This window comes from Dryocola baronae, from assembly GCF_051297175.1.
Lineage (GTDB): Bacteria > Pseudomonadota > Gammaproteobacteria > Enterobacterales > Enterobacteriaceae > Dryocola.
Map to the genome: position 1 here is coordinate 4,681,018 of NZ_JBINNY010000001.1, position 57,671 is coordinate 4,738,688.

Below are 57,671 nucleotides of genomic sequence, written 5' to 3' on the forward strand. Positions count from 1 at the left end.
TCGGCGTGGGCCAGTACCAGCACGACGTCAGCCAGTCGCAGCTTGCGAAGAAGCTGGATGCCGTGGTGGAAGACTGCGTGAACGCCGTGGGCGTGGATCTGAACACCGCCTCCGTGCCGCTGCTGACCCGCGTTGCGGGCCTGACGCGCATGATGGCGCAGAACATCGTTAACTGGCGCGACGAAAATGGGCGTTTCCAGGACCGCCAGCAGTTGCTGAAAGTGAGCCGCCTCGGGCCGAAAGCCTTCGAGCAGTGCGCGGGCTTCCTGCGCATCAACCACGGCAACAACCCGCTCGACGCCTCCACCGTTCACCCGGAAGCCTACCCTGTTGTTGAACGTATTCTGGCGGCCACCGAGCAGGCACTGGCCGACCTGATGGGCAACGGCGAAGCGCTGCGCGGCCTGAAGGCGAGCGAGTTTACCGACGAGCGCTTCGGCGTGCCAACGGTCACCGACATCATCAAAGAGCTGGAAAAACCGGGCCGCGACCCGCGTCCGGAGTTCAAAACCGCGAAGTTCGCCGACGGCGTCGAAACCATGAACGACCTGCAGCCGGGCATGGTGCTGGAAGGCGCGGTGACCAACGTCACCAACTTTGGCGCGTTCGTGGATATCGGCGTGCATCAGGACGGCCTGGTCCACATCTCCTCGCTTTCCGATAAGTTCATCGACGATCCGCACAAGGTGGTGAAGGCCGGTGATATCGTTAAAGTGAAGGTGATGGAAGTTGACCTGGCGCGTAAGCGCATCGCGCTGACCATGCGTCTTGACGAGCAGCCGGGTGAATCCAACAGCCGCCGCAGCAGTGCCGCACCGCGTGAGCAAAACAACGCTCGCCGCCCGGCGCAGCAGCAGGCAAAACCGCGTGGCCGCGACAGCACCAGCAGCGGTAACAGCGCGATGAGCGATGCGCTGGCTGCGGCTTTAGGTAAGAAACGCTAGAAAAAAATCGTGTTTGTAGGGTGGATAAGCGCATGCGCCATCCACCAAAAATGTCGGGTGGCGCTTCGCTTACCCGACCTACACGAAGGCAGTTTTAAAGGCCAGTCGTCATTCCGCACAAATTGTTCTTATTCGCACTCGCCCCCACCCCAAATAACATTTCATTATCAGCCGCATTAAATCTCTTATTAATATAACGCGTTCCAAAAAATGAAACTTTCTTACCATGCTCATTATTGAAACCATCGAGCATCATTTGCGTAACACATGAAATATTAAGGCAACATTAATTCAGGAAAAATAATCGCGTTACGCTTTATTCACTTTCTTAACTGATTGTTATTATTTGATTAAATTAATAGCAGATGCTAAAAATTCACCATTGCAATTCGACATTGCTTGTTGCATTTAAATATTCAAAACGCGACGTTATTCATAAAATAGTTATTGAAGATAGAAACCATTCTCATTATCATTGTATTGATTGTTATTTCTCCATTTACCAAAAAGATACCGGTTTTCGCCGCGCAACGGGACGTGCCGGTGATTAAATAGCAGTTCCGTCAGCAACAAATCAGAGTCTTGCTCTAAGAAGGTCCTATGCAATTCTTACCGAAAAGCACGTGGAAAATTACCGGCTTCGCCCGCGAAATTAGCCCGGCATATCGTCAGAAATTATTATCCCTCGGCATGCTGCCCGGCTCCTCATTTAACGTCGTGCGCGTCGCCCCCCTTGGTGACCCGGTTCATATCGAAACCCGCCGCGTAAGCCTGGTTCTGCGTAAAAAAGATCTCGATTTATTAAACGTCGAAGCTATTGCCTGATAAATGGGATGGGCGCTTGCGCTCCGGTTTTCACTCTCTTTAGTTCACGAAAAAAATGAAAAACTTAACCATAGGTTTAATCGGTAATCCTAATTCAGGGAAAACCACGCTGTTTAACCAGCTTACTGGTTCACGTCAGCGCGTCGGTAACTGGGCCGGGGTCACCGTCGAACGAAAAGAAGGACAGTTTTCAACCCTGACCCACCAGGTCACGCTGGTTGACCTGCCGGGGACATACTCTCTTACCACGATTTCCTCGCAGACGTCGCTCGATGAGCAAATCGCCTGCCACTACATTCTGAGCGGCGAAGCCGACCTGCTGATTAACGTCGTCGATGCCTCAAACCTTGAGCGCAACCTCTACCTGACGCTCCAGCTGCTGGAGCTCGGCATCCCGTGCGTCGTTGCGCTAAACATGCTCGATATCGCCGAAAAGCAGGATATCCGCATTGATATCGACGCCCTTAGCGCGCGCCTCGGCTGCCCGGTGATTCCGCTGGTATCCACCCGTGGGCGCGGCATCGAAGGGCTGAAATTAGCCATCGACCGCCGTCAGCCAAACGCCGCGTCAGAGCTGGTGCTTTACCCGCAGGCGCTGCTTGAAGGCGTCGGCGACCTCGCCGCAGAAATGCCGGATGACATGCCGGAACAGCAGCGCCGCTGGCTGGCGCTGCAAATGCTCGAAGGCGATATTTATAGCCAGGCCTTTGCGGGCAGCGCGGCGGACAAGCTCGAAAACGTTCGCATAAGCCTCACCAAAACCATCGAAGACCCGGCCCTGCTGATTGCCGACGCGCGCTACCAGTGCATCGCCGCCATCTGCGACACGGTGAGCAACAGCCTGACCGCCGAGCCGCACCGCCTGACCGCCATGATGGATAAAATTATCCTCAACCGCTTCCTCGGCCTGCCGGTCTTTATGCTGGTGATGTACCTGATGTTCCTGCTGGCGATTAACATCGGCGGCGCGCTACAGCCTATCTTCGACGGTGGTTCCGCCGCTATCTTCATCCACGGCATTCAGTGGATCGGCTACACGCTGCATTTCCCGGACTGGCTGACCATCTTCCTTGCCCAGGGGATTGGCGGCGGGATCAATACCGTGCTGCCGCTGGTGCCGCAAATCGGCATGATGTACCTGTTCCTCTCCTTCCTTGAGGATTCCGGCTATATGGCCCGCGCGGCCTTCGTGATGGACAGGCTAATGCAGTCCCTCGGCCTGCCGGGTAAATCCTTCGTGCCGCTGATCGTCGGCTTCGGCTGTAACGTGCCGTCGGTCATGGGCGCACGCACGCTGGACGCCCCGCGTGAACGCCTGATGACCATCATGATGGCACCGTTTATGTCCTGCGGCGCACGCCTGGCTATCTTCGCGGTATTCGCCGCGGCGTTCTTCGGCCAGCAGGGCGCGCTCGTCGTCTTCTCCCTTTATATGCTCGGCATCGTGATGGCTATCCTCACCGGCCTGATGCTCAAGCACACCATCATGCGCGGCGAAGCCTCGCCGTTCGTAATGGAGCTGCCGGTCTACCACGTGCCGCACCTGAAAAGCCTGCTGCTGCAAACCTGGCAACGCCTGAAAGGCTTCGTGCTGCGCGCCGGTAAGGTGATTGTCATCGTCAGTATTTTCATCGGCGCGCTCAACAGCTTCTCGTTCAGCGGCAAAACCGTCGATAACATCAACGACTCCGCGCTTGCCTCCGTCAGCCGCGTGCTAACTCCGCTGCTCAAGCCAATCGGCGTTCACGAAGATAACTGGCAGGCCACCGTCGGGCTGTTTACCGGCGCGATGGCGAAAGAAGTGGTCGTGGGGACGCTAAACACGCTCTATACCGCGGAAGACATGCATAACGAAGCCTTCGACGCGGAAAACTTCAGCCTGGTCGATGAGCTCGGTGCCGCCGCCGGTGAAACCTGGCAGAGCCTGAAAGACACCTTCAGCCTGAGCGTGCTCGCCAACCCTATCGAAGCCAGCAAAGGCGACGGTGAGATGGCAACGGGCGCAATGGGCGTGATGAGCAGCAAGTTCGGCAGCCCGGCCGCCGCCTACAGCTACCTGATCTTCGTGCTGCTTTATATTCCGTGCATCTCGGTGATGGGTGCGGTCGCCCGCGAATCCAGCCGCGGCTGGATGACCTTCTCGGTGCTGTGGGGGCTGAACATCGCCTACTCGCTGTCCACGCTCTACTACCAGACGGTGACGTTTAAGGCGCATCCGCAGTACAGCCTGGTCTGCATTCTTGCCGTGCTGCTGTTCAACGTGGTGCTAATTGGCGGCCTGCGCCGGGCGCGCAGCCGTGTGGACGTCAGCCTGCTGGCGACGCGTAAAACCGCCGCCGCAGCCTGCTGCGAATCCAGCACCGGCGACTGCCACTAGGGGGAATCATGGCGAGCTTAATCGAAATCCGTAACGCGCTGGCGCTGCAGGGCCGCCTGGACGCCACGCAGATAAGCCAACAGCTTGCCACTCCGCTGCCGCTGGTCAACGCCATGCTCGGGCGGTTAGAAGCCATGGGTAAAGCGACGCGCATGAAGGAAGACCCAAACGATTGTCTGACGGGCAGCTGCAAAAGCTGTCCTGAAGGGAAGAAGTGTATTCGGGAAGTGTGGACGCTGGCGGGTTAAGAGTAAAAAGGCGGGGAAACCCGCCTTTTCTACATCATTCGTCTTACTTATAAACGTCCGCCGTGGCGTGAACGTCCTTGGTGTATTTCTCACCGCTGGTGACCACGAAATATTTGCCGCCCAGCTCGTCGGCTTTCTTGGACAGATCGTGCTTAGCGTCCATTGGTGAAGAGGTGCTGTCGGTAACGATGGTGCCGACTTTAGTCAGATTCATGTCTTTGACTTTGCTTTTTTCCAGCTCTTTCGCGGCCATTGCGCCAAAAGATACGGCCCCGATCAGTAACGAAGTAACAATGCCTGTAACTAGTTTCATAATCTCATCTCTCCATAGGTACCATGTAGACTGCAACCGGGCTGATCCCGTAATAATTTTAGCCCACTGCTTTCGTCAGTGAACTATTTGAGTATTAGCGGGAAAATCGGTTTTCGCCACAGACAGCCTCTTATTCTTCCAGAACATTTTTCAATGTGACGAGCGCGGAACAGAAGTCTGCCGGATGGGAGATGAACGGCGCGTGGGCCGCTTTAGGGAAGATAATGCACTCGCTCGCCGGGTAGCGCTCGTCGAGCAAAGCGGCGACTTTGCGCGGCACCAGCCCGTCGAGATAACCGTACATACGCAGGAACGGCATCGCAAGCTGGGTCAGCTGATCGCGTAAATCGGCGGTTTTCAGGATCTCCAACCCGCCGTTAAGCACCTCAACCTCCGGCATTGGCTGTTCCAGCACCACGGCTTTTAACAGGCGCGCGTCCTGGCGGGCGCTTTCGGTACCGAGGGTTTGCAGCGCCAGAAAACGCTCCACCGTGCGCTGGAAATTTTCACTCAGCTGCTGCTGGAAGCCTGCCAGCACTTCCGGCTTGATGCCCGGCCAATCCTCTCTTGCGGCGAAGCACGGCGATGACGCCACGGTAACCAGCGCGCGCGCGCGTTCGGGATGGGTCAGCGCAATCTGGCTTGCCACCAGCCCGCCCAGGCTCCAGCCAAGATAAATCGCCTTTTCAGGAGCCTGCGCCAGCACCGCTTCGGCCATTTCCGGGAGCGTCAGCGCGCCAAAGTCCTGACTGCGGCCATATCCCGGCAGATCGACCAGGTGCAGACGAAAATGCGAGCCGAGTTCCGCGCTTATGCAATGCCATACCTCGGCGTTCAGCCCCCATCCGTGCAGCAGCACAAGATTGACATCGCCCTCACCTTTTGTCTGCCACCAAAGCTTGCTCATCGGTTACTGTTCTCGTTTTTCAAAGCATGGAAGCGAATATGCTAACAATCCCAGGGCTGTGTTGGCTATGCCGGATGCCGCTCGCCTGTCCAGGCTGGGGGATTTGCTCGCGCTGCTCGGCCGCGCTGCCGACTCCGCCGTCCTGCTGCCCCCGCTGCGGATTACCCGCCGCCGAGGGCGTTTTACTCTGCGGGCGCTGTATTCAGAACCCGCCGCCGTGGGACAGGCTGCTGTTCGTCACGGATTACTGCCCGCCGCTCAACGGCCTGGTTCACCGGCTGAAATTTGCCGATACCACCGCGCTTGCTCCGGCACTGGCCCGGCTCATGCTGCTAAAAGCCCGTTTGGCAATACGTGCCGGTTTGCTCCCTCAGCCGGACACGCTCGTCAGCGTGCCGCTGCATGCCCGTCGCGCGTGGCGACGCGGCTTTAACCAGAGCGCCCTGCTCGCGGCACCGCTTGCCCGCTGGCTGCAATGCGATTATCACGCAGGCTCCGTCAGCCGGATCCGCGCCACGGCAAACCAGCACCAGCTCAGCGCGAGGCTGCGGCGCGGCAATCTCAAAGGGGCGTTCAGGGTTGAATTTTCAGCGGCGGGTCGCCATATGGTCATTGTGGATGATGTCGTCACGACGGGCAGTACTGTGGCGGAAATTGCGCGGTTGCTTAAGCAGCAGGGCGCGGCGACTATCCAGGTATGGTGCCTTTGTCGAACCTTGTAGACCCTCGATGATGGGCGTATTATAACCGACTAAAATAGTCAACTATTGAGCAATCGTTATGATCCGTATTTCCGATACTGCACAATCTCACTTTGCCAAACTGCTGGCAGGTCAGGAAGAAGGGACGCAAATCCGCGTATTCGTTATCAATCCTGGTACTCCTAATGCGGAGTGCGGGGTGTCCTATTGTCCGCCGGATGCGGTTGAAGCAAGTGACACAGCGTTAAAATTCGAGCAGCTGACCGCCTATGTCGATGAGCTGAGCGCGCCCTACCTCGAAGACGCAGAAATCGATTTCGTGACCGACCAGCTCGGTTCCCAGCTGACGCTGAAAGCGCCGAACGCCAAAATGCGCAAAGTTTCCGACGACGCCCCGCTGATGGAGCGCGTGGAATACATGCTGCAGGCCACGGTTAACCCGCAGCTCGCAGGCCACGGCGGACGCGTAACGCTGATGGAAATCACCGATGAAGGCTATGCGATCCTGCAATTTGGCGGCGGCTGCAACGGCTGTTCCATGGTCGACGTGACGCTGAAAGAAGGCATCGAGAAACAGCTGCTGGCCGAATTCCCGGAACTGAAGGGCGTTCGCGATTTGACCGAACACCAGCGCGGTGAGCACTCTTACTACTGATGCGAAATAGCGGTGGATGGCGCTTGCGCTTATCCACCCTACAACACCAATTTCGTAGGTCGGGTAAGCGCAGCGCCACCCGACATATCATTCAACCCCTATCCCTTCCTGCGCCGCTTATCCAAATCCTTCAGCAGCTTGTTCACTTCGCCATCGGCAAACATTTTCTCAAGGGATGTCGATAGCTTGCGGCGCCAGTTTTTGTACTGATAGCTGGTACCCGGAATATTCACCGGCTCCGCCATGCCCAGCCAGTCTTCCGGCTGTAGGCCGAGCAGCGCGCTGTTGCTGTCGGCGATATAGCGCTGCATAGCGCGGTTGAGGGTTGCGGTCATCGCCATCAACGATGCCTTATGCCCCGCCCGTTTTGGCAGGCAGCCGTATTCATGCAGGCTGTCGAGCAGGCCCTGTTTGGCGCGCTCGCGGTCCAGATACAGCCCGGAGAGTACGTCTTCGTCCGGATACAGCCCCAGCGTTTTGCCGAGCGTCAGATCGCCGCTTTCCCAGTAGCCGCGCAGCGTCGGCAGGTCGTGCGTGGTCGCCACCGCCATCGACTGGCGCGGCCAGGCCTTCGGCGCGCGGAACTGCTTCTCGTTGTCATGCTCAAAGTAAAGCACCTTGTACGAGTAAACCCCGCTGTCGCGCAGCTTGCCGACGATCTCAACCGGCACCGTCCCCAGATCTTCGCCGATCACCATACAGTTATGGCGCTTGCTCTCCAGAGCCAGGATCGACAGCAGATCGTCCACCGGGTAGTGCACGTACGCGCCTTTATCCGCCGTTTCACCGTACGGGATCCACCACAGGCGCAGCATCGACATGACGTGGTCGATGCGCAGCGCGCCGCAGTTGGTCATATTGGCGCGCAGCAGGTCGATGTACGGCGCGTAGGCGCGCGCGGTAATCACGTGCGGGTCCATCGGCGGCAGGCCCCAGTTCTGACCGAGCGGGCCGAGGATATCCGGCGGCGCGCCCACGGACGCCTTCAGGCAGTACAGCTCGCGGTCGCACCAGGTTTCCGAGCCGCCTTCCGCCACGCCAACCGCCAGATCGCGGTACAGGCCGATAGGCATCTTAAAGCCCTGGCTGGTCTGCCAGCAGGCCTCAAACTGGATGTGCGCCAGATACTGTAGCCAGAGGAAGAAGTTCACCTCGTCGCTATGCTCGCCGCAGAACTTTTTCACTTCCGGACTATGCGCGTCGCGGAAGCCTTCCGGCCATACCGGCCAGCCCCAGCGCATTTCATCTTCTTTCACCTGATACGCATGCAGCGCGTCGAAAGCGGCCTGGAAATAAAGGCTATCGCCGCCGTCCGCCACAAATGCCTGGAACGCCTGCACCTGCTCGTCGCGCGCGGTACGCTGCGAGAACTGCCTCCACGCCATGCGCAGCGCTGCCATTTTCAGCACGGTGACGGTGGCGTAGTCGACCCATTGTGCATCGCGAACCTGGCCGAGCGTGTGCTGCGTGGTCGGCATGCTCCACCAGGCCTGCGCTTCGTCGCTAAGCAGGAAATCATCCACGGCGTTAACGTCGATATAGATAACGTTCAGCCAGCGGCGCGACGACGGGCTGTACGGGCTGGCGCTTTCCGGGTTCGCCGGGTAAAGCGCGTGAATCGGGTTCAGGCCGATAAATGACCCGCCGCGTTTGGCGACGTCCACCAGCATGCGCTGCAAATCGCCAAAGTCGCCGATGCCCCAGTTATGGGCGGAACGCAGCGTGTAGAGCTGCACGCACGCGCCCCACAGCTTCTTGTCCTGCAGCAGCGCCTCCGGTTCATAGCAGCGCTTGGGGGCGACGATCACCCGGCACTGCCAGCGATGCTCGTTCTGGCTAACGGTCAGCTCGTGATAGCCTTCCGGCAGCTTCGCGGGCAGCGCCAGCTTCTTACCCGCTTGAGCGTGCCCCTTGTGTTCTTTCCCTTCTTCCGTCGTCAGCAGCCAGGTAAATTCACCGTGGCCCTCCAGCGGCAGCGCCATTTTCGTCCCGGCGGTAAACACCTGCACGTTGGGCAAAGGGGTGACCGCCACCTTTTTAGGGGCGGCGGTGCGGCTCATGGCCTCCAGCAGGCGCAGCTTGGTATCCGCCGGAATCGCCTGCGGCAAACCGTGCGCGTTGATGTAGTTCGGGCTAATTCCTGCCGCCAGCGCGGCGTTATCAAGGCGTTTGCTGTCCATGTCGATCCCTTAGCGTTTAGCTTGCCAGATGCGTTGCTGGTAATCGCGAATCGAGCGGTCGGAGCTGAACATGCCGCAGCGCGCGGTGTTCAGAATCGCGGCACGGGTCCAGGCTTCCTGGTCGAGATACAGCTTATCGGCAAGCTTCTGCGCCTCGGCGTAGGCGGTGAAGTCAGCCATCACCAGATACGGGTCGCCGCCCTCTTTGCCGATGCTGTGCAGCATCTGGTCAAACGCGTGCTTGTCGCCGTCTGCATAAACGCCCTTTTCCAACTCTTTGAGCACCGCGTCCAGCGCCTTGTCTTTCTTACGCCATTTCACCGGATCGTAGCCTTTGGCCTTGAGCGCCTTCACCTGTTCGACGGTGTGGCCAAAGATAAAGATGTTTTCCTCGCCCACCTTCTCGGCGATTTCGACGTTTGCCCCGTCCAGCGTGCCGACGGTCAGCGCGCCGTTCAGCGCCAGCTTCATGTTGCCGGTGCCGGATGCCTCTTTGCCCGCGGTAGAAATCTGCTCGGAGATATCCGCCGCCGGGATCATGATCTCCGCTGCGGAAACGCAGTAGTCCGGCAGGAACACGACCTTAAGCCTGTCGCCAACGACCGGATCGTTATTGATCGCCTCGGCCACCTTGTTGATGGCGAAGATAATATTTTTTGCCAGGTAGTAGCCCGGCGCCGCTTTCGCACCGAACAGGTACACGCGCGGCACGCGGTCGGCCTGCGGGTTTTCACGGATTTCTTTGTACTGCGCGAGGATGTGCAGCAGGTTCAGGTGCTGGCGCTTGTACTCGTGCAGGCGCTTAATCTGCACGTCGAACAGCGCGTCGGGGCTGATGACGATGCCGGTGCGCGCCTTCACAAAGGCGGCCAGCTTCACTTTGTTCTGGTATTTGATATCGCGGTATTCCTTGCGGAATTTCGCATCGTCGGCAAATTTTTCCAGGCCTTCCAGCACGTCCAGATCGTTCGCCCACTCTTTCTTGAGCTTTTTGTCGAGCAGCGCGGACAGCGCCGGGTTGCACTGTTTAATCCAGCGGCGCGGCGTGATGCCGTTAGTGACGTTGTGGAACTTGTTCGGCCAAAGCTGGTGATACTCCGGGAACAGGTCTTTCACCACCAGGTCGGAGTGCAGCGCGGCCACGCCGTTCACCGCGAATCCGCTCACCACGCACATGTTCGCCATGCGCACCTGCCTGCCGTGCACGACCGCAAGCTTCTCCCAGACGGCCTCGTCGCCCGGCCAGGTTTTGTCCACCAGCTTTTTGAAGCGGGCGTTGATTTCGTTGACGATCTGCATGTGGCGCGGCAGCAGCGCCTTCACCAGCTTCTCGTCCCAGCACTCCAGCGCTTCCGGCATCAGCGTATGGTTGGTGTAGGCGAAGGTTTTGCTGGTGATGGCCCAGGCGTCGTCCCAGCTCAGCTGATGCTCGTCGATCAGCACGCGCAGCAGTTCAGGAATGGCGATGGTTGGGTGAGTATCGTTAAGCTGAATGACTTCGTAATCCGCCAGCTCCGCCAGCCTGCGGCCCGCGAGGTGATGACGACGTAAAATATCCGCCACCGAACAGGCGCACTGGAAGTACTGCTGCATCAGGCGCAGCTTTTTGCCGTTCAGATGGTTATCGTTCGGGTAAAGAACTTTGGTCAGTTTCTCGGCGTCGATGCCCTGTTGTTCCGCCTTCAGGAAATCGCCGTTGTTGAATTTGGTGAGGTCGAACGGATGGGCGTGTTTTGCCTGCCACAGGCGCAGCGGCTGCGCCACGCCGTTGCGGTAGCCCAGCACCGGCAGATCCCAGGCTTCGCCCTGGAAGACAAACGCCGGTTCCCAGCGGATGTTTTTGCCGTCTTTCACCACCTTGCCGCCTACGCCAACCTGCACATCGAGCGCCGCGTTGTGCTGGAACCACGGATAGCTGCCGCGCTTCCAGTCGTCCGGGGCTTCCATCTGCTGGCCGTCCTTAAACGACTGGCGGAACAGGCCGTACTGGTAGTTCAGGCCGTAGCCAATCGCCGACTGGCCGACCGTCGCCATTGAATCCAGGAAACAGGCCGCCAGACGCCCCAGGCCGCCGTTGCCCAGCGCCGGGTCGGTCTCTTCTTCAAGCAGATCGGTCAGGTTGATATCAAAGGCTTCCAGCTCGTCCGCCACCTCCTGATACCAGCCGAGATTCAGCAGATTGTTGCCGGTCAGGCGACCAATCAGAAACTCCATTGAGATGTAGTTTACGTGGCGCTGCTTCGCCTGCGGTTTCGCCACCGGCTGTGCGGCCAGCAGCTCAGCCAGCGCGCCGCTCACGGCGTGCCACCACTGGTGCTGCGTCATTTCGCTGGCGGCTTGAAGACCGTAACGCTGCCACTGACGGGTCAGTGCAGCCTGAAACTGTTCTTTTTTGAAGGTCGGCTGTGACATAGAGAATCGGGTCCTGTGATGTTCAAAAATGCATTGCCCGCTAGTGTGCCGGGCGGCCTGGGCTTATTCCTCATCCTGAGGGGGATTAGACAGGGATGAGTGGCGGGGATGAGCTAAAAGTGTGATCGCGACCACCTAACGCTCGGCTGGCAGAAGAAAACCCCCGCCCAAATTCGGACAACATTTAACCTTTTACGTTCCTGTAACGCCGGTGCAGCCGTTTCGGCTGAAACCGTTTTCTTTCCAGCAATGGCGCGGAAAACGCGCGCTTATTTATCGTGAAAAAAGTATGACTAGCATGAAACCCATTCGATAAAAATATGGAATTGTGACAAGGTGCAACTTACCAGGCACAGAAAGTTCAACAATCTTGCAATAAAACTCAAACTGGCCGACCTTTACGGTAAGCATTAATTACGAAGCGTAAAAAAATTCATCCCTAATGTCTTTTCCCCTCATAAATCGCGTTGCAGCACGTCGCTGCGGCTCGAATTTTGACGGGAAATTTCACACAGTGAAGTGACTGACTATGTTGATCCCATCCAAATTGAGTCGCCCGGTACGTCTGGAAAATACCGTGGTTCGCGACCGTCTGTTGGTGAAGTTATCAACCGCCGCTAACTATCGGCTGGCGTTGATCACAAGCCCGGCAGGCTATGGCAAAACCACACTGGTCTCCCAGTGGGCAGCAGGGAAAAATGAGTTAGGTTGGTACTCCCTCGATGAGGGTGACAACCAACAGGAACGCTTTGCCAGTTATCTCATCACGGCTCTCCAGCAGGCCACCGGCGGCCATTGCCAGAGCAGTGAAGTTATGGCGCAAAAACGCCAGTACGCGAGCCTTTCGTCGCTGTTTGCCCAGCTTTTTATCGAGCTGGCGGAGTGGCATCTGCCGGTCTTTTTAGTCATAGATGATTACCATTTGATCAACAATCCGGTGATCCACGAGGCGATGCGCTTTTTCATCCGCCATCAGCCGGAAAACCTGACGCTGGTGGTGCTGTCGCGCAACCTGCCGCAGCTTGGCATTGCTAACCTGCGCGTGCGCGACCAGCTGCTGGAGATCGGCAGCCAGCAGCTCGCCTTCACCCACCAGGAGGCGAAGCAGTTTTTCGACTGCCGCCTGAACACGCCTATCGAGCCTGCCGACAGCAGCCGCCTGTGCGACGACGTTGCCGGCTGGGCGACGGCCCTCCAGCTCATCGCCCTGTCCGCCCGCCAGAGCAACACGCCCGCGCACCACTCCGCGCGCCGACTTTCCGGCATCAACGCCAGCCATCTGTCGGATTATCTGGTGGATGAAGTGCTCGATAACGTGGACGCGGACACCCGCAACTTCCTGCTGCGCAGCTCGATTCTGCGCTCGATGAACGACGCGCTGATCGTGCGCGTCACCGGCGAAGAAAACGGCCAGATGCGCCTCGAGGAAACCGAACGCCAGGGGCTGTTCCTGCAACGCATGGATGACTCGGGCGAATGGTTCTGCTTCCACCCGCTGTTCGGCAGCTTCCTGCGCCAGCGCTGCCAGTGGGAGCTTGCCGCCGAGCTGCCCGACATTCACCGCGCCGCCGCCGAAAGCTGGATGGCACAGGGCTTCCCGAGCGAAGCCATCCACCACGCCCTTGCCGCAGGCGACGCCAGCATGCTGCGCGATATCCTGCTGCATCACGCCTGGGCGCTGTTCAACCACAGCGAACTCACGCTGCTGGAAGAGTCCCTGAAGGCGCTGCCGTGGGAAAGCCTGCTGGAAAATCCGAAGCTGGTGCTGCTCCAGGCGTGGCTGATGCAAAGCCAGCACCGCTACAGCGAAGTGAACACCCTGCTGGCCCGCGCCGAGCAGGAAATGAATCTGGTGATGGACGACACGCTGCACGGGGAATTTAACGCCCTGCGCGCGCAGGTCGCCATCAACGACGGCGATCCGGTCGAAGCCGAGCGGCTGGCGATGATCGCCCTCGATATGCTCCCGCTGGCGAACTATTACAGCCGCATCGTCGCCACTTCGGTGCACGGCGAAGTGCTGCACTGCAAGGGCGATCTCACCAAATCCCTGTCGGTGATGCAGCAGACCGAACAGATGGCCCGCCGTCACGACGTCTGGCACTACGCGCTGTGGAGCCTGATCCAGCAAAGCGAAATTCTCCTCGCACAAGGGTTCTTACAGGCCGCGTGGGAAACGCAGGAAAAAGCCTTTATTTTGATCCGCGAGCAGCACCTGGAGCAGCTCCCGCTGCACGAGTTTCTGCTGCGCATCCGCGCCCAGCTGCTGTGGGCCTGGTCGCGCCTGGACGAGGCCGAAGCCTCCGCGCGCTACGGCGTGGAAGTGCTCGCCGGTTACCAGCCGCAGCAGCAGCTACAGTGCCTGGCGCTGTTGGTGCAGTGCTCGCTGGCGCGCGGCGATCTGGATAACGCCCGCAGCCACCTGAACCGCCTCGAAAACCTGCTCGGCAACGGGCCGTACCACAGCGACTGGGTGTCCAACGCCGACAAGGTGCGGGTGATTTACTGGCAGATGATTGGCGATAAAAAATCGGCCGCCAACTGGCTGCGCCAGACGCCGAAACCGGAGTTTGCCAACAACCACTTCCTGCAAAGCCAATGGCGCAATATCGCCCGCGCGCAGATCCTCCTGGGCGAGTTTGACCCGGCGGAAATGGTGCTGGAAGAGCTAAACGAAAACGCGCGCAGCCTGCGCCTGATGAGCGATCTCAACCGCAACCTGCTGCTGCTAAACCAGCTTTACTGGCAGGCCGGGCGCAAAAGCGACGCGCAGCGCGTGCTGCTCGAAGCGCTGGCGCTCGCCAACCGCACAGGATTTATCAGCCACTTTGTCATTGAAGGCGAAGCGATGGCGCAGCAGCTGCGTCAGCTTATTCAGCTTAACACGCTGCCGGAGCTGGACCAGCACCGCGCCCAGCGCATTCTGCGCGAGATTAACCAGCACCACCGCCACAAGTTCGCCCACTTCGACGAAAGCTTCGTGAACCGTCTGCTGACGCACCCGGAAGTCCCGGAGCTTATCCGCACCAGCCCGCTGACCCAGCGCGAATGGCAGGTGCTGGGACTGATTTATTCGGGCTATAGCAACGATCAAATCGCGGGCGAGCTGGACGTGGCGGCCACCACTATCAAAACGCACATTCGCAATTTGTACCAGAAGCTCGGCGTCGCGCATCGCCAGGACGCGGTGCAGCACGCGCAGAAGCTCTTGAAGATGATGGGATATGGGGTGTAGATAAATGTCAGGTGGATAAGCGCTTAGCGCCATCCACCGCTTACTTAAGAAGCCAAAGACAGCGACGGCTTACCCGCCCGCTTTGCCAGCCACTGCGCCACCCGCGCCTGCTGTTCGTCGGTTAACCACATGCCCAGCTTGGTGCGTCGCCAGATTGCATCCTCCACGCGGCGTACCCACTCGTGCTCGACCAGGTAGCGCAGCTCGGCTTCATACAGCTCGTGCCCGAAGTGCTCGCCCAAATCCTCAATGGACTTCGCCTCTTTAAGAATCAGCTCGCTGTTGCTGCCGTAGGTGCGGGCAAAGCGGCGCGCCAGGCCTTCGCTCAGGAACGAGTAGCGGCGGCGCAGCTGGGCGGCGAAATCGTCGCGGTCGCCGGAGATATCCCCGCCCGGCAGTTTGCTGCCCTTGGTCCACGCCGGGCCAATCGCCGGGTAATAAGTTTGCAGCTTGTCCATCGCGTGCTCGGCGAGCTTGCGGTAGGTCGTCAGCTTGCCGCCAAATACCGACAGCAGCGGCGCTTTGCCGTTCTCGTCGTGGATATCGAGCGTGTAGTCGCGGGTGATCGCCTGCGGTGAATCGGATTCGTCGTCGCAAAGCGGACGCACGCCGGAATAGGTCCACACCACATCCTCACGGGAAAGCGTCTTCTTGAAGTGCTCGTTGTAAACGTCCAGCAGGTATTTCACCTCGCTTTCGTCGATGTGCACCGCTTTCGGATCGCCTTTGTACTCCACGTCGGTGGTACCGATAATCGAAAACTCGTCCATCCACGGAATGACAAACACGATGCGCTTATCTTCGTTTTGCAGAATGTAGGCCTGCTTCTGCTTGTGTACGCGCGGCACCACGATGTGGCTGCCTTTGATCAGGCGGATGCCGTACGGCGACGGCAGCTTCAGGCCATCGTCAAAGAAGTCTTTGACCCACGGGCCGGTTGCGTTGACCAGGCCGCGCGCGCGCCAGGTGAAGGTTTCGCCGGTATCGATGTCCTGCGCCTCAACGATCCACATACCGTTTTCGCGCCGGGCGCTGGTTGCGCGGGTGCGGGTTTTCACTTCGCCGCCCTTGCGCGTCACCATCTGCGCGTTCGCAAGCACCAGACGAGCATCATCCACCCAGCAGTCGGAATATTCGAAACCGCGCACGATTTCAGGCTTCAGGACCGAATCTGCGCCAAAACGCAAGCCGGTTGAGGCTGGCAGGCTGGTGCGTTTGCCGAGGTGGTCGTACATAAACAGGCCGATGCGAATCATCCATGCCGGACGGAGGTGCGGGCGGTGCGGCAGGCGGAAGCGCATCGGGAAGGCGATATGCGGGGCCATATTCAGCAGCACTTCGCGTTCGGCCAGCGCTTCGCTGACCAGGCGGAATTCGTAGTGTTCCAGATAGCGCAGGCCGCCGTGGATAAGCTTAGAGCTGGCGGAGGACGTCGCGCAGGCAAGGTCTTGCCCCTCCAACATTAATACAGACAGGCCACGGCCTGCTGCATCTGCCGCGATACCGGCACCGTTGATGCCGCCGCCAATGACAATCAGATCTTTGGTTTCCATGCTGCCCTCACACACTTTCGTTAAAGCTCATAAATGTTCGTTATCGCTCATAATAGCAAGTGACCGGCATTTTGGTAACGAAAAAAAAACATTTCTGCGTGATATGGATAACATAATGACGTTAATATCAGCGGCCAGCGGCGGGTTTCGCTTAGTATGACGCCCAGGCCCCCCTTTCCTTTATCTGTATACGAGCAAGCTATGGATCAATTTGAATGTATTGGTGTGGAAGAAGCGCACCAGAAGCTGCACCAGAAACTGGCGGTATTAGTGGATATCCGCGATCCGCAAAGCTATGCGATGGGCCACACGCCGGGCGCTTTCCACCTGACCAACGACCGCCTGGTGGAATTTCTGCGTCAGACCGATTTTGACACGCCGGTGATGGTGATGTGCTACCACGGCAACAGCAGCAAGGGTGCAGCGCAGTACCTGCTGCAACAGGGTTACGACAGCGTTTACAGCGTGGACGGCGGGTTCGATGCGTGGCATCGCCATTTCCCGGCGGAAGTCGCGCACGGCACAGCATAAGGTTCAGCAAAGCCGCTCGTTGCAGGTATACTGCTCCCTTTTGTACGGATTTGGTTGAAACCTATGATCATGATCACCTCGTTTGCCAACCCGCGCGTCGCGCAGGCGTTTGTCGACTATATGGCGACGCAGGGCGTTATCCTCACGATTCAACAGCATAATCAAAGCGACGTCTGGCTGGCGGATGACAGCCAGGAAGCCCGCGTCCGCCACGAGCTGGAGCAGTTCCTTACCAACCCCGGCGACGCGCGCTATCTGGCGGCAAGCTGGGCGGCGGGCGATACCGCAAGCGGCCTGCGCTATCAGCGCTACCCGTTTATGGCGACCATTCAGCAAAAGGCCGGGCCGTTTACCCTGCTGATGATCGCCGCCTGCGTGCTGGTTTACCTGGCGATGCAGGTGCTGGGCGATCGCAACGTGATGGTCCTGCTGGCATGGCCCTACGACGACAGCCTGCGCTATGAATTCTGGCGCTATTTCACCCACGCTCTGATGCATTTTTCCCTGCTGCATATCACCTTCAACCTGCTATGGTGGTGGTATCTCGGCGGCCCGCTGGAGAAGCGTCTGGGGAGCGGAAAACTCATTACGCTGACGATTATCTCTGCGCTGCTGAGCGGCTATGTGCAGGCCAAATTCAGCGGCCCGCTGTTCGGCGGCTTGTCCGGTTCGGTCTACGCGCTGATGGGCTATGTCTGGCTGCGCGGCGAACGCGATCCAGAAAGCGGCATCTACATGCAGCGCGGCCTGATGGCCTTTGCGGTGCTGTGGATTGTGCTGGGCTTCTTCAATATTTTAGGTTTGTCGATTGCCAACGCCGCCCACGTTACCGGGTTACTGGTAGGCCTGGCGATGGCGCTGGTCGATACTTTGCATGCGCGAAAACGAACATAAGAATCAGGAGTAGAGCAGCGTGAAGCAAACACAACGTCATGATGCGATTGTTGAACTGGTTAAAAAGCAGGGATATGTCAGCACCGAAGAGCTGGTAGAGCAGTTTGCGGTTAGCCCACAGACCATTCGCCGCGATCTGAACGACCTTGCCGACCAGAACATGATTATGCGCCACCACGGCGGCGCGGCGCTGCCGTCCAGCTCGGTGAACACCTCGTGGCACGACCGCAAGGCGACCCAAACGGCGGAAAAAGAACGTATCGCCCGCAAGGTGGCCAGCCAAATCCCCAACGGCGCCACGCTGTTTATTGATATCGGCACCACGCCGGAAGCCGTCGCCCACGCGCTGCTGGACCACAGCAACCTGCGCGTGGTGACCAACAACCTGAACGTCGCCAACACGCTGATGGTGAAAGAAGATTTCCGCATTATTCTGGCGGGCGGCGAGTTGCGCAGCCGCGACGGCGGCATCATCGGCGAAGCCACGCTGGACTTCATTTCCCAGTTCCGCCTTGATTTCGGCATTCTCGGCATCAGCGGCATCGACGGCGATGGTTCGCTGCTGGAGTTTGACTACCACGAAGTGCGCACCAAGCGCGCCATCATCGACAACTCGCGCTGCGTGATGCTGGTCGTCGACCACTCCAAGTTTGGCCGCAACGCGATGGTCAACCTCGGCAGTATTAGCCTCGTCGATCAGGTTTATACGGATATTTTGCCGCCGGCGGGCGTGATGAAGGTGATCACAGATAATAACGTGCAGCTTGAGCTTTGCTAGCGACATATCAAATAGATAATTCTTCCAAATAAATTCACCCTTAATATGAGTTAGGGGTGAATCATCATTTAATTTTTATTAAGCATTAGTTAACCAACAATTCAATAAGTTCTAAGCCGGTAAAGCCAACACCTCGTATAAAATCCCTTTCGCTTTATATTTACCTTCTCATTAAATTTCAAAGTAAAGGATTTACTATGAAAAAACTGGCTTATTTAATTCCTCTATTATTATTGCCCACGGCTGCAAAATCGGCCCCTGAAACATTGGCATTTCTCAGCCCTGCGTCTCTTGTTCAAAATACAACAGGTACGCTGCCGGGCACGGTTAAAGTCGCCCAAACGCACACTATCGATCCTGCGCCAGGTACAAGCGATTCCCCGCACCTGATCGCTGCCCGCGAAACGCTGGTTATCTTTATTCCTTCTACGACGACATCACAAAAAATTAGCGTGGAAGCCTACGACAAGGCTGGCAAAAAGCTGGGCACCGTTGAAATGGCACCGCCTGCATCGCTCCCGCTAAGCGATAATCCACATCCGCAGGATGCCGTAAAACCTGATGTTATCTATGCGAAAAACGCATGGACGGCCAACCTGCCGTGGCAGTGGGTGCAGCCGGGGCTGACGCTGACCTTCAAAAATGATCGTTCGGAAACCGGCAGGCTGACCAATATTGAGGTCGGTGCCGAAAACCACATGATGATTCAAAACACCCGTCTTGGGATGTTAACCCTTCCCGTTGCGAAAAATGACCTGGAGCAGAATAAACAGCTGGCTGCAGATTATTTCCAAAAACTTCCGATATCACTGCTCACCGTCGGTAATTATTCAGAAATCCATTTTCCTAAAATAGTCCTACCCGATGGCACAACCTATAGGAATCCCCAAACAAGCAAAACTACGGGTGATGACTTTAGCGGGGACATGCGCGGATATATCGCCAAAGAACTGGTCTCAATTGGTATTGATAATGCCAACTATGGCGTTAACGTTTCCGGCGGCGGCTCTCAGTGGCAGCCGCAATATTTCAACCTGGTGACCGACCATATTGCCAGGGGCGCTTATATCAACGGTGTTGTTGAACATGGCTACAGCGGTGGCGGAGGTATAGCGACGCTTCATGAAACCAAGGGGAACGAATTTAGCCACGAGCTTGGCCACCATTACGGCCTGGGGCACTATCCTGCAAATGGCAGAGGCTCCCTGCATGGCCCGCACACCGGCTGGGGCTGGGACGCATATAAACAGCGCTTTATTGCCAACTTCTTCTGGGACAGAGGGGGCAATGCCTCGGTGGGCAGCGATACCGTGGCACCTTTTGCCGGGTTATATCGCTATAACAACGACCCGATGGCCGACGGCTCCCCTAGCTCGCCGCTTTCGCAATACACGCTGCCAACGCTTTACACGCAAAAGATCATTCAAGCATTCTTCGAAAATACCGGCATTCAGGATCTCTCCTCTTCAACCGGCTACCGTGTATGGGACCCGGCGCAGAAAAAAATGGTTGAGAAAAATATCGCTGATATGCGTAAACCGGTTAAAGCAGGTGTCCCGGTTGTCACGCTGGTCGGCTTCTACGATCCGCAGGGCGTGCTACCGAGCTACGTCTATCCGGCTCTGTTTGGCAGCTACGGCAATACGTTTGCCGCAGACCCGTTAGCAAATATCACCAAATGCGTTTTGCAGGTCGATTATCAGCAGAAGGCCAGCGACCTGTACAAGCTGCAAACCAGCCGAATCAGCGGCAACATGATGAATAAGTTCCATATCAACGTCGAGCGCGCGCTCATGCCGACGACTGCCAGCGTTATCTGCGGCGGTAAAACGCTTTCCAGCCAGATGATTATCGCGCCTGACGTGGAACCTGTTTCTGCAATAGTGATTGGTAAAGAGCATGGCTACGTCGCGGCTCTGGATGCAATGCCGTTGCTGAAGGACAATCACGTTCTGCAAAACAAAAGATTCAAAACGCCAGAAGCATTAGAAAACGAGCTGAGTGCAACCTATGGTCCGCTGAAAGGTATTTTTGCGGGCACAGGGACTTATCAGGATAAAGCGGGCTCTTTATTCCGCGATAAAAACTTCAATTACTACTATCTCAAAACCACGGCGCGCGTGGGCCAGCCTAAGGCTCAGGCATCGGATAATAACTGGAAGTTTTTAGGCAATGCGTCAGGGCTTATCAACTTTAAGCCACACCCGCTGCAGCTGGATATCCATGCACGGAAAACCCCGGAAGAATTGGTGAAGTACTATTTCAATAGTTCGAAAGTTTACGACTGGGGCGAACGGGCCAAAACCAAGGAATCCCGCCTGCCCTTTGTCTATAACAATGGCTACAACGGCAAAACCGAATATTTCCTGCAAAAATTTGCTGGAAAAGGCTGGTACTTCCCTACCAATCAGAAAGATAACGCAGACTGGATTTACCTCGGCAACGCCGAGCAAATCAAAAGCGCGGAAGGTTTCCTGAAGCATTATTACAACGCGAACGCCATTCTTGAGTGGGGAGAAAGATCTAAAACCACTCAGGACCGCCAGCTGTTTATCTACAACAACCCTTATAACAAAAAGGCGGAGTACTTCTTGCAGAAAACTGCCGCCACGGGCCACTACTTCCCAAGCAATCAGAAGGATAATGACGACTGGATTTATCTCGGTAACAACGATGAGCTAACGCGCTTAACCAAAAGCAGGGTTGATAAAAACCAGTTTGATGCGCTGATGGCGCAGTGGTACGGCCAGGCGAAGCTGCTCGACTGGGGAGTTAGAGATCTTGAAAGCAACGTGGGTAAAATCTTCTTCTACGATTCCGGTAACCCGGTTCGCAGAGACTATTTTGAGCTGAAAGTTAAAAACGGTTGGTATTTCCCGACTAACCAGGCCAGCAATGAAGACTGGACCTATGTAGGCACCTACCAGTAAAAAAATTATCCCCAGCAGGCTCTGCTGGGGATTTTTTTATAACCGCACCGGCTTGATATGCCAGATCTCGTCGGCGTATTCCTGAATCGTCCTGTCGGACGAGAAATAGCCCATATTGGCAATATTGTGTATGGTGCGGATCGTCCACTCTTCCGGCTGGCGGTACAGCTCGTCCACCTTATCCTGACAGTCCACGTAGCTGCGGTAGTCTGCCAGCACCTGATAGTGATCCCCGAAGTTAATCAGTGAATCCAGCAGGTCGCGGTAGCGGGTTGGCTCGCCGGGGCTGAAGGTGCCGGTGCCGATTTGCGTCAGCACCTGGTGCAGCTCTTCGTCTTTTTCGTAGTACTCGCGCGGTTTGTAGCCCTTGCGCCTCAGCTCTTCGACCTCTTCCGCCGTGTTGCCAAAGATAAAGATATTCTCGGCGCCAACGTGCTCCAGCATCTCAACGTTCGCGCCGTCCAGCGTGCCGATGGTCAGCGCGCCGTTTAAGGCAAACTTCATGTTGCTGGTGCCCGACGCTTCCGTCCCCGCCAGCGAAATCTGCTCGGAGAGATCCGCCGCCGGAATGATTATCTGCGCAAGGCTCACGCTGTAGTTCGGGATGAATACCACCTTCAGACGATCTTTAACGTCCGGATCGTTGTTGATCACCGCCGCCACGTCGTTGATAAGGTGAATGATGTGCTTCGCCATGTAATACGCCGACGCCGCCTTACCCGCGAAGATATTCACGCGCGGCACCCATTCCGCCGTCGGGTCGGCTTTGATGCGGTTGTAGCGCGTGATGACGTGCAGCACGTTCATCAGCTGGCGCTTGTATTCGTGGATGCGCTTAATCTGCACGTCGAACAGCGCGTTCGGGTTCACCACCACGTTGAGCTGCTGGCCGATGTAGTCCGCCAGCCGCTTTTTGTTGGCGAGCTTCGCTTTGCGCACGTCCTGATGCACGGTCGGATAATCGATATGCTGCTTGAGGTCGTTCAGCTGGCTAAGATCGGTGCGCCAGGTGCGGCCAATATTTTCGTCCAGCACTTCCGAAAGCGGCGGGTTTGCCAGCGCCAGCCAGCGCCTCGGCGTCACGCCGTTGGTTTTGTTACAGAAGCGCATCGGGAAGATGGCGGCAAAATCCGCAAACAGCGACTGCACCATCAGGTCGGAGTGCAGCGCGGAAACGCCGTTCACCTTGTGGCTGGCAACTACCGCAAGCCACGCCATTCGCACGCGGCGGCCGTTGGACTCGTCGATGATCGACGTGCGCCCCAGCAGGCCGGTATCGTTCGGATACTGCTCCTGCAGGGTCTTCAGGAAGAAGTCGTTAATCTCGAAAATAATCTGCAGGTGGCGCGGCAGGATTTTGCCCAGCATGTCCACCGGCCAGGTTTCCAGCGCTTCGCTCATCAGCGTGTGGTTGGTGTAGGAGAACACCTGGCAGGTCACCTCAAAGGCATCCTCCCAACTGAACTTGTGATCGTCGATCAGCACGCGCATCAGTTCGGGAATGGACAGCACCGGGTGGGTGTCATTGAGGTGAATAGCGATTTTGTCCGCCAGATTGGCGTAGGTTTTATGCAGCTGATAGTGGCGGCTTAAAATATCCTGAATGGTCGCGGAGACCAGGAAATATTCCTGCCGCAGGCGCAGCTCGCGCCCGGAATAGGTCGAGTCATCCGGATAGAGCACGCGCGAAACGTTTTCCGAATGGTTTTTATCTTCTACCGCCGCGAAGTAGTCGCCCTGGTTGAACTTGCCGAGGTTGATTTCGCTGCTGGCCTGGGCGTTCCACAGGCGTAGGGTGTTGGTCGCGTCGGTATCGTAGCCGGGAATAATTTGGTCGTAGGCGACGGCGAGAATCTCTTCGGTTTCAACCCAGCGGGATTTCTTGCCTTCGAGCTGCACGCGCCCGCCGAAGCGTACCTTGTAGCGCGTGTTATGGCGCTTGAACTCCCACGGGTTGCCGTATTCCAGCCAGTAGTCCGGGGACTCTTTCTGGCGGCCATCAACGATGTTCTGCTTGAACATGCCGTAGTCGTAGCGGATACCGTAGCCGCGCCCCGGCAGGCCGAGCGTCGCCAGCGAGTCCAGGAAGCAGGCGGCAAGACGCCCGAGGCCGCCGTTGCCGAGGCCGGGGTCGTTTTCTTCGTCGATAAGCTCTTCCAGGTCGAGCCCCATCTCCTCAAGCGCGTTTTTTACGTCGTCGTAAATGCCCAATGAAAGCAGCGCGTTGGAGAGCGTGCGGCCAATCAGAAACTCCATCGACAGGTAGTAAACCTGGCGCACTTCCTGGGAAAGCTGCGCGCGGTTGGAGCGCAGCCAGCGTTCGACCAGACGGTCGCGCACCGCGAACAGCGTGGCGTTAAGCCACTCGTGCTTGTTGGCGATGGCAGGGTCTTTCCCCACGGTAAACATCAGCTTGTAGGCGATCGAATGCTTTAACGCCTCGACGCTTAGCGTGGGTGATGCATAGGAAAAGGGTGCGTTCATATCGGTGATTCCTGGATGATTACATCAAGCGTTGATAAAGGTCGCGATAAGACTGCGCCGCCACCTGCCAGCTAAAATCCATACCCATGGCCTGGCGCTGAACAAAACGCCACAGCGACGGGCGGGACCACAACACGAAGGCACGCCGAATCGCTCTTAGCAGCGACCAGGCATTGCTGTCCTCAAACACGAATCCGCTGGCGATGCCGTCCGCCAGGTTTTCCAGCGAGCTGTCCGCCACGGTATCCGCAAGCCCGCCGGTGCGCCTAACCAGCGGCAGCGTGCCGTACTTCAGCCCGTAAAGCTGGGTTAGCCCGCACGGCTCAAAGCGGCTCGGCACCAGAATCACGTCCGCGCCGCCCATAATCCGGTGGGAGAAGGCTTCGTGATAGCCAATTTGTACGCCGACCTGGCCGGGGTGTTCCGCCGCGGCGGCGAGAAAACCCTCCTGCAAAACCGGGTCACCCGCGCCGAGCAGCGCAAGCTGGCCGCCCTGCTCCAGCAGACCCGGCAGCGCCTCGAGCACCAAATCCAGCCCTTTCTGGCTAGTCAACCGGCTCACCACCGCAAACAGCGGCGCCTTGTCGTTGACCTTCAGCCCCATCGCCACCTGCAGCTGGCGCTTGTTCTCGGCCTTGTCCTCCAGCCGGTCGCGGTTATAGCGCGAGGCGAGCAGCAGGTCGTGGGCCGGGTCCCAAATCTTTTCATCGACGCCGTTGAGGATGCCGGACAGGCGACCTTCACGGTGACGCTGGCGCAGCAGCCCTTCCATGCCGTAGGCAAACTGCGGCTCGGTGATCTCCCGCGCGTAGGTCGGGCTGACCGCCGTAATATGATCAGCATAGTAAAGGCCCGCTTTCAAGTACGAAATTTGACCGTTGAACTCGAGGCCGTTCATGTCATAGAACGTCCAGGGCAGGTCAATTTCATGCATGTGATGGGCGTAAAACAGCCCCTGATAGGCCAGGTTATGGACGGTAAAAACGGATTTCGCCGGGTTGCCGCGCGCGCGTAAATAGGCCGGCGTTAACCCCGCGTGCCAGTCGTGCGCATGCACGATATCCGGGCGCCAGAAGGGATCCAGCCCGCACGCCATTTCGCTACCCACCCAGCCGAGCAGCGCAAAACGCAGCACGTTATCCGGGTAGGCGAACTGGTTGGTATCGTGGTACGGGCTTCCCGGCCTGTCGTACAAATGGGGCGCGTCGATCAGGTAAATCCCTACGCCGTTGAAGTGGCCGTATAACAAAGTCATATGACCCGCGAAGGTATCCCGATGGGCGACGATCTGCACATCGGCAATACCGCGACGGATATCCGGGAACGCGGGCAGCAGAACACGAGTTTCTACGCCGCCTGCGATTTGGGCGGCGGGCAAAGCGCCTAAGACATCCGCAAGGCCACCGGTTTTCAGCAGTGGAAAGATTTCAGAACATACATGTAGGACCTGCATTATCGCTCCCGTATGGCAAGTCGCGGCGCTTTTCTAAAGAGGTGAGGCGCCAATCGAAAAATGACCACGCGCGGCACGCGCCGCGCATGGGTCAATCCTTACTTCCTAACCTTGCAGCTTGGCCAGCATGTCCCGAGTCACCAGCACAATGCCCTCTTCCGAGCGGTAAAAACGACGCCCGTCTTCTTCAGCATTTTCGCCAATCACCATGCCTTCCGGGATTTCGCAGGCCCGATCGATGATGCAGCGACGCAGTCGGCACGAGCGCCCGACCTTGACGTCCGGCAGCAGGACCGATGAATCGATATTACAGAACGAGTTAATGCGCACGCGCGGGAACAGCACCGACTGCACCACCACCGAACCCGAGATAATGCACCCGCCGGAAACCAGCGAGTTCAGCGTCATGCCGTGGCTGCCCGAGCGGTCCTGCACAAACTTCGCCGGAGGCAGCGGTTCCATGTGGGTGCGAATCGGCCATTCCTGGTCGTACATATCCAGCTCCGGCGTCACCGAGGCGAGGTCGAGGTTGGCTTTCCAGTAGGCCTCCAGCGTCCCCACGTCGCGCCAGTACGGCTCCGCGTCCGGGTCAGACTGCACGCAGGAAAGCGGGAACGGGTGGGCGAACGCCTGGCCGGACTTCATGACGTAAGGGATGATGTCTTTGCCGAAGTCGTGACTTGAGTTTTCGTCTTTGTCATCGGCTTCCAGCAGCTCGTAGAGATAGTCGGCATCGAAGACGTAAATCCCCATGCTGGCTAGCGCTTTGCTGTCGTCACCCGGCATCGACGGCGGGTTGGCGGGCTTTTCGACGAACTCGATAATCTTGTCTTCTTCGTCAACCGCCATGACGCCAAAAGCCGTCGCCTCGTGCAGCGGTACCGGCATGCAGGCCACCGTGCAGCGCGCGCCCTTTTCGACGTGGTCGATAAGCATGCGCGAATAGTCCTGCTTGTAGATATGGTCACCGGCGAGGATCACCACGTATTCAGCCTTGTAGCGACGAATAATATCGAGGTTCTGGGTGACCGCATCCGCGGTGCCGCGATACCAGTTTTCACCATGTACGCGCTGCTGCGCGGGCAGGAGATCGACAAACTCGTTCATCTCTTCGCTGAAAAACGACCAGCCGCGCTGGATGTGCTGCACCAGCGTGTGCGACTGATACTGGGTGATAACGCCAATGCGGCGAATACCCGAGTTAATACAGTTAGATAACGCAAAATCGATAATACGGAACTTGCCACCGAAGTGGACAGCAGGCTTAGCACGCGTGGCAGTAAGGTCCTTCAACCGTGTACCGCGACCGCCAGCCAAAATCAGGGCTACAGATTTGTTCGGCAATTGTCTTGCCAGCATCAGAGGATCGTTCTTCTCAAACCTAACCATGACTGACTCCTTTTTATGACTTCTGGAACACGCAAACTCCATGCGCGGGCCCATGCCATACCGCCATCACAACCGGGTTATCCTCCCCGGCAAACGGAGGAATGGCGTGCCATTCCCCATCAGGTAATACGATATCGGTCACTTCTTCGGTGGCGTTTATCGTAATAAGCCAACGATCTGACAGCTGGATTTGCAGGAGATGAATCCCGTTTTGCCATTCATCAGCACTCAGAGGACGCGCCTCTTTGTTTAACCAGCGAACGTTGTCATCGCCTTCCTCCCACCAGCTATTTCGGGTCAGGGCCGGAATAGACTGGCGCAGATGAATCAGCGCCGCGGTAAAGGTGGTTAACCCCTCGTTGCAGTGTTCCCAGTCAAGCCACGTCAGGGCGTTGTCCTGGCAGTAGGCGTTGTTGTTACCGTGCTGGCTGTGGCCGTGTTCGTCACCGGCGAGCAGCATCGGCGTGCCCTGGGAAAGCAGCAGCGTGGTGAGCAGAGCGTGAACGCTGTCGCGCCGCCGCTCTTTGATAGTCAAACTGGCTTCCAGGCCTTCAAATCCGTAGTTGTTGCTGTAGTTATTGCTCGTGCCGTCGCGGTTATCCTCGCCGTTCGCTTCGTTATGCTTCTGGTTGAAGCTAACGCAGTCGCGCAGGGTAAAACCGTCGTGGGCGGTGATTAAGTTAATGCTGGTAGAGGGAAGCCGTTCGCCGTGACGATAGACGTCGCTTGAACCGGCAAACCGGCAGGCAAAGCCCCCGAGGGAGAGGTCCCTTTGCAGCCAGAAGCGGCGCATCCCGTCGCGGAAATGGTCGTTCCATTCCGCAAACAGCGGCGGATAGTTACCCACCTGGTAGCCTCCCTGGCCGATATCCCACGGCTCGGCGATCAGTTTGATCTGCGAGAGCACGGGATCGTTTTTGATCGCCTCAAACAGCGGCGCATCCTGGCGAAATTCCGGAGTGCGCCCCATGACCGAGGCCAGATCGAAGCGGAAACCGTCGACGTGGCAGCTATCGACCCAAAAACGCAGGCAGTCCACCATCTGGTCAACGACGCCGGGCGTACTCAAATTCAGCGTATTCCCGCAGCCGGTCCAGTTTTGGTAATCGCCGTTGTCCATTAACCAATAATAGCTACGGTTATCGATTCCGCTCAGCGACAGGGTTGGGCCATCGCGATCCAGCTCCGCGCTGTGGTTAAGTACGATATCGAGGATCACCTCGATGCCTGCCTGGTGCAGCGCCTTCACCGCCCCGCGCAGCTCGTTGGCGGCGTTGTGCGGATCCTGGTTAATCGCGTAATAGCCTTCAACGGCGTAGAACGCGCGCGGGTTGTAGCCCCAGTAGTTGCTCAATCCGAGGCGCGCAACGCGCGGTTCGGTGACAAAGTGCGCTACCGGCATCAGCTCAAGCGCCGTAATCCCCAGCCGCTTGAAGTAGTTAATCATCGTCGGGTGGCCAAGCGCCCCGTAGGTCCCGCGCAGCTCCTGCGGAATGCCGGGGTGAAGCAGCGTTAGGCCGCGAACGTTGGCCTCGTAAATAACGGTATTGCCCCACGGTGTGCGCGGATGCTCGTCGTCTTCCCAGTCGAATTTCTCCTGCACCACCACGCATTTCGCCATGTGCGGCGCGCTGTCTTCGAGGTTTGGCTCGTCGTAGCCGCCGTGCATATGCGGGTGGTCGTTCGCCCCGCCAACAACCAGGCGCGCGCACGGGTCGAGCAGCAGCTTCGCCGGGTTGAAACGGTGCCCGTTTTGCGGCTCCCACGGGCCGTGAACGCGGTAGCCATAGTGCAAACCGGGCTTCGCGTTCGGCAGATAGCCGTGCCAGATATCGCCGCTGCGCGTCGGCAGGTCGTAGCGTCGCTCGTGGCCCTTTTCGTCAAACACGCACAGCTCCACCCTTTCGGCATTCGCCGAGAACAGCGTGAAGTTCACCCCTTTGCCGTCGTAGAAAGCGCCGTACGGAGCCGGATTCCCGGCGGTTAGCTGCGTCATTCGTCGCCCTCCCGAACCAGCCAGACGGTGGCAAGCGGCGGCAGCGTCAGGCTCAGGGAGTTTTCGCGCCCGTGGCTTGGGATCGCGTCGCTGTGCACCACGCCGCTGTTGCCGGTATTGCTGCCGTGATAGTGCATCGAGTCGGTGTTCAGCTCTTCGCGCCAGCGGCCCGGCTGGTTAATGCCGAAGCGGTAGTTGTAGCGCGGCACCGGCGTGAAGTTGCTGGCGACGATCAGTTCGTTGCCCTTTGAATCACGGCGCACGAAGATGAACACGGAGTTGACCTTGTCCTCGACCACCAGCCATTCGAAGCCGTAGCCGTCAAAGTCCAGCTCGTGCAGCGCGGCGTGGTGGCGATAGGTGTGGTTCAGGTCGCGAACCAGGCGCTGTATGCCGTGGTGCCAGTTGTCGCCGCCTTCCAGCAGGTGCCAGTCGAGGCTGCGGTCGTGGTTCCATTCGCGCCCCTGCGCAAATTCGTTGCCCATAAACAGCAGCTTTTTGCCGGGGAACGCCCACATCCAGCCGTAGTAGGCGCGCAGGTTGGCGAACTTCTGCCACGCGTCGCCCGGCATGCGGTCGAGAATCGATTTCTTGCCGTGCACCACCTCGTCGTGCGAAAGCGGCAGCACGAAGTTTTCGGTGCTGTTGTAAAGCATGCCAAAGGTCATTTTGTCGTGGTGATACTGGCGGTGCACCGGGTCAAGCTTCATGTAGTCGAGGGTGTCGTGCATCCAGCCCAGGTTCCACTTGAACCAGAAGCCCAGCCCGCCCATCGACGGCGGACGCGACACGCCGGTAAAGTCAGTGGACTCTTCCGCCATGGTAACTGCGCCCGGCGTTTGCTCGCCGATAATGCGGTTGGTGCTGCGCAGAAATTCGATAGCTTCTAAGTTTTCGCGCCCGCCTTTATCGTTAGGTATCCATTCCCCCGGCTTGCGGCTGTAGTCGCGGTAGATCATCGAGGCCACGGCATCAACGCGCAGGCCGTCGATCCCGAAGCGCTCAATCCAGTAAAGGGCGTTGCCCACCAGATAGTTACTGACCTCACGCCGCCCGTAGTTGTAGATCAGCGTGTTCCAGTCCTGGTGGTAGCCCTCGCGCGGGTCGCCGTGTTCGTAAAGCGAGGTGCCGTCGAACTTCGCAAGCCCCGCGTCGTCCGTCGGGAAGTGGCCCGGCACCCAGTCGAGCAGGACGTTCAGCCCCGCCGCGTGGGCGGCATTGATGAAATAGCGGAAGTCTTCGCGCGTGCCGAAACGCCGCGTCGGCGCGTAAAGCCCCTGCGGCTGGTAGCCCCAGCTGCCGTCGAACGGGTGTTCGTTAATCGGCAGCAGTTCGAGGTGGCTGAAGCCCATCTCTTTGACGTACGGCACCAGCTGGTCCGCCAGGTCGCGGTAGCTGAGCCAAAAATTGTTGTCGGCATGGCGACGCCACGAACCGAGATGCACCTCATAAATCGAGATCGGCTGGTCAAAGCCGTTGGCCTTCTGCCTTGCGGGACTCAGGGTGGTTTTCTCCGGCAGGCCGCAAATCAGCGAGGCGGTTTCCGGGCGCATCTGCGATTCAAACGCGTACGGGTCGGCTTTCAGGCGCAGGTGGCCTTCGATGTCGATCAGCTCAAATTTATAAAGCTGGCCGGGGTGCGCGCCGGGGATAAACAGCTCCCAAATGCCGCTTTCACGGCGCAGGCGCATCGGGTGGCGGCGGCCGTCCCAGTAGTTAAACTGCCCGACGACGGACACGCGGCGGGCGTTCGGTGCCCAGACCGAGAAGCGCGTCCCCGTTACGCCGTCCATGGTATCGGCATGCGCGCCAAGCGTTTCATACGGCCGCAGGTGCGTGCCTTCAGAAAGCAGCCAGCTGTCCATTTCCTGAATCAGCGGGCCAAAGCGATAAGGATCGTCTATCAGGTTTTCGTGGCCGTGCCAGATAACGGCCAGCTGATAGCGGAAAGGATTTTTACGACGCGGGATCAGGCCACAGAAAAAGCCACGCGAGTCGAGGCATTCAAGCTTGCCGACTTTGCGCCCGGTTTTTGGTTCGATAACCCATACTTCGGTTGCGTCAGGTAACAGCGCGCGCACTTCCAGCCCGGCTTCCGTCTTGTGCATCCCCAGCAGGGAAAAGGGGTCAGCGAAATGACCCGCAATAAGCGCATTAATCACGTCTTTATCGGGAAGAACAGACATGGTATTCGTCCTGTTTATTGTGTGTGCCACGCGACCCGGCACTTATCATTGACCCTAACGGACAGCGAAAAAACCCCCTGTAAGCTGTTCCGCCCAACTAACCATCATGACGGTTTCTACCGCCCTGACTTAAGCATAGCCAACGTATTGTTTTACTCCTGCGAATTAAGCGAATACACCATCTATGACGCGAAAAAAAAGGGGCTGCAATGCCCCTTTAGTATGTAAGTGTAATTATGCGAGCAATCGCAACATTCTGCGCAACGGCTCGGCGGCACCCCACAAAAGCTGATCGCCGACGGTGAATGCGGAAAGATACTCCGGCCCCATGTTCAGCTTGCGCAGGCGGCCAACAGGCGTGGTCAGCGTGCCGGTCACGGCGGCTGGCGTCAGTTCGCGCATGGTGATGTCGCGGTCGTTTGGCACCACTTTCGCCCACGGGTTGTGCGCCGCCAGCAGTTCTTCGATGGTTGGGATAGAGACATCTTTTTTCAGCTTGATGGTGAACGCCTGGCTGTGGCAGCGCAGCGCGCCCACGCGAACGCACAGGCCATCAACCGGGATCGCGGTGCGGGTGTTGAGAATTTTGTTGGTTTCCGCCTGGCCCTTCCACTCTTCGCGGCTCTGGCCGTTATCGAGCTGTTTGTCGATCCACGGAATCAGGCTGCCCGCTAAAGGCACGCCGAAGTTGTCGACCGGCAGGTTGCCGCTGCGGCCAAGTTCGGTGACCTTACGTTCGATATCAAGGATGGCGGAAGCCGGGTTGGCAAGCTCGGTGGAGACTTCGTTATACAGCTGGCCCATCTGGTTTAACAGCTCGCGCATGTGGCGCGCGCCGCCGCCGGATGCCGCCTGGTAGGTCGCGACAGATACCCAGTCAACCAGGTCGTTGGCGAAGAGGCCGCCCAGCGACATCAGCATCAGGCTGACGGTGCAGTTGCCACCAACAAAGGTTTTCACGCCTTTGTTCAGGCCGTCCTGAATAACGTGCTGGTTCACCGGGTCGAGAATAATAATGGCGTCGTCTTTCATGCGCAGCGAAGAGGCCGCATCAATCCAATACCCCTGCCAGCCGCTTTCACGGAGCTTTGGATAGATTTCATTGGTATAATCGCCGCCCTGGCAAGTAATGATGATATCCAGCGCCTTCAAAGCTTCCAGAGAGTAGGCGTCCTGCAGCGTGCCGTTCGTCTGGCCCGCAAAAGCAGGAGCGGCCTGACCAAGCTGGGAAGTAGAGAAGAACACGGGATGAATGGCGTCAAAGTCACGCTCTTCTACCATGCGTTGCATGAGTACAGAGCCGACCATACCGCGCCAGCCAATAAAACCTACATTTTTCATAGCGACTTATCCTGCAGAGGTGTTTGCGTTGTGTGCATTAATTGAGACTGCCATCCACCTTACAAAATGCAGCCAAAGTCGCAAGTGAAATTAATCAATGATATCCGCTGTATTAGCAACGGAACTTATTTGTTCGATTTTCGGGGATGACAGATGAATGAAATTATATCCGCGGCGGTCTTGCTGATCCTGATTATGGACCCGCTGGGCAACCTGCCGATTTTTATGTCGGTGCTCAAACACACCGAACCCAAGCGCCGCCGGAAGATTATGATCCGCGAGCTGCTGATAGCGCTCGGGCTGATGCTTATCTTCCTGTTCGCCGGTGAAAAAATCCTCGCCTTCCTCAACCTGCGAGCGGAAACCGTGTCGATTTCAGGCGGGATTATCCTGTTCCTGATCGCCATTAAGATGATTTTCCCAAGCCAGGAAGGCAGCACCACCGGCCTGCCCGCCGGGGAAGAGCCGTTTATCGTGCCGCTGGCCATTCCGCTGGTCGCCGGGCCGTCGCTGCTGGCAACGTTAATGCTGCTGTCGCATCAGTATCCAAACCAGATGGGGCATTTGGTCGCGGCGCTGATGCTGGCCTGGGGCGGCACGGTGGCGATTCTACTGCAGTCGTCGCTGTTCCTGCGCCTGCTGGGTGAAAAGGGTGTGAACGCGCTGGAACGCCTGATGGGCCTGGTGCTGATCATGATTTCCACCCAGATGTTTCTCGACGGCATCCGGACGTGGATGCAGGGGTAGGAATTGAGGCGGGTGGCGCAGGCTGCCCGCCTTGCGGTGGTTTAGTGGGGGCCGGGCGCTTTCTCACCGCTAGTCATTATTAACCCGGCTCCGGTAAGCACAAAGCACGGAGCTTTTAAATCCTCAACCAGAACGTTCACACTTTCAAACTAATATGTTCCCGCAGCTCTTCCGACTGTTACTGATTCAGGAGCAACATCGTGAGCGCCGAGCAGTATTCACGCGGCGTTTCTGCATCCGCTGAAAGCGGGCAGCGATAGTCATTTGAATCGTCCAGATTTAGGGTACGCAGTTCGATTAAATGCTGGGGAAGCGGCGCAATAAGCGAGCAGCGCAATATCTCCAGCCCGGCCAGCAAAGACCGCACAGCGCCATGCTCTCCGTCTTGCTTTCATTTTCTATTTACGCTTCAGCATAAAGCTGACAGCCGTCGAGTATCGGAATAGATCCATCGTTGCGCCCAACGGCTTTTTTAAAAGCGTGACGATGAGACAAGGGCTAAGTTTATTTTTGCCGCCGTTCGCGCTGAAATTAAACCTCGGCAAAAGGAGAAGAAGTCTTCAGCGCCTCAGCGTTAATGTCCAAACCCCCTTCTGACCGATTCATTATTTTCTGCGTTAGCTGATGCTAATTAATCTTGAGGTGCAGGTTCGTATGACTTACCGAGTTCATCTTTATCCAGCAGTGCGCTGGCCTCATCGAAACGCCTGTACCACTTCATAGTGGAGTCCTTGTCGAACTGATGTCCTTCATATGCTGAGTAGAAATGAAGAGATCTTGATTTATCAAACCGCACCGGTTTAATGAGCTGGTTAACTTTGACCAGAAGTGGCGACAATCCCTCGGATTTTATTTCACCCAAGGGCGGAGGAAGCGCACCGGCTTTGAGGATCACCCCGTTGCTATAGGAAAGCAGGCTTATTTCAGGGTTTTTGGCCAAACGATGCGTTAATTTTTCCGTGCCCCCCAATTTTTCGAGCCATGGCATGCCCAGAATGGTGTACCAGCAGGCACCTTTCAGGCCAATGACGGCTCCTCTACCTTCAAGCGTGCCAAGAGAATCCACCATCACACCTGAAAAACGCTGCGCCAGGGCAAATTCATACGGAAACATTCGCTCACGGGAATAAGGGAGTGCAAACGACAGTCCGGCATAACCACTTTCCACCGAAAATGTGTCACACAGCCACATCAGCCAGCCTTCATAACGCTTTTTGCCGTCAGGCTCTTTCAGCAGTGACAATGGGAGTGTTAGCTTAATGACTGAGCGATCGCTGTCATTATGAAAAATTCGCTTGCCCATAATTAAAATACTGTAATCAGGAGCAAAAAAATCCTGCTCTGCGCTACCCAGATACCAGGAAAAAATCTCTTCGGGCGTTGAATCGAGGATCTCCTGCCGCTTTTTCGCGTAATTCTTCTCAGTAATACCGACCCAGTTTTTGGTGATCGTTTTTTTCAACCAGGGTTTAAATTCGCCGTAAAAACGATCCACGCACTCAACCATCCTGCGGCGAACTTCCGGCGTATGTCCGTCTTTAAAAAAGACGGTGATAATCAGACCGAGATTGACCGCCGGGCTGCCGTCTTTGTATTTCACGGAGGCTTCCGGCAGCCATTTCTCGATGTAGTTCAGATCCATATGAAAATGCCTTGATGTAATCATTCAGGAATAATAAAAACGCTTCCTTTATCATCGCGTTTCAACAGCGACCAGCGGGCGCGATGTTTTTTGCCATATTTATCCTCGAATGCTGGCATCTTCTGCCCTTCACGCGTCTGGATGTATTTGGTGGTTCCGTGAACGATAGCGGCCCATTCCCCCGCATAAGGTGCAATCTCGTCTGTCCAGCATTTGATGCGCACAGGTTCGTATGACTTACCAAGTTCATCTTTATCTAGCAGGGCGCTGGCCTCATCGAAGCGCCTGTACCACTTCATGGTGGATTCCTTATCGAACTGATGTCCTTCATATGCTGAGTAGAAATGAAGAGATCTTGATTTATCAAACCGCACCGGTTTAATGAGCTGGTTAACTTTGACCAGAAGTGGCGACAATCCCTCGGATTTTATTTCGCCTAATGGCGGAGGAAGCGCACCGGCTTTGATGATCACCCCGTTGCTATAGGGAAGCAGGCTTATTTCAGGGTTTTTGGCCAAACGATGCGTTAATTTTTCCATGCCCCCCAATTTTTCGAGCCATGGCATGCCCAGAATGGTGTACCAGCACGCACCTTTCAGGCCAATGACGGCTCCGTCACCTTCAAGCGTGCCAATGGAATCCACCATTACGCCGGAAAAACGCTGCGCCAGGGCGAATTCATAGGGAAACATTCGCTCACGGGAATAAGGAAGTGCAAACGACAGTCCGGCATAACCACTTTCCACCGAAAAGGTGTCACATAGCCACATCAACCAAGCTTCATAACGCTGCTTTCCATCAGCTTCTTTCAGCAGTGACAACGGGAGTGTTAGCTTAATGACTGAGCGATCGCTGTCATTATGAAAAATTCTTTCCCCCATAATCAAAACGCTGTAATCAGGGGCCAAAAAATCCTTCTCTGCGCTACCCAGATACCAGGAAAAAATCTCCTCGGGCGTTGAGTCGAGGATCTCCTGCCGCTTTTTGGCGTAATTCTTCTCAGTAATACCCACCCACTTTTGGGTGATCGTTTTTTTCAACCAGGGTTTAAACTCGCCGTAAAAGCGATCCACGCACTCAACCATCCTGCGGCGAACTTCCGGCGCATGCCCGTTCTTAAAAAAGACGGTAATAATCAAACCGAGATTGACCGCCGGGCTGCCGTCTTTATATTTAACGGAAGCTTCCGGAAGCCATTTCTCGATGTAGTTCAGCTCAAAATCCTGCAATTCCATACCTGCTCCTTTTTAACCGGCTGCCAGTGCCGCCGTACCCGTACCGAGAATAGCCGCCAGTGTTACCCAGGCGCTTATTGCCAGACGAACAATCAGTAAAAACGCGCCAATAATGGCTTCCGGGATACCCAGGGTTACCACCAGAACGCCGAGACCCACGGCAACCAAAATAACGCCGACCGTTTTCGCGACGTTGGTTAAAACCTGTACCCAGTCCACCTGTTTCAGCATATCCAGCGTCATATCGGTGGCGTGCTGTATTTCTGCCCAGGCCGCACGTATCTGGGCGTTGGTCCATGACTTCACCGATTTACCGGTTTTGCTGGCCCAGACCCAAGCCTCGCTTCCCTGCCGGTAAACCCACTCGCCGCCGTCGTTAAGCCAGCTGGCCGCGGAATTCAGGACCTGCTGCGCCTCTTTTGACAGTGCATTCCAGCCTTCGGCTACGCCACGCACCGCGCCCTCACTGAGGTCGGCCACGGCTTTACCGGCGTAAGTCCAGGGTTCGATTCTGGCGGCAACGGGTGTGGAGGGCGGACGGGGCATAAAGACTGGCGGGTAGAGAACCAGCGGCCAATACTTCGCGCCGCTGGTCTGCCAGGCCTTCATCGTCACGTTAACCACCTGGTCAACCCACTGCTGCTCTTGCGGGCGGCAGTCGTGGATCTCAAGAATGGTCATGCGAGCTTCATGACCAATTCCGCCCACAATCTTCATATATTCTTTATATTGATCTTCATACAGCGTATCCCCCGGAAACTTCACCTCCACCAGGCGGGCCAGATTATCACCGTGCATATTGCCTTCGGTATCCGGCCCTGCCAGACCCGGCCAGCGATCCTGCTTGTTCTTAACAATAATCACGTCAGGGCGTCGGTATATCCCCTTGCCGGGCACCGGAAAGGGATTGGTGGTGTGGCGACGGCCGGGGCCGTCTTTTTTTAGCAGCGTACTGCTCAGAAAAGGACGGGGCGGCGTGGTACGCATATCAAACGCCACTTCCGCCTTGTAGTACCAGCAGTAGTTTCGCGCTATTTCATCCACGCGAATAAGACCACTCATCATGGTCTGCTTTAGGCTCATCCGGTAAGTTTTACCTTCCCGACGAATATGTGCCGACAGTTGCGGAAAACGCATGGCGTATTCCACCTTGATATGCAGGTACTGACGGTTTTCCGCCGTCGGCAGACGTGACTGTTTCTCGACCATTTCGACGCCCGTCGTGGTGCAGTCCCACGGCTGGTTTGTCGCCCCGGTGGGAGTATCCGGTGTCGGTGTATCGGGTAAATCGGGCATTTCCATTATGATTAGCTCTCCCTGAGTTCGGTTTCCAGTTGCTGCGTATCGGTTTCCCCCACAAACCACATTAGTTCTTCCGGCTGTGGTTTCTTAACAATAACGTGCAGCTCAACGTCTTCCTGTTTGCGGGTGTAAACCGGTACGGTGCGACCTTCGCTATCGCTGTAACCCGCTGCCGACTGCCCGGATGGGGTAGTGAGGCGATAGGCCGTATTGACCAGAATATTGCCGTGTTTGTCCTGTAGCTGATACATGGCCGAGTAGAGATGAGAGGTGCCCACGCGGGGTATATTCAGCGGCAATGTCGCCGCCCCCGCCGCCATCGTCCGCTTCACCCTGCGCATATAGGTCGCCGTGGTGCCGTACTCCACCCTCCCCGCCTCAAGCTTCAGGTAGCTGCCGCCGCCTATCAGCGTGATGCGTTTCTTGCCGGCAAACGAGATGTCACTTTCTGAGGTCAGGGTCAGCTTTTTCTCAGCAAACAGGCGCATATTAGCGTTCTGCGCCTGCACGTCTATCGGGCCCTCGCTGGCCTTCAGGCTCAGCTGCCCGGTGCGGGCAAACATTCCCAGCTTTTCCCCGACAAGCGCCGTCATATTGCCCATCACGCCGACGCTGATATCGCCCCCGGCGTTGATGGCGACGTTTTTCGCGGCCGCTATCTGCATATGCTCGCCGCTGGTGAGGGCCATGCCTTCCGGCGCGGAGAACAGTATCGCCTCGTTAAGCGGCTTCAGCCTTTGCTCAAACATCGCAATCTGGCTGTCGATATCCGCCTTCAGCGCCTGCGCCTGTTCTGCGGCCATCTCCAGCTGCTGCAGCTGCCGGTTGAGCCGGTCGATTTCCGCAAGCGCGGCGTCCATATCCAGCGCTTCGCCCTGCGCTTTTGGCTGGGCATCGGCGCTGATAAACAGCCCTTTCCCGGCGCGGATGGTGCCCCGATCGTCGGTGCGCAGCTCGGCGCCCGCGCCGCGCGGTTTGCCCTGCGCGTCCACGATATGCCCGGTGTTGAGCTGGGTCTTGCCGTACTCCGTGGCGAGCTTGATATGCTCCTCGCCGCGCCTGTCCTCCATCCGCAGCTTGTTGTTGGCAGGCGTCCTCAGGACGTTGCGGGTGTGATTGTCGCGGTTAACGAGGTCGGGGTGTGCGGAGTCGTGCATGGCGTGGGAGATGTACGGCAGGTCGATGTCGCCGTTGCCGTACGCAATCGCCACCCCGGTGCCGTCGGTAAGCGGCATATGCCAGCCGTACCGCTCTCCGGCATACGGCTTCGCCATGCGCAGCCACAGATAGCCGTAACCCTGCTCGCTGTCGTTGCGGTCAAAGTCCAGCCTGACGCGGTAGCGTCCGTGCGCATCCAGGTGCGCGTAGATGTCGTTTTTCTCGCGGCTCTCAACGCGGGCGGGCAGCGTGCCGTGGATTTCCGGGCGCGCGGGTCGGTACGGGCGAAAGCAGTAGCGCTCGGTGTAGGGCTGGCCCCACACGCAGACGCGCAGCCGCGAATCGCGCGCGCCGCTGAAGGCCACCATCGTCGTCACCGCGCCCTCTTTCAGCGCGGAAATCACGTTGCCCTGCGGCTCCAGCACCTGGCCGGGCGTGAGGCGCGAGGCGTTGCTGAACAGGCGGACGCGGGCAGATTTGTTCAGCTCGCGCTCGTGGTGGATGCGGGCATAGAACGCGCCGCTTTCGGTGACAGGCTCCGGGTCGCTGTCATCCCCCGCTTCACTGTACGGCTCACCGTAGCGGTAGTGTTCTCCCGTCGTCGCCGCATCATTGCGAACTGAAACGACCGCATCCAGCGGCGTGGTGGCGGTGCGGTAGTTGTAGTCACGCGTGGCGACAGTGCCGGTGACCACCTTATTCTGTGTCAGCACGCCCCAGACGGATTCCCTCGCACCGTCGTACAGGCCGGACGGCTCGCCGTAGGGCAGTTTCACATCAAAAACGTACTGCCTCTGGCTGTCGGCAAAAATCACCGTTTCCAGCGCCGTTGCCGGGTTCATTTCAAAGCGAAACCAGATGCCTACCTCCGCAAGAATGCGGCGGATAAACCCGAGGTCGGTTTCGCGCCACTGGGTGATGACTTCGCGCGGCGGGTAGTCGCGGGAGAGGCGGAATTCAAAGTCCGGACCTTCCAGCCCGTGGGCGCGCAGCACCTGCTCCACCACCTGCGGCACGGAGTCATTCTGGTATACGGCGCAGCGGCGGGTGCGGGAAAGCAGGGCAAGGCGGGGTTCGAGAATGACGGAATAATGCGCCTGGTCGGCCGAGGTTGAGAGCCATTCCAGGCGGGTGATAATGCCGTGCACCGTTTTGCCGTCGCGCATGCTGAAGGTGGCAAACTTCATCAGCGCCTGTTCGGGCCGCAGGTTGCCCTGCGGCGAGGTGAACTCAATCGCCCAGCGAAACGGTTTGCTAAACGCTTCCCGGCCGCGAAAGCGCAGCACGTCCGGAGCTATGCCGCCGTCATGAATATTCAGTTTGTAGTGATTGTGGGAAGGGCTATCACCCTCAAGTACGCTATCCATAGCTATATCATCCGATCCTATAAAAGGAACCCATAATAATCCTTAAATTTCAATAGAATTATTGTGCTTGGTACTTTTCATAAACACAATTAATTTGGCGATGTAAAACTGAAATCCGCACTCTGCAAAATAATTAGTGCACATCGATTATTTTAAATATATGTAAGAACGCACATTCATTCACCCAGGCAATATCAATGCCGATAATAATTGGTAACTATTCTTTATAAGTATTGGCACTCAAATTTCACCCCCGCCATAAAATATTAGTTGCGGTAGATCATCTCTTTTCCGGCGATTTAGTATACTTTTGCTTTTCAATGCATTAGCGAATTTTATACGTTGCTTTTATATTTCTTCACTGAAAAGGGAATTACTATGGCTGGAAATTTCATTGTCCCCGGAAAAACGTTTCATGGGATCGGTTCATTTGCGCAGTTATCAACAATTATTGGAAAGAAAGCCCTGATAGTAACGGGGCAAGGTTCAATGAAACGTTCAGGCTATATTGAAAAAGCCGCTGAACTTCTCGGGAAAAACGGTATTGCGGTGGAGGTGTTTGACGGCGTTGAGGCGGACCCGTCAATTGAAACCGTGATGAAAGGTTTCGACGTGATGATGCGCTTCCAGCCGGACTGGATTATCGGGCTTGGCGGCTGCTCCGCAATAGATGCGGCCAAGGCTATGTGGGTATTTTATGAATATCCCGAGACAACGTTTGCAGAGATTATCCCGCCCTTTACCATTAAACCCCTGCGCAATAAGGCTCGCTTTATCGCCATTCCGTCAACGTCAGGCACGGGCACGGAAGCGACCTGCGTTTCCGTGATTACCGACCGCAATAAAGGCACGAAGTACCCGCTTGTTTCCTACGAGCTTTGCCCGGATATCGCTATCGTCGACGGCGAGATTTGCCGCTCCATGCCTGCGCACGTTACGGCAAATACCGGGCTGGATGCCCTGACGCACGCGCTGGAAGCCTATGTGACCCCGCTTGCCGATGCCTACACCGACAGCCTTGCCGAACGGGCGGTCGTCGATATTTTTGCGGCGCTGCCAACGGCGGTTGAAAACGGCGATGATCTGGACGCGCGGCAGACAATGCATGATGCTTCCTGCCTTGCGGGAATGTCGTTCAGCAATGCGTTGCTGGGCATCGTGCATTCTCTGGCCCATCAGGTTGGTGGCATGTTCGGCGTGCCACACGGCCGCGCCAACGCCATTTTGCTGCCTAACGTCATTCGCTTTAACGCCACTGTCGCAGAGGCCAAATACATCAAGCTGGCCTCCTTGATTGATGAAGAAAGCGCTGAAGGGCTGGCGGTGAAAATTGAAAAGCTGCGTGAGAGCGTGAATGTCGATGCTTCTTTCAAAGATTACGGCATTAACGAACGGGAGTGGGCTGAAAAGCTGACGGTTATGGCTGAACACGCCATGCAGGACGCCTGCACCGGCTGCAATCCGCGAGCGCCGTCATTGCAGGATATGATGGATATTCTTACCGCCTGCTATCACGGCAAAATTTATACTATCGCCGACTGAAAATAAGCCTTCCTCATCAATAAAAAAGGCGGATGCCCGAAGGAATCCGCCTTTTTATGACCGCTAAAAACTCAGCTCAAAAGCGTAAACGCAATCATCCCGACGATGGCACCGACGGTGCCGAGGATGGTTTCCATCATCGTCCAGGTTTTCAGGGTTTGCCCTTCGGTCGCGCCGGTAAATTTACCGAACAGCCAGAAACCGGCGTCGTTCACGTGGCTGACCACGATAGAGCCGCCCGCGATGCAGATAGACAGCGCCGCCATCTGCGCGCCGCTGTAGTGCAGCTGTTCAATCACCGGCATCACCAGGCCAACGGCCGTCAGGCAGGCGACGGTGGCAGAACCCTGAATGATGCGCACCGCGGCCGCCAGCACGAAGCAGGTTACCGCAATCGGCAGGCCCATGCCGGTCAGCGCTTCGCCGAGCGCCGGGCCAACGCCTGAATCCACCAGCACCTGCTTGAAGACGCCGCCCGCACCGATAACCAGCAGGATGATGCCCGCAGGCTGTAAGGCGTGGCCGCAGATTTCCATGACCTTTTCTTTCGCCATGCCCTGACGGTACGCCAGGCCATAGATAGCAACCAGGCACGCCACCAGAATCGCGGTGAACGGGTGGCCGATAAACTCCAGCCATTCGTACAGGGCCGAGCCTTCAACGGTGAAGCGCGCGGCGATGGTTTTCAGGCCGACAAGCACCAGCGGCAGCAGGATCAGCGACAGGCTGAAGCCGAACGACGGCAGCTTGCCTTCGCCCAGGTGCGGCTCGGAGATATCCTCAGGGATTTTCAGCTCGACGTGTTTGCTGATGAAGTTGCCGAACAGCGGCCCGGCGATAATCATGCCGGGGATCGCCGCGCACAGGCCAATCAGGATCATCCAGCCGAAGTCGGCGTGCATCTGCGAGGCCAGCAGCATCGGCGCAGGCCCTGGCAGCAGGAAGGCTGCGGCCGCCGCGACGCCGGCAAACAGCGGAATAACCAGCTTAACGAGGTTGGTGCCGGTGTGGCGCGCCATCGAAAACGCAACGCTAATCAGCAGCACAATCGCCACTTCAAAGAACAGCGGCAGCGCGCAAATCAGACCGGCGAGGCCAATCGCATAGTGCGCGCGGCTATGGCCGAAGGACTTGAGCATCTTGACCGCAATCTGGTCAACCGCGCCCGTCTCGTGAAGAATTTTGCCGAACATCGCGCCGAGCGCGACGACGATAGCCAGGAAGCCCAGCGTACCGCCCATCCCTTTTTCCATGGTGGTCGCGATTTTGTCGAGCGGCATCCCGGAAAACAGCCCTGCACCAATAGAAACCACCATCAGAGCAACGAAGGCGTGCATGCGCGCCTTCATCACTAAAAACAGCAGCAGCAAAACGGAGCCAACTGCTGTTAAAACAAGCGTTAATGTACTCACTGCGCACTGCCTTTGTTGATTACTGCGATTGTGCTGGCGACAACGCCGTCCAGCGGCTGGTCGATATCGACAACCAGCACGTCCTGTTCTTCCACCTGCGGCTCTTCGAGCGTTTCGAACTGGGTGACCAGCATCTGGGTTTTGAAGAAGTGGCCTTTGCGCGCCTTCAGGCGGCTTTCGATGACATCGAAATCCCCTTTCATGTAGATGAAAGAGAGGTTCGGGTTGCCATCGCGCAGCTGGTCGCGATAGACCTTTTTCAGCGCGGAGCAGACGATAAGGGAGACTTTGTTGGTGCGCTGCATCGCGAAGGCGGCATCGTTAAGCGCCTGCAGCCACGGCTTGCGGTCATTGTCATTGAGCGGCTCACCGGAGGCCATTTTCATGATGTTGCTGCGCGGATGCAGGAAGTCGCCGTCGAGGAACGCGGCCTTCAGCTGGTGTGCCACTTCACTTGCGACAGCAGACTTGCCGCTGCCAGAAACGCCCATCAGGACATAGATGTGGTGGTCATGGTTGGTAGTGCTCATAGCGTAGCTCCGACTGGCACAATGATTACGGAATTATCAGCCACCGCGTGAAATCCTGCTGTTACGGGTAACTGTTATCGGTAACATTTTCTGGCCTGGCTGCGCAATAAGCAATAACCATTAGCTTGCAAAGCGTATAACTGTGAACTGCGTCAACTTTTGTTACGGCTAGATCGAGCCGCCCGGCGACAGGGTAAAGCCCAGGTCGAGCATCTGCGGCGTAACGGTTTCACCGCGAATTCTGGCCAGCAGGCGTTCGGCACCGATACGGCCCATGCGTTCGCGCGGCGTCAGGACGCTCGCCAGACGCGGCTCCATCACCTGCCCGATGTCATGACCGTGGAAACCGGCGATCGCCATATCCTGCGGGATGCGCAGACCCTGGCGCTGGCATTCAAACGCCGCGCCGATCGCTAAGTCATCGTTGGTACAGAAGATGCTGTCGAGCTGCGGGTATTCGCGTTTTGCCTGGCGGAACAGCTCAATGCCGGTGGAATAGGAAGAGGACTGTTCGACCATCACGCTGTACGGCACAAGGCCCGCGTCGCGCATTCCCTGCTCGTAGCCGAGCTGTTTGATAACGGTACGCTCATCAAGACGCGCGCCGAGGTAGGCCACGTGGCGGTGGCCGCGGGCGATAATCGCCGCCGTCATCTGGCGCGCGGCTTCAAAGTTGTCGAAGCCTACGGCGATATCCAGGCACGGCGAAACGCTGTCCATCAGCTCGACGACCGGGATGCCCGCTACTTCAATCATCTTGAGGGTGCGCGGCGTGTGGCTGCGCTCGGTGAGGATCAGGCCGTCGATGTTCCAGGAAAGCATGGATTCCAGGCGCTCTTCTTCCAGCTCCGGCTTGTAGCCGTAGTGGGCGAGCATGGTCTGATAGCCGTAGGCGTCGATGACGTTTTCAATGCCGCGCAGCACTTCCGCAAACACCTGGTTGGTGAGCGAGGGCAGCAAAACGCCGATGGCGCGACTGGTGGAGTTGGAGAGAATATCGGGGGCACGGTTGGGGATATAGCCCAGTTCGTCGAGGGCGGCGGCAATTTTTACCTGCAGCGCGGCGGACACCTGGTCGGGGTTACGCAGAAAACGGCTCACCGTCATTTTGGTGATCCCTACGCGATCGGCAACGTCCTGTAGTACCGGTCTTTTCTTTTTCATGGTCCGTGCGAGCCCTCTCAATATTGACAGGGAAGTTTAGCACGGAGACCGCACATCCTTCCCCTGTAATAGAGGAAGGATGTGACGGGTAACTCTTCGCTATTCATACCCAAAATCATTCGAGTTGCAGGTAGGCGGCAAGGGAATGAGTCCCCAGGAGCTTACTTGAGTAAGTGACTGTGGTGAATTCCTGCAGCCAACACCCCTGCGGCTCGCAGGATGACGGGTATTACACTGGTGGCAGATCGAAAAGCAGAATTTCACTCGCTTCATTGGCGTGAACGGAAATCGCCTGTTCGTCCCACACGGCGACCGCGTCGCTGGTTTTGGCCGTCGTGCCGTTGATCGACACTTCGCCCTTCACCACCTGCACCCAGATGCGGCGATCGGCCGGGATCTGATAAACAGACTGCTCGTCTTTCGCCAGCGCCCAGCGGGAAAGCTCCATATCCTGATTCACCTTCAGGGAACCGTCGCGTGCATCCGGCGAAAGCACCAGCTGGCGGCCCTGCGGCGCGTCAAAACGACGCTGGTCGTAGCGCGGCGTGATGCCGGTTTTTTCTGGAATGATCCAGATTTGATACAGACGCAGGCGTTCGGTGGAACTTGGGTTGTACTCGGAGTGCGTGATGCCCGTCCCGGCGCTCATGATCTGGAATTCGCCCGCCGGTACTTTCTCTTCGTTACCCATGCTGTCCCGATGCGCAACCGCGCCTTCCAGCACGTAGGTCAGGATTTCCATGTCTTTGTGCGGGTGAGTGCCGAAGCCTTCACCGGCTTCCACCACGTCTTCGTTAATCACGCGCAGCGCCGAGAAACCCATAAAGTTGGCGTCGTAATAGTTGGCAAAAGAGAAGGTGTGCCAGCTATCCAACCAACCATGATTCGCATGACCACGTTCTTCGGCTTTTCTTAAGTAGATCATTTCACTTCTCCTCAATTCGTTTGATGGGATAAGTGTGGACCCGATTGGGAAACGATCATAGAGGGTGAAGTTTGACGCCTCTGTTCAAAAAAAGTGAACAAGTTTGAGGCGTCGATTAATTCGTCAGGCAAGCGTAATCGTTGACGGAGAGGCCTGCTCGAACCCGCGTTCTAAGATTTCAAGATTGGTCAGCGCTTCAATTTCTCTGACGAAATTCGGCTTACCGTTGACGATGGTTTCATACAGCGCGTCATACACGCGGCCATAGTCGCCCTGCTCCGGCTTCATCTCTTCGCGCACCGTTTCACCGGCGTCGTTGACGTACTCAAGCTGGCCGATGCTGCTGTCTGCCGCAAAGCCCGGCTCGCCCGGCATGATGTACGCCTTCAGGCTGGTTTCCTGCTGGTCGATGCCGTACTTCACGAACGAGCCTTTGCTGCCGTGGACAATAAATTTCGGGTAGTCGATTTTCACCAGGTGGCTGGTTTTGACGATGGCCTTCATGTCGCCGTAGAACAGCTGCGCTTCAAAGGTGTCGTCCGGATTGGCCTTATTGCGCACGCTGCGGATGTCGTAGGCGACGTGATCCGGGCGGCCAAACAGCGAAATAATCTGGTCCATGGTGTGAACGCCAAGGCCATAGAACGCGCCGTCGGCGGGCAGGCCTGGCTTGGTTTCCGCTTCCGGGCGATACATATCAAAGTGGCTTTCAATTTCGACGATGTTGCCAAGCTTGCCGCTTTCGATGGCTTTTTTCATGGTCAGGAAGCAGGAGTCAAAACGGCGGTTCTGGTAAGGGGATACGGTCAGCCCCTTCGCGCGCGCCAGCTCGAAAAGTTCTTTTGCTTCGGCAAGCGTCGGGGTGAACGGCTTTTCTACCAGCACGTTTTTACCGGCCTCCAGCGCGCGCTTCGCGTACTCGAAGTGGCTGTCCGCGTGGGTACACACCACTACCAGCTTGACCTTTTGATCGCCAAGCACGTCGTCCAGCTGGCTGGTGAAATGAATATGGCCGTACTGAGGCTGCTGCTCAACTTCCGGCTTTTCATGACGGCGGAAGATGTGGGCAACGTGGAATTTGTCTTTGCGAACCAGAACGTAGGGCAGATGGTAGCGGGTAGTGCTTTTACCAAAACCGATAAATGCGACGTGTAGGGTCATTTCGTTGTCCTTTTGATTTGAACTGCAATAACCCTACTGCAAACGCCGGCCAATAACACCACGCAATTTTGTAGGTCGGATAAGGCGCAGGCCGCCATCCGACATTCCGGCGGGTTGGGCAAACTCAGGCCCACGTATTCTGTAGGTCGGATAAGGCGTAAGCCGCCATCCGACATTTCCGGCGGGTTGGGCAAACTCAGTCCCACGTATTCTGTAGGTCGGATAAGGCGTAAGCCGCCATCCGACATTCCGGCGGTTTGGGCAAACTCAGGCCCACGTATTCTGTAGGTCGGATAAGGCGTAAGCCGCCATCCGACATTTCCGGCGGATGGCACTTCGTTTATCCGCCCTACGATTTCAGACGCACATCTGCCCTAATTATTTGGAGTTGTAGCAAGGCGGCAAGGGAGCGAACCCCGATGAGCTTACTTTGGTAAGTGATTCGGGTGAGGGAGTGCAGCCAACGCAGCTACAGATTCAAATAAGACGGGCAAAAAAAAAGCCAGCACCCGGCTGGCTAAAGTAATACTGGAAGCAATGTGAGCAATGTCGTGCTTTCAGGATGTCTCCGTAGGGGTCTCCCCTGAACGCATGGCAATAATAATCATTATCATTCGCACTTGTAAAGCTAAATTTCAAAAAATGTGCAGTTGACAGCGAAGTCAAAGTCAATGATGTTTAAAGGGATTATCTAACCCATTGAGGAGAAAAGGATGAACGAAATCGTAGTACGTCACGCTGAAATCGGCGACGCTCAGGCGCTGCATGAAATCTATTCCCAACCCGCGCTCATCCGTGACACGCTACATCTTCCTCATCCTTCGCTAAAACTGTTCACCGACCGCCTGACCGACCTGAAGCCCGGCAGCCGCAACCTGGTGGCCTGCATCGACGGCAGGGTCGTCGGGCAGCTGATGCTAACGGTGGAACCCTCTCCGCGCCGCAGCCACGTCGCCACCTTCGGCATGGGCGTCGACAGCCGCTATCAGGGCAAAGGCGTTGCCAGCGCGCTGATGCAGGAGATGGTCAACCTGTGCGACAACTGGCTGCGCATCGATCGCATCGAGCTGACGGTTTTCACCGATAACGCCGCGGCGCTGGCCACCTACCGCAAGTTCGGCTTTGAGGTGGAAGGCACCGGCAAGAACTTTGCCCTGCGCGACGGCGTGTATGTGGACGCGTATTTTATGGCGCGGTTTAAAGCGGTGTAATCCGGTGTAGAAAGGCGGATGGCGCAAGCGCCATCCACCACATTCCTCAATACCCCGCCGTCAAATCATCCACCGTACGCGGGTCGGAAGCGCCGTGCAGCGCGCCGTCTTGCCCAATCATAATGCTTTGCGTGCTGCCCATCGCCTCTTTTACCGCCACCTTCTGGCCCTTCACTTCCAGCAGCTTCAGGGTGTCCGGGCTAAAGCCTTTTTCGACTCTTAGTTCGTCCGGCAGCCACTGATGGTGGAAGCGCGGCGCGTTGGTCGCTTCGGCGACGTTCATCCCGAAGTCGATGCTGTTGACCACCATTTGCAGCACGGTGGTGATAATACGGCTGCCACCGGGGCTACCGGTGACCAGCCAGGTTTTGCCGTCTTTCACCACGATAGTGGGCGACATCGACGACAGCGGGCGCTTGTGCGGCCCCACCGCGTTTGCATTGCCGCCGACCAGGCCATAAACGTTCGGCACGCCCGGCTTGGCGGAGAAGTCGTCCATCTCGTTGTTCATCAGGATACCGGTGTTGCCCGCCACGATGCCGGTGCCGAAGACGGTGTTGAGCGTATAGGTCACCGCCACGGCGTTACCGTCTTTATCAACCACCGAGAAATGCGTGGTCTGGTTGCTTTCATAGGGTTCAAGCTTGCCCGGCTTGATGTCGCTCGACGGGCGCGCCTTGTTGAGGTCGATTTTCTCGGCCAGCGATTTGGCGTAGGCCTTGTTGGTCAGCGCCTGCCACGGGACGCTGACAAAATCCGGGTCGCCGAGGTATTCCGAGCGGTCGGCGTAGGCGTACTTTTCCGCCTCCGCCATTATCTGCATCGCGTCGGCGCTGCCGAAGCCGTATTTCGCGAGGTCGAAGTTTTCGAGGATATTGAGGATCTGCACGATGTGGATCCCGCCGGAGGACGGCGGCGGCATGGAAAAGACTTCGTAGCCGCGATACTGCCCGCCGATTGGCGTGCGCTCAACGGCTTTATAGTTCGCCAGATCCGCTTTGCTCATCAGGCCGCCGTTCTTGGCCATTTCGTCAGCGATTTGCTCGGCAATCGCGCCTTTGTAGAAGGCGTCCGGCCCGTTTTCGGCAATCATTTCCAGGCTTTTAGCGAGGTTGGCCTGCACCAGCCTGTCGCCCTTTTGCAGCGGGCTGCCGTCGGCTTTCCAGAAGATGGCCCTGCTATTTTCGTGATTCGGGATGACTTCCGCGCCGTACTGCTTCAGGTCGTCCGCCAGCGCGTCGTTGACGGTGATGCCGTCCTGCGCCAGCTTAATGGCGGGCTGCACCACTTTATTGAGCGGCATGGTGCCGTATTTTTGCAGCGCGAGGCTAAATCCGGCCACCGTGCCGGGCGTGCCCGAAGCGAGATGGGAAGTGAGGGATTTTTTGCTGTCGGCATTCCCCTGTTCATCGAGGAACATATCGCGGGTAGCCTTTTCCGGGGCCATTTCGCGGAAGTCTATCGCGGTGGTTTTACCGTCTTTAGTACGCAGCATCATAAAGCCGCCGCCGCCCAGGTTCCCCGCCTGCGGATGGGTGACCGCCAGCGCGTAGCCCACCGCCACGGCCGCATCCACCGCGTTACCGCCCTGTTTGAGAATATCGACGCCCACCTGCGTTGCCTGCGCGTCCACGGAGGCGACCATCCCATGCTGCGCGCGAACCGGATGGAAGACATCGGCCTCAACGCCATAGGATACGGGCGCGGGCGCGGCGACCGGCGGCGGTGCGGCCCCAGCCGCAAAACAAAGCGCCATCGTCAGCGCGGGAACGGCAAGCCAGCGCTTCGTTTTCAGAATAATTTTCCACGGCTTCATCGTCAGTTTCTCCAGGCTTTTCAGGGGCAATCCCCAGATAAGCCTGGTCTATAAATCTTAAATAACCATCGGGGTGGTGGAAAACGAGTAAACTTAGAAGATCCCCCACATCGAGGAGGTGAAAATGAAAAAGCTATTACTGATGGCGGCCCTGCTGCCTTTTGCAAGCATGGCACAGCCCCTGAATACCATGAATAACCCGAACATGCCGGATTATCAGATCCCCAGCCAGCAGCGCATGCAGGTTCAGATGCAAACGCAGCAGGCGCAGCAAAAGGGAATGTTGAACCAGCAGCTTCAGACCCAGACGCGGGTGCAGCAGCAGCACCTGGAATCGCAGATTAACAATAATACGCAACGGACGTTGCGCGTGCAGAACGAGCTGGATACGCAGTCCCAGCAGGTGCTGCCGAACAGCGGCGGCGGCATGTTGAGCAACGGCGGACGGGCGGCGCAGCAGGATCACATGCTGCAACCTAAAACCAACGGCAGCATGCTGAATAACTCCGCGGCGCCGCAGCCGAGCATTCCGCTGAAGACGATTGGGCCTTAAGGATAGCGGTGGATGGCGCTAGCGCTTATCCATCCTACAAACCACACGGCATCGGAAGTTCGTAGGTCGGGTAAGGCGTGAGCCGCCACCCGACGTCCGGCGCGATTACGCGCTAAAATCTGGCCCGATCTCGTCAATCCTGTCGGTGCAAATGGCATCCACGCCCCAGCGCAGCAGCGTTTGCGCGCGCTGGGGAATGTTCACGGTATAAACCAGAATATGCAGCCCCGCCGCCTTGAGTTCGCGCGTTCTCGCCTCGTTGAGCAGCTTGTGATTGAGATGGATGGAGATGCAGCCGAGCCTGTCGGTCAGCTCGCGCCAGTCGTCGCGCCAGTCGTCTAATAACAGCCCGCGCGGCAGTTCCGGCGCGGCAGCCTGCGCTGCTTCCAACGCTTCGATGGCAAACGACGACAGCAGCGGCGCGGTTTGCCCCTGCCAGAGTTCGCGAGCCGCTAGCGCCACGGCTTTGCCCGTCTGGATTTCCGTGCCGGTCGTCGGCTTAATTTCGATATTCGCCATCATTCCGTGCTGCCGACAGCGCTCCGCCACCTGCGAAAGCAGCGGCAGCGGTTCGCCTTTGAAGCCCTTGCCGAACCAGCTCCCCGCGTCGACGTTGAGCAGCTTGTCCCAGGGTAAATCCCCCGCCACGCCCCAGCCGTTGCTGGTGCGCTCCAGCGTGTCGTCGTGCAGCAGGAAGATCTGCCCGTCTTTTGACAGCTTGGCGTCAAACTCAATCATCGTATGGCCGTAACGCGCCCCGACGTCGATGGCGGCGAGGGTGTTTTCCGGTGCCAGCTTGCCGCCGCCGCGGTGGGCGACGATGCGGGGATAGGGCCAGTTGCTCATAAACGTTGTCCATTTTCCTTACTAAAGAAGTGCAGATGATTTTCCGGCACGTCCAGCCACAGCGTGCTGCCGGCCTGCGGCCTTTGCTGGTGGGACAGACGCACCACCAGCTTCTGCGCCCCCCAGCGGCCGTGCACTAAATTGTCTGCGCCGAGCATCTCCAGCGTGTCGACGACCAGCGGGATGCCGCCTGCGGCCTGTGAGCTTAGCGCAATATGTTCCGGGCGGATACCCAGGGTCACCGCCCTGCCCGCCCAGGCCAGGCGCTGGCTGCCAAGCGGCAGCGCATGGCCGCCCTCCAGCTCAAACCGCCAGCCGTCGATGCTTACTTTGCCCTCCAGCAGGTTCATCGCCGGAGAGCCGATAAAGCTCGCCACAAAGCGGCTGGCGGGGCGCTCGTAAACGTCCACCGGCGTGCCGATCTGTTCGGCAACGCCTTTGTTCATCACCATTACGCGCTGGGCCAGCGTCATCGCCTCCACCTGATCGTGTGTGACGTACAGGCTGGTGGTTTTCAGGCGGCGGTGCAGGTCCTGTAGCTCAAGGCGCATCTGCACGCGCAGCTTGGCGTCGAGGTTGGAGAGCGGTTCGTCGAACAGGAATACCGCCGGGTCGCGCACGATTGCACGCCCCATGGCAACGCGCTGGCGCTGGCCGCCGGAAAGCTCGCGCGGGCGGCGTTTTAGCAGGCCGTCCAGCTCCAGAATGCGCGCCGCTTCCGCGACCTTCTGCTGAATGTGCCCCTTGCCCATCCCGCGGATTTTCAGGCCCCACGCCATGTTTTCTTCGACGCTCATGTGCGGATAAAGCGCGTAGTTCTGAAAGACCATGGCGATGCCGCGCTCTTTGGGCTCCATGTCGGTTACGCGCTGCCTGTCGATCCAGATGTCGCCGCTCGTCACCTTCTCAAGCCCCGCCACCATGCGCAGCAGGGTGGACTTTCCGCAGCCGGACGGGCCGACCATCACGATAAATTCGCCGTCCGCCACGTCGACCGTCAGCGGCTGAATCACCTGGGTTTTACCATCCCAGCTCTTGCTTACTGCCTGTAATTTCAATCCTGCCATGGGCTATTTCTCACTGTCGACCAGGCCACGCACGAAGGCGCGCTGCATCACTAAAACGATAATTACCGGGGGAATAAGGGTCAGCAACATGGCCGCCATCACCTGGTTCCATTGGGTGGTGCCTTCGCCGGAGGACATCATCCCTTTGATGCCCGCCACCGCCGTGCCGAGGTTCGCATCGCTGATTATCAGCAGCGGCCAGAGATACTGGTTCCAGCCGTAGATAAAGGTGATGACGAACAGCGCCGCGAGGTTCGTTTTGGACAGCGGCAGCACGATGTCGCGGAAGAAGCGCATGGGCGACGCGCCGTCGATACGCGCCGCTTCCATCAGCTCGTCGGGTAGCGTCATGAAGAACTGGCGGAACAGGAAGGTGGCGGTGGCCGACGCCATCAGCGGCAGCGTCAGGCCGGTGTAGCTGTCGAGCATCTTGAGGTTGGAAATCACCTCCACCGTCGGGAAGATTCGCACCTCAACCGGCAGCATCAGGGTGATAAAAATCATCCAGAAGAACAGGTTGCGCAGCGGGAAGCGGAACCAGACGATGGCGAAGGCCGACAGCATCGAAACGGTGATTTTGCCGATGGTGATTACCATCGCCATGACGAAGCTGTTGAACAGCATCAGGCCGAACGGCGCGCTGTTGGCCCCCACGCCGTTAATCCAGATGTTGGTCATGTTTTCCAGCAGGTGGCCGCCTGGAATCAACGTCATCGGCGTTTCGAACACCGCTTTGTTATCAAGCGTGGCCGCCACAAAAGCGACGTACAGCGGGAACAGGATCACGATGATGCCGAGGATCAGCATGGTGTGGCTGAAAATAGTCAGCCCGCGACGGTTCTCAATCATTGGTAGCGCACCTTACGTTCCACGAAGCGAAACTGGACCACGGTCAGGACGATCACTAAGAACATCAGCACGACGGACTGCGCGGCCGACGCCGACAGGTCGAGTCCGGCAAAACCTTCCCGATAGATCTTGTAGATAAGCGTGGTGGTGGCCTGCACCGGGCCGCCGCCGGTTGCGGCGTCGATAACGGGGAAGGTGTCGAAGAACGCGTAAACCAGGTTGACCACCAGCAGAAAGAAGCTCACCGGGGCAATCAGCGGCAGCGACAGCTTAAAGAAGCGGCGCACCGGCCCTGCGCCGTCAATCGCGGCGGCCTCCACCAGCGAGCGGGGAATAGACTGTAGGGCGGCGAAGAAGAACAGGAAGTTGTAGCTTACCTGCTTCCACACCGAGGCAAATACCACGAGGAACATCGCCTGGCCGCTGTTTTGCGCGTGGTTCCAGTGGTAGCCAAACTGCTCCAGCACGTGGGTGAGCAGGCCGCGACCGGGGTTAAACAGGAAGATCCACAGCACCGCCGCAATCGCCGGGGCAACCGCATAGGGCAGCAGCATCAGCGTCTGGTAAAGGCGACTGCCGCGCACCACGTAATCGACCAGCGCCGCGAAGAAAAGCGACACCAGCAGGCCGCTGCCCGCCACCAGCCCGCTGAAAATCAGCGTGGTGTAGAACGAGTCGAGATAGTAGCCGTCGTGAAACAGCTGCCGGAAATTGTCCAGCCCGACGAAGGTGCTGGAAAGCCCAAAGGGATCGACGCTTTGCAGCGAATACCACAGCGCCTCGCCCGCGGGCCAGATGAAAAAGATGACGGTGATAATCAGCTGCGGGAGCACTAACGCGTAGGGAAGCCAGCCTGAGCGGAACACCGGACGAGATGAGGACATAGGGCAACTCTTGTAAACAGTAGCGGTGGATGGCGCGTGCGCTTATCCACCCTACGGGCAGAAAATGTAGGTCGGATAAGCGGAGCGCCATCCGACACAATTACGATTAAGACTTCGTTGACTGCTCAAACCGGCGCAGCAGCAGATTCCCGCGCTCAACCGCGCTGTCCAAAGCCTGCTGAGGCGTTTTCTTCCCGGTCCACACCGACTCCAGCTCTTCGTCCACGATGGTGCGAATCTGCGGCATGTTGCCCAGGCGCAGGCCTTTGGTAAACGGCAACGGCGGCTTGTTCAGCATCTGGCGCGTGGCGATATCCGCCCCTGGATTTTTGTCGTAGAAGCCTTGTTTACGGGTCAGATCGTAAGCGGCGGTGGTAATCGGCAGGTAGCCCGTCTTCTGGTGCCACTCCGCGGCGATTTCAGGCTGGGCGAGGAACTGCATAAACTCGGCAACGCCTTTGTAGGTCGCCGGGTCTTTACCCTGCATTACCCACAGGCTGGCCCCGCCGATGATGGCGTTCTGCGGCGCGCCCTTCACGTCTGCGTCGTACGGCATCATGCCCACGCCGTAGTTGAATTTGGCGTACTGGCGGATGTCGGCAAGCGACCCGGAAGAGGCGGTGGTGATCGCGCAGTCGCCGTTGTAGAACTTCTCGGTGGATTCGTCTTTGCGGCCAAAGTAGCTGAAGTCGCCCTTCTTGTTCAGCTCTTCAAGCAGAGCGATGTGCTTAACCTGCTCCGGCTTGTTGAATTCCAGCACCGCGTCGGTGCCGTCGAAGCCGTTGTTTTTGGTGGCGACCGGCAGGCCGTGCCAGGCGCTGAAGTTTTCAATCTGGATCCAGCCCTGCCAGCCGCTGGCGTAGCCGCACTTCATGCCGGCCGCTTTCAGCTTGGCGGTGTACTCCGCCAGCTCCTGCCAGGTTTTTGGCGGCTGGTCAGGGTTCAGACCGGCTTTTTTGAAGGCGTCTTTGTTGTAGTACAGCACCGGGGTGGAGCTGTTAAAGGGCTGGGAAAGAAGGTGGCCGCTTTTCGCATCGGTGTAGTAACCGGAAACCGTTGGCACAAACTGGGATTCGTCGAACTTGATGCCCGCATCGTTAAACACTTCGTACACCGGCTTGATCGCTTTGGAAGCCATCATGGTGGCGGTGCCCACTTCGTAGACCTGCAAAATAGCCGGGGCGTTACCGGAGCGGAATGCCGCGATGCCCGCCGCCAGGTTCTGCTCGTAGTTGCCTTTATAGACCGGGACAATTTTGTAATCAGGGTGGGTTTCGTTAAAGCGGGTCGCCAGAGAATTCACTTCTTTGCCTAACTCCCCTTCCATCGAATGCCAGAAAGGAATGGAGGTTGCGGCGAATGCGTTGCTGCTGAGTGCACATCCAAGCGCCATGCAAAGGGCTGTACGTCGTAACGATGCAGTCATGTCTTATCTCTCTTGTTATGTGGCTAAAAGCGCGAAAACACGCGATTTTGTTCGCAACACAACATGACACGCGCGAATGACAGAAAAATAACCGGGAGGTGACAGAAAAATGACAGTTAAAAGACAGGGCGGTAGAGCAACACACCGCCCGAGGCATCAGCGGTTACGTATTTTATCTATTTCCTGATATCGACGCTTATCTTCACGGCGCCGCTTTTCACGTTCGATGTCGGAATGGTTACTCCCCGCCTCAGGGCAAACCGATGACTGGAAGAACTCACACCGCTTTTGACTTTGTTCAGCGGTAAGTTCTGGGGGCTGTTCTTGCCAGATAGAGGGATCGGCAGGATCGAAATCGTTGCTTTTATCGAAGGCCAGCGCGGGTGCGACGGCGGAAAGGCAAAAAAAGATAGTTATCAACAGGCGCTTCATGACGCACTCCTTGTCGTCTTAATAAGGTATCGGCAATTAAAAATCGCCTGTTAAATTAACACGGCGGCTTTAATTTAGATTAAAAAATAAACTTTTTTAACGGCAAGACTAGCCGCCCAAATAAGCGCTGCGAGCCGCTTCGTTAGCCAGCAGCGCGTCGCCGGTGTCTTCCAGCACCACGTGGCCGTTATCAAGCGCGTAGCCCCAATCGGCAAGCAGATCGAAAACACGCGTTTTTGTTCGCAACACAATATGACACGCGCGAATGATAGAAAAATACGCATTAGGTTACAAAATGGTGACAGGGAAGGGGGAAATAAATAAGCAGAAAATCATCATAAACTTACAACTTATGGGGAATGCAAATACAATAAACAGCCATTTTTAAAAGGATATTGGAAATGAATCACTTAGATTTATACGCAGCCAACTTCGCCCGAATTGCCGCCCAAACCAAAGGTGAAGGGTACCTGAAGCTTTCAGCTTTGATGTGCTGGGATGCAGTTAGGTATTGCGCATTGAAAGCAAATATTATTGATTTAGCTGAGTTTAATCTTCTCGCCGGGAGAAGAGACATGGTGACCATAGCAGATTCACGAATTGTGGGTAAAAATGCCATGCAGGGATTACCGCAGGGACATGCCATTGGGTTCTTTAACGGTAATACATTGATTCACTCAATGATTTCACTAGGACGGGGCAAAGCTGCCGGCAATAAAAATGATTGTGTGGGCCTCGGTAAGCCTGTTGGTTGGGAAATATTAGAACTCAGCCAGCTTCAATGGCGTTCAGATGGCAATATAGATATTCCCCGGGGGATAGTGATAGGAAATCGTGGGCAACATACGATTCCAGTCACCCTACGGGCACGCCCTTTATCAATGATGCGCTATGCCGGAAATAAATAGCCTACAAACGCCATAGCCAAAATTATTCCTGGTGATGGGAAAAGTGGCACGAATATAAAAATATGCATCTTGAAAAATAATAAAAAACCGCAAAGCTTCAGCTCTGCGGTTTTTTATTGATTGCTTACATCTTTTTAAAACTATAAGCAGGTTTATGCGCCGAGATAAGCCGCACGCACCGCTTCGTTAGCCAGCAGCGCGTCGCCGGTGTCTTCCAGCACCACGTGGCCGTTTTCAAGCACGTAGCCGCGGTCGGCGAGCTTCAGCGCCTGGTTGGCGTTCTGCTCGACGAGGAAGATGGTCATGCCTTCTTTGCGCAGCTGTTCGATGGTGTCGAAAATCTGCTGGATGATGATCGGCGCGAGGCCGAGCGACGGCTCGTCGAGCAGCAGCAGGCGCGGCTGGCTCATCAGCGCGCGGCCAATCGCCAGCATCTGCTGTTCGCCGCCGGACATGGTGCCCGCACGCTGGATGCGGCGTTCATACAGGCGCGGGAACAGTTCGTAGACGCGCTTGATGCGCTCCTGGAACTGGTCGCGCTCGGCGAAGAAGCCGCCCATCGCCAGGTTTTCTTCCACCGTCATGCGTGAAAACACGCGGCGGCCTTCGGGCACAATCGCTACCGCTTCACGCATGATGCGCGCGGTATGCCAGTCGGTAATATCTTTGCCATCAAAGGTAATTTTGCCGCTGGTGGCGCGCGGGTCGCCGCACAGCGTACCGAGCAGCGTGGTTTTACCCGCGCCGTTCGCGCCGATAAGCGTCACTATCTCACCCTGTTTGATGTGCAGGCTGACCTCGTGGAGCGCCTGGATCTTGCCGTAGTGGGCGCTTACCTGGTCAAAAGACAACATTATATTTTCCATTTATGCCTCTATGCCTCACCCAAATAGGCGCGGATAACGTCAGGGTTGTTGCGGATTTGCTCCGGCGTGCCGTTGGCTAACGGCGTTCCCTGGTTTACCACGTAAATACGATCGGAAATGCCCATCACCAGCTTCATGTCGTGCTCAATCAGCAGCACGGTCGTGTTGTGGTGGTTACGAAGCTCCATAATCAGCTCATCGAGTTCGTGGGTCTCTTTCGGGTTAAGGCCAGCTGCAGGCTCATCGAGCATCAGGATTTCCGGCTGCGTCACCATGCAGCGGGCGATCTCCAGACG

The 57,671-nt window shown here is 57.2% G+C and carries 46 protein-coding genes and 1 pseudogene (2 of these 47 only partly in view); 16 read left to right on the forward strand and 31 right to left on the reverse strand.

Features of this window, described 5'->3' with window-relative positions:
• From ACSPHG_RS22215 to feoC, 4 genes are all read left to right on the forward strand, one after another.
• Positions 1 to 944, forward strand: the 3' portion of a protein-coding gene (locus tag ACSPHG_RS22215) for a Tex family protein (RefSeq protein ID WP_435955636.1). Its footprint begins 1,393 nt before the window's first position; 944 of the gene's 2,337 nt are visible here — the last part of the coding sequence; its start codon lies off the left edge, out of view; the stop codon is at positions 942 to 944.
• Between the two features lie 600 nt (positions 945 to 1,544).
• The gene (gene feoA, locus ACSPHG_RS22220; protein WP_435955637.1) at positions 1,545 to 1,769 is read left to right on the forward strand and encodes a ferrous iron transporter A; all 225 of its coding nucleotides are present in this window, start codon (positions 1,545 to 1,547) and stop codon (positions 1,767 to 1,769) included.
• Between the two features lie 55 nt (positions 1,770 to 1,824).
• Positions 1,825 to 4,146: a Fe(2+) transporter permease subunit FeoB gene (gene feoB, locus ACSPHG_RS22225; RefSeq protein ID WP_435955638.1), complete on the forward strand. Its 2,322-nt coding sequence runs from the start codon at positions 1,825 to 1,827 to the stop codon at positions 4,144 to 4,146.
• A gap of 8 nt (positions 4,147 to 4,154) precedes the next feature.
• A complete protein-coding gene (gene feoC / locus ACSPHG_RS22230) occupies positions 4,155 to 4,394 on the forward strand; it encodes a [Fe-S]-dependent transcriptional repressor FeoC (protein WP_435955639.1) in 240 nt (79 codons plus the stop codon).
• 43 nt (positions 4,395 to 4,437) lie between these two features.
• Here feoC and ACSPHG_RS22235 read toward each other — a convergent pair whose 3' ends face one another.
• Both ACSPHG_RS22235 and bioH read right to left on the reverse strand, forming a co-directional pair.
• Positions 4,438 to 4,707, reverse strand: coding sequence for a YdgH/BhsA/McbA-like domain containing protein (locus ACSPHG_RS22235; RefSeq protein ID WP_435955640.1), 270 nt, complete (start codon positions 4,705 to 4,707; stop codon positions 4,438 to 4,440).
• Positions 4,708 to 4,837: 130 nt separating this feature from the next.
• Positions 4,838 to 5,614, reverse strand: coding sequence for a pimeloyl-ACP methyl ester esterase BioH (gene bioH, locus ACSPHG_RS22240; protein WP_435955641.1), 777 nt, complete (start codon positions 5,612 to 5,614; stop codon positions 4,838 to 4,840).
• A gap of 38 nt (positions 5,615 to 5,652) precedes the next feature.
• On the opposite strand from bioH, the gene gntX reads away from it, so the two are divergent.
• Positions 5,653 to 6,336, forward strand: a complete 684-nt coding sequence (gene gntX, locus ACSPHG_RS22245; protein WP_435955642.1) for a DNA utilization protein GntX — start codon at positions 5,653 to 5,655, stop codon at positions 6,334 to 6,336.
• A 58-nt stretch (positions 6,337 to 6,394) separates the two neighbouring features.
• A complete protein-coding gene (gene nfuA / locus ACSPHG_RS22250; protein WP_124025182.1) occupies positions 6,395 to 6,970 on the forward strand; it encodes a Fe-S biogenesis protein NfuA in 576 nt (191 codons plus the stop codon).
• Positions 6,971 to 7,068: 98 nt separating this feature from the next.
• Here nfuA and malQ read toward each other — a convergent pair whose 3' ends face one another.
• A complete protein-coding gene (malQ, locus tag ACSPHG_RS22255; protein ID WP_435955643.1) occupies positions 7,069 to 9,150 on the reverse strand; it encodes a 4-alpha-glucanotransferase in 2,082 nt (693 codons plus the stop codon).
• A gap of 9 nt (positions 9,151 to 9,159) precedes the next feature.
• Positions 9,160 to 11,562, reverse strand: a complete 2,403-nt coding sequence (malP, locus tag ACSPHG_RS22260) for a maltodextrin phosphorylase (RefSeq protein WP_435955644.1) — start codon at positions 11,560 to 11,562, stop codon at positions 9,160 to 9,162.
• A gap of 529 nt (positions 11,563 to 12,091) precedes the next feature.
• Between malP and malT the strand changes: the two genes are divergently transcribed.
• Positions 12,092 to 14,797, forward strand: a complete 2,706-nt coding sequence (gene malT, locus ACSPHG_RS22265; RefSeq protein WP_435955645.1) for an HTH-type transcriptional regulator MalT — start codon at positions 12,092 to 12,094, stop codon at positions 14,795 to 14,797.
• Between the two features lie 44 nt (positions 14,798 to 14,841).
• On the opposite strand, the gene glpD is transcribed toward malT, so the two are convergent.
• Positions 14,842 to 16,350, reverse strand: coding sequence for a glycerol-3-phosphate dehydrogenase (gene glpD / locus ACSPHG_RS22270; RefSeq protein WP_435955646.1), 1,509 nt, complete (start codon positions 16,348 to 16,350; stop codon positions 14,842 to 14,844).
• A gap of 201 nt (positions 16,351 to 16,551) precedes the next feature.
• On the opposite strand from glpD, the gene glpE reads away from it, so the two are divergent.
• The 4 genes from glpE to ACSPHG_RS22290 all read left to right on the forward strand — a co-directional run bounded on the left by glpE (position 16,552) and on the right by ACSPHG_RS22290 (position 21,483).
• Complete coding sequence (gene glpE / locus ACSPHG_RS22275; RefSeq protein ID WP_435955647.1) at positions 16,552 to 16,881, forward strand: thiosulfate sulfurtransferase GlpE; 330 nt, start codon at positions 16,552 to 16,554, stop codon at positions 16,879 to 16,881.
• Positions 16,882 to 16,944: 63 nt separating this feature from the next.
• Positions 16,945 to 17,775 (forward strand): rhomboid family intramembrane serine protease GlpG, encoded by an 831-nt coding sequence (glpG, locus tag ACSPHG_RS22280; RefSeq protein WP_435955648.1) that lies wholly within the window; start codon positions 16,945 to 16,947, stop codon positions 17,773 to 17,775.
• Positions 17,776 to 17,794: 19 nt separating this feature from the next.
• Positions 17,795 to 18,553, forward strand: coding sequence for a DeoR/GlpR family transcriptional regulator (locus ACSPHG_RS22285; RefSeq protein WP_435955649.1), 759 nt, complete (start codon positions 17,795 to 17,797; stop codon positions 18,551 to 18,553).
• A 197-nt stretch (positions 18,554 to 18,750) separates the two neighbouring features.
• Entirely contained in the window at positions 18,751 to 21,483 is a 2,733-nt protein-coding gene (locus ACSPHG_RS22290) for a M66 family metalloprotease (protein WP_435955650.1), read from the forward strand.
• Between the two features lie 36 nt (positions 21,484 to 21,519).
• Here ACSPHG_RS22290 and glgP read toward each other — a convergent pair whose 3' ends face one another.
• The 6 genes from glgP to asd form a co-directional block, all read right to left on the reverse strand.
• Positions 21,520 to 23,967, reverse strand: coding sequence for a glycogen phosphorylase (gene glgP / locus ACSPHG_RS22295; RefSeq protein WP_435955651.1), 2,448 nt, complete (start codon positions 23,965 to 23,967; stop codon positions 21,520 to 21,522).
• Positions 23,968 to 23,986: 19 nt separating this feature from the next.
• Positions 23,987 to 25,420, reverse strand: a complete 1,434-nt coding sequence (glgA, locus tag ACSPHG_RS22300; protein WP_435955652.1) for a glycogen synthase GlgA — start codon at positions 25,418 to 25,420, stop codon at positions 23,987 to 23,989.
• Positions 25,421 to 25,525: 105 nt separating this feature from the next.
• Positions 25,526 to 26,809, reverse strand: a complete 1,284-nt coding sequence (gene glgC / locus ACSPHG_RS22305; RefSeq protein ID WP_435955653.1) for a glucose-1-phosphate adenylyltransferase — start codon at positions 26,807 to 26,809, stop codon at positions 25,526 to 25,528.
• Positions 26,810 to 26,822: 13 nt separating this feature from the next.
• Complete coding sequence (gene glgX / locus ACSPHG_RS22310; protein ID WP_435955654.1) at positions 26,823 to 28,805, reverse strand: glycogen debranching protein GlgX; 1,983 nt, start codon at positions 28,803 to 28,805, stop codon at positions 26,823 to 26,825.
• Positions 28,802 to 30,991: a 1,4-alpha-glucan branching enzyme gene (gene glgB / locus ACSPHG_RS22315; RefSeq protein WP_435955655.1), complete on the reverse strand. Its 2,190-nt coding sequence runs from the start codon at positions 30,989 to 30,991 to the stop codon at positions 28,802 to 28,804. Before glgB ends, glgX begins: the two co-directional genes overlap by 4 nt.
• Positions 30,992 to 31,225: 234 nt before the next feature.
• Entirely contained in the window at positions 31,226 to 32,332 is a 1,107-nt protein-coding gene (gene asd, locus ACSPHG_RS22320; RefSeq protein ID WP_435955656.1) for an aspartate-semialdehyde dehydrogenase, read from the reverse strand.
• 153 nt (positions 32,333 to 32,485) lie between these two features.
• Here asd and ACSPHG_RS22325 point away from each other — a divergent pair, with 153 nt between their 5' ends.
• Positions 32,486 to 33,079 (forward strand): YhgN family NAAT transporter, encoded by a 594-nt coding sequence (locus tag ACSPHG_RS22325; protein WP_435955657.1) that lies wholly within the window; start codon positions 32,486 to 32,488, stop codon positions 33,077 to 33,079.
• A 178-nt stretch (positions 33,080 to 33,257) separates the two neighbouring features.
• Here ACSPHG_RS22325 and ACSPHG_RS22330 read toward each other — a convergent pair whose 3' ends face one another.
• The 5 genes from ACSPHG_RS22330 to ACSPHG_RS22350 all read right to left on the reverse strand — a co-directional run bounded on the left by ACSPHG_RS22330 (position 33,258) and on the right by ACSPHG_RS22350 (position 39,783).
• Positions 33,258 to 33,446 (reverse strand): hypothetical protein, encoded by a 189-nt coding sequence (locus ACSPHG_RS22330; RefSeq protein ID WP_435955658.1) that lies wholly within the window; start codon positions 33,444 to 33,446, stop codon positions 33,258 to 33,260.
• A gap of 264 nt (positions 33,447 to 33,710) precedes the next feature.
• Positions 33,711 to 34,721 carry a DUF3396 domain-containing protein gene (locus ACSPHG_RS22335; RefSeq protein WP_435955659.1) on the reverse strand — a complete coding sequence of 337 codons (1,011 nt, stop codon included), beginning with the start codon at positions 34,719 to 34,721 and terminating at the stop codon, positions 33,711 to 33,713.
• A 20-nt stretch (positions 34,722 to 34,741) separates the two neighbouring features.
• Positions 34,742 to 35,956, reverse strand: a complete 1,215-nt coding sequence (locus tag ACSPHG_RS22340; RefSeq protein WP_435955660.1) for a DUF3396 domain-containing protein — start codon at positions 35,954 to 35,956, stop codon at positions 34,742 to 34,744.
• A 12-nt stretch (positions 35,957 to 35,968) separates the two neighbouring features.
• Positions 35,969 to 37,258, reverse strand: coding sequence for a VRR-NUC domain-containing protein (locus ACSPHG_RS22345; protein ID WP_435955661.1), 1,290 nt, complete (start codon positions 37,256 to 37,258; stop codon positions 35,969 to 35,971).
• A 5-nt stretch (positions 37,259 to 37,263) separates the two neighbouring features.
• Positions 37,264 to 39,783, reverse strand: coding sequence for a type VI secretion system Vgr family protein (locus tag ACSPHG_RS22350; protein WP_435955662.1), 2,520 nt, complete (start codon positions 39,781 to 39,783; stop codon positions 37,264 to 37,266).
• Between the two features lie 378 nt (positions 39,784 to 40,161).
• Between ACSPHG_RS22350 and ACSPHG_RS22355 the strand changes: the two genes are divergently transcribed.
• A complete protein-coding gene (locus ACSPHG_RS22355; protein ID WP_435955663.1) occupies positions 40,162 to 41,325 on the forward strand; it encodes an iron-containing alcohol dehydrogenase in 1,164 nt (387 codons plus the stop codon).
• A 71-nt stretch (positions 41,326 to 41,396) separates the two neighbouring features.
• Here the strand turns inward: ACSPHG_RS22355 and gntU are convergent, their stop codons facing one another.
• From gntU to ACSPHG_RS22380, 5 genes are all read right to left on the reverse strand, one after another.
• Positions 41,397 to 42,737: a gluconate transporter gene (gntU, locus tag ACSPHG_RS22360; RefSeq protein ID WP_435955664.1), complete on the reverse strand. Its 1,341-nt coding sequence runs from the start codon at positions 42,735 to 42,737 to the stop codon at positions 41,397 to 41,399.
• A complete protein-coding gene (gene gntK, locus ACSPHG_RS22365) occupies positions 42,734 to 43,267 on the reverse strand; it encodes a gluconokinase (protein WP_435955665.1) in 534 nt (177 codons plus the stop codon). Before gntK ends, gntU begins: the two co-directional genes overlap by 4 nt.
• Positions 43,268 to 43,435: 168 nt before the next feature.
• A complete protein-coding gene (gene gntR, locus ACSPHG_RS22370; RefSeq protein ID WP_435955666.1) occupies positions 43,436 to 44,431 on the reverse strand; it encodes a gluconate operon transcriptional repressor GntR in 996 nt (331 codons plus the stop codon).
• A gap of 229 nt (positions 44,432 to 44,660) precedes the next feature.
• Entirely contained in the window at positions 44,661 to 45,356 is a 696-nt protein-coding gene (locus ACSPHG_RS22375; protein WP_435955667.1) for a pirin family protein, read from the reverse strand.
• Between the two features lie 123 nt (positions 45,357 to 45,479).
• Positions 45,480 to 46,517 carry an oxidoreductase gene (locus tag ACSPHG_RS22380; RefSeq protein WP_435955668.1) on the reverse strand — a complete coding sequence of 346 codons (1,038 nt, stop codon included), beginning with the start codon at positions 46,515 to 46,517 and terminating at the stop codon, positions 45,480 to 45,482.
• 713 nt (positions 46,518 to 47,230) lie between these two features.
• Between ACSPHG_RS22380 and ACSPHG_RS22385 the strand changes: the two genes are divergently transcribed.
• Complete coding sequence (locus ACSPHG_RS22385) at positions 47,231 to 47,728, forward strand: GNAT family N-acetyltransferase (protein ID WP_435955669.1); 498 nt, start codon at positions 47,231 to 47,233, stop codon at positions 47,726 to 47,728.
• A gap of 46 nt (positions 47,729 to 47,774) precedes the next feature.
• Here the strand turns inward: ACSPHG_RS22385 and ggt are convergent, their stop codons facing one another.
• A complete protein-coding gene (ggt, locus tag ACSPHG_RS22390; RefSeq protein ID WP_435955670.1) occupies positions 47,775 to 49,544 on the reverse strand; it encodes a gamma-glutamyltransferase in 1,770 nt (589 codons plus the stop codon).
• 124 nt (positions 49,545 to 49,668) lie between these two features.
• Here ggt and ACSPHG_RS22395 point away from each other — a divergent pair, with 124 nt between their 5' ends.
• Entirely contained in the window at positions 49,669 to 50,097 is a 429-nt protein-coding gene (locus ACSPHG_RS22395) for a DUF2756 family protein (RefSeq protein ID WP_435955671.1), read from the forward strand.
• Between the two features lie 105 nt (positions 50,098 to 50,202).
• Here ACSPHG_RS22395 and ugpQ read toward each other — a convergent pair whose 3' ends face one another.
• The 7 genes and pseudogenes from ugpQ to ACSPHG_RS22430 form a co-directional block, all read right to left on the reverse strand.
• Positions 50,203 to 50,943: a glycerophosphodiester phosphodiesterase gene (gene ugpQ, locus ACSPHG_RS22400; protein ID WP_435955672.1), complete on the reverse strand. Its 741-nt coding sequence runs from the start codon at positions 50,941 to 50,943 to the stop codon at positions 50,203 to 50,205.
• Entirely contained in the window at positions 50,940 to 52,010 is a 1,071-nt protein-coding gene (locus tag ACSPHG_RS22405; RefSeq protein ID WP_435955673.1) for a sn-glycerol-3-phosphate import ATP-binding protein UgpC, read from the reverse strand. The genes ugpQ and ACSPHG_RS22405 overlap by 4 nt, the downstream gene beginning before the upstream one ends.
• Before the next feature lie 3 nt (positions 52,011 to 52,013).
• The gene (gene ugpE, locus ACSPHG_RS22410; RefSeq protein WP_435955674.1) at positions 52,014 to 52,859 is read right to left on the reverse strand and encodes a sn-glycerol-3-phosphate ABC transporter permease UgpE; all 846 of its coding nucleotides are present in this window, start codon (positions 52,857 to 52,859) and stop codon (positions 52,014 to 52,016) included.
• Complete coding sequence (gene ugpA, locus ACSPHG_RS22415) at positions 52,856 to 53,743, reverse strand: sn-glycerol-3-phosphate ABC transporter permease UgpA (RefSeq protein ID WP_435955675.1); 888 nt, start codon at positions 53,741 to 53,743, stop codon at positions 52,856 to 52,858. Before ugpA ends, ugpE begins: the two co-directional genes overlap by 4 nt.
• Before the next feature lie 106 nt (positions 53,744 to 53,849).
• The gene (gene ugpB / locus ACSPHG_RS22420; protein ID WP_435955676.1) at positions 53,850 to 55,169 is read right to left on the reverse strand and encodes a sn-glycerol-3-phosphate ABC transporter substrate-binding protein UgpB; all 1,320 of its coding nucleotides are present in this window, start codon (positions 55,167 to 55,169) and stop codon (positions 53,850 to 53,852) included.
• Positions 55,170 to 55,325: 156 nt separating this feature from the next.
• On the reverse strand, positions 55,326 to 55,601 hold the full coding sequence (locus ACSPHG_RS22425; protein WP_435955677.1) for a hypothetical protein: 276 nt from the start codon (positions 55,599 to 55,601) through the stop codon (positions 55,326 to 55,328).
• Positions 55,602 to 55,709: 108 nt separating this feature from the next.
• Positions 55,710 to 55,817: pseudogene (locus ACSPHG_RS22430) on the reverse strand (branched-chain amino acid ABC transporter ATP-binding protein); the annotation flags it as partial.
• 185 nt (positions 55,818 to 56,002) lie between these two features.
• Between ACSPHG_RS22430 and ACSPHG_RS22435 the strand changes: the two are divergent.
• Positions 56,003 to 56,509, forward strand: coding sequence for a hypothetical protein (locus ACSPHG_RS22435; protein WP_435955678.1), 507 nt, complete (start codon positions 56,003 to 56,005; stop codon positions 56,507 to 56,509).
• A gap of 152 nt (positions 56,510 to 56,661) precedes the next feature.
• Here the strand turns inward: ACSPHG_RS22435 and livF are convergent, their stop codons facing one another.
• Positions 56,662 to 57,375, reverse strand: coding sequence for a high-affinity branched-chain amino acid ABC transporter ATP-binding protein LivF (gene livF / locus ACSPHG_RS22440; protein ID WP_435955679.1), 714 nt, complete (start codon positions 57,373 to 57,375; stop codon positions 56,662 to 56,664).
• 8 nt (positions 57,376 to 57,383) lie between these two features.
• On the reverse strand, positions 57,384 to 57,671 hold the end of the coding sequence (livG, locus tag ACSPHG_RS22445; RefSeq protein ID WP_435955680.1) for a high-affinity branched-chain amino acid ABC transporter ATP-binding protein LivG. Its footprint extends 480 nt past the window's final position; 288 of the gene's 768 nt are visible here — the last part of the coding sequence; the start codon falls outside the window, past its right edge — the gene reads right to left on this strand; it ends in the stop codon at positions 57,384 to 57,386.

What these genes read in the sequence shown, in the direction of transcription:
- ggt (WP_435955670.1), bottom strand. Translation starts at nt 49,544, where the DNA reads ATGAAGCCGTGGAAAATTATTCTGAAAACGAAGCGCTGGCTTGCCGTT.
- glpE (WP_435955647.1), top strand. Translation starts at nt 16,552, where the DNA reads ATGGATCAATTTGAATGTATTGGTGTGGAAGAAGCGCACCAGAAGCTG.
- ACSPHG_RS22375 (WP_435955667.1), bottom strand. Translation starts at nt 45,356, where the DNA reads ATGATCTACTTAAGAAAAGCCGAAGAACGTGGTCATGCGAATCATGGT.
- ACSPHG_RS22395 (WP_435955671.1), top strand. Translation starts at nt 49,669, where the DNA reads ATGAAAAAGCTATTACTGATGGCGGCCCTGCTGCCTTTTGCAAGCATG.
- ugpA (WP_435955675.1), bottom strand. Translation starts at nt 53,743, where the DNA reads ATGTCCTCATCTCGTCCGGTGTTCCGCTCAGGCTGGCTTCCCTACGCG.
- ACSPHG_RS22435 (WP_435955678.1), top strand. Translation starts at nt 56,003, where the DNA reads ATGAATCACTTAGATTTATACGCAGCCAACTTCGCCCGAATTGCCGCC.
- feoA (WP_435955637.1), top strand. Translation starts at nt 1,545, where the DNA reads ATGCAATTCTTACCGAAAAGCACGTGGAAAATTACCGGCTTCGCCCGC.
- feoB (WP_435955638.1), top strand. Translation starts at nt 1,825, where the DNA reads ATGAAAAACTTAACCATAGGTTTAATCGGTAATCCTAATTCAGGGAAA.
- feoC (WP_435955639.1), top strand. Translation starts at nt 4,155, where the DNA reads ATGGCGAGCTTAATCGAAATCCGTAACGCGCTGGCGCTGCAGGGCCGC.
- ugpE (WP_435955674.1), bottom strand. Translation starts at nt 52,859, where the DNA reads ATGATTGAGAACCGTCGCGGGCTGACTATTTTCAGCCACACCATGCTG.
- gntX (WP_435955642.1), top strand. Translation starts at nt 5,653, where the DNA reads ATGCTAACAATCCCAGGGCTGTGTTGGCTATGCCGGATGCCGCTCGCC.
- ACSPHG_RS22425 (WP_435955677.1), bottom strand. Translation starts at nt 55,601, where the DNA reads ATGAAGCGCCTGTTGATAACTATCTTTTTTTGCCTTTCCGCCGTCGCA.
- ACSPHG_RS22380 (WP_435955668.1), bottom strand. Translation starts at nt 46,517, where the DNA reads ATGACCCTACACGTCGCATTTATCGGTTTTGGTAAAAGCACTACCCGC.
- malT (WP_435955645.1), top strand. Translation starts at nt 12,092, where the DNA reads ATGTTGATCCCATCCAAATTGAGTCGCCCGGTACGTCTGGAAAATACC.
- glgP (WP_435955651.1), bottom strand. Translation starts at nt 23,967, where the DNA reads ATGAACGCACCCTTTTCCTATGCATCACCCACGCTAAGCGTCGAGGCG.
- glgC (WP_435955653.1), bottom strand. Translation starts at nt 26,809, where the DNA reads ATGGTTAGGTTTGAGAAGAACGATCCTCTGATGCTGGCAAGACAATTG.
- ACSPHG_RS22405 (WP_435955673.1), bottom strand. Translation starts at nt 52,010, where the DNA reads ATGGCAGGATTGAAATTACAGGCAGTAAGCAAGAGCTGGGATGGTAAA.
- ACSPHG_RS22345 (WP_435955661.1), bottom strand. Translation starts at nt 37,258, where the DNA reads ATGGAAATGCCCGATTTACCCGATACACCGACACCGGATACTCCCACC.
- ACSPHG_RS22235 (WP_435955640.1), bottom strand. Translation starts at nt 4,707, where the DNA reads ATGAAACTAGTTACAGGCATTGTTACTTCGTTACTGATCGGGGCCGTA.
- nfuA (WP_124025182.1), top strand. Translation starts at nt 6,395, where the DNA reads ATGATCCGTATTTCCGATACTGCACAATCTCACTTTGCCAAACTGCTG.
- glgX (WP_435955654.1), bottom strand. Translation starts at nt 28,805, where the DNA reads ATGACGCAGCTAACCGCCGGGAATCCGGCTCCGTACGGCGCTTTCTAC.
- glgA (WP_435955652.1), bottom strand. Translation starts at nt 25,420, where the DNA reads ATGCAGGTCCTACATGTATGTTCTGAAATCTTTCCACTGCTGAAAACC.
- ugpB (WP_435955676.1), bottom strand. Translation starts at nt 55,169, where the DNA reads ATGACTGCATCGTTACGACGTACAGCCCTTTGCATGGCGCTTGGATGT.
- ACSPHG_RS22290 (WP_435955650.1), top strand. Translation starts at nt 18,751, where the DNA reads ATGAAAAAACTGGCTTATTTAATTCCTCTATTATTATTGCCCACGGCT.
- bioH (WP_435955641.1), bottom strand. Translation starts at nt 5,614, where the DNA reads ATGAGCAAGCTTTGGTGGCAGACAAAAGGTGAGGGCGATGTCAATCTT.
- ACSPHG_RS22335 (WP_435955659.1), bottom strand. Translation starts at nt 34,721, where the DNA reads ATGGATCTGAACTACATCGAGAAATGGCTGCCGGAAGCCTCCGTGAAA.
- ACSPHG_RS22350 (WP_435955662.1), bottom strand. Translation starts at nt 39,783, where the DNA reads ATGGATAGCGTACTTGAGGGTGATAGCCCTTCCCACAATCACTACAAA.
- ACSPHG_RS22325 (WP_435955657.1), top strand. Translation starts at nt 32,486, where the DNA reads ATGAATGAAATTATATCCGCGGCGGTCTTGCTGATCCTGATTATGGAC.
- gntR (WP_435955666.1), bottom strand. Translation starts at nt 44,431, where the DNA reads ATGAAAAAGAAAAGACCGGTACTACAGGACGTTGCCGATCGCGTAGGG.
- ACSPHG_RS22340 (WP_435955660.1), bottom strand. Translation starts at nt 35,956, where the DNA reads ATGGAATTGCAGGATTTTGAGCTGAACTACATCGAGAAATGGCTTCCG.
- ACSPHG_RS22355 (WP_435955663.1), top strand. Translation starts at nt 40,162, where the DNA reads ATGGCTGGAAATTTCATTGTCCCCGGAAAAACGTTTCATGGGATCGGT.
- glpD (WP_435955646.1), bottom strand. Translation starts at nt 16,350, where the DNA reads ATGGAAACCAAAGATCTGATTGTCATTGGCGGCGGCATCAACGGTGCC.
- ugpQ (WP_435955672.1), bottom strand. Translation starts at nt 50,943, where the DNA reads ATGAGCAACTGGCCCTATCCCCGCATCGTCGCCCACCGCGGCGGCGGC.
- malQ (WP_435955643.1), bottom strand. Translation starts at nt 9,150, where the DNA reads ATGGACAGCAAACGCCTTGATAACGCCGCGCTGGCGGCAGGAATTAGC.
- ACSPHG_RS22385 (WP_435955669.1), top strand. Translation starts at nt 47,231, where the DNA reads ATGAACGAAATCGTAGTACGTCACGCTGAAATCGGCGACGCTCAGGCG.
- malP (WP_435955644.1), bottom strand. Translation starts at nt 11,562, where the DNA reads ATGTCACAGCCGACCTTCAAAAAAGAACAGTTTCAGGCTGCACTGACC.
- livF (WP_435955679.1), bottom strand. Translation starts at nt 57,375, where the DNA reads ATGGAAAATATAATGTTGTCTTTTGACCAGGTAAGCGCCCACTACGGC.
- glpG (WP_435955648.1), top strand. Translation starts at nt 16,945, where the DNA reads ATGATCATGATCACCTCGTTTGCCAACCCGCGCGTCGCGCAGGCGTTT.
- gntK (WP_435955665.1), bottom strand. Translation starts at nt 43,267, where the DNA reads ATGAGCACTACCAACCATGACCACCACATCTATGTCCTGATGGGCGTT.
- glgB (WP_435955655.1), bottom strand. Translation starts at nt 30,991, where the DNA reads ATGTCTGTTCTTCCCGATAAAGACGTGATTAATGCGCTTATTGCGGGT.
- asd (WP_435955656.1), bottom strand. Translation starts at nt 32,332, where the DNA reads ATGAAAAATGTAGGTTTTATTGGCTGGCGCGGTATGGTCGGCTCTGTA.